This is a genomic window from Hymenobacter roseosalivarius DSM 11622 (genome assembly GCF_900176135.1).
Taxonomy (GTDB): Bacteria; Bacteroidota; Bacteroidia; order Cytophagales; family Hymenobacteraceae; genus Hymenobacter; species Hymenobacter roseosalivarius.
In genome coordinates this window covers 57,238-114,908 of sequence record NZ_FWWW01000104.1, presented here as the reverse complement: position 1 = coordinate 114,908, position 57,671 = coordinate 57,238, and the positions used below count along the sequence as shown (strand labels likewise).

Here is a 57,671-nt window from a genome sequence, read left to right as displayed (position 1 = left end):
CCCGTTGGCCTCACCCCCCGGCCCCGGTTCGCTTCAAGCGCGAAGTCCCAAAAAGAGGGGCGCCAGGCGCTCGGCTTACATCGCCCTGTCGGCTGGCGCCTCCAGAACGGCTACCAGCTTCATCTACTAAACTTAACACTAAAAGAGCCCCCCAACTTGTTGCTGGGGGGCTTTTTCTTTTTAGATAACACGGTAGCGGTTGCGGAGGCGGCAGCCAACGCAGCCGCGTAGGCCGAGCAGCTGGCTCCCCCTCTTTTTGGGACTTCGCGCTTGAAGCGAACCGGGGCCGGGGGGTGAGGCCCGCGTTGAACGGCCGGGAGAGGTGTACGTTAAAGCGTCTTCGTAAAGCTTACCCGAATCTTCACCTGAAAATCGGATATCACTTTGAAGGTTTCCTTCAGCGTAACCTGCTCCACTTGCGTGAGCGTGCGCGGGTCGAGGTAGTTGGTGGGCGGCGTGCGGTCGTTGATAATCTGCTGGGCTTGCTTTTTAAGGCGGATGCCCATCAGGTAATAGTAGGCGTGCAGCAGCTCCTGATATTCTTTATCGGTAAACACGTTTTGCTCATTGAGCAAGGCCATTCGCTCGCCGGTATTGGTGGTGAAAACCTGCTGGCGCAGGGCGTACACCCGTACCAGGTCCACGATGGGCGTCATGGTTTTCTTCAGGTCGAAAACCTGCTGGGAGCCTTGCGTGAACGTGCGAATGTTGCGGAAAAATGTGAGCGGCGGCTCGTATTGCAGGGCGTTGCTGGCCATGAGGTGCAAAAACCGACCAAGCGGCCCCTGCAATTCGGTGCGCAGATGCTCCTGTAGCTCCGTTACCAAACTCTCCTCGCCGTAGAGGTAGCGGCAGTCGAAGAAAGCGGAGAACTTCATCACCGTTTCCTGATTCGACTCATTCATCCAGGCCGAGTAGTTGCGTTTCCAGTGGGAGAGCGAGTGGGTCCACTTCGGATTCATGGCCATCAGGCCGCCTTCGCAAAAGGAAAAGCCGATACTATTCAGGCGCTCCGATACGATGCGGGCAAACTCCAGGAAATACTCCCGCACCGCCTCGCGCTGCTCGTTGGCTTTGTCTTCATAAATGATGGCGTTATCCTGGTCGGTAAGCAGGGTTTGCTCTTTGCGGCCCTCGCTGCCCAGCACCATAAACGCGAATTTGGCGGGCGGTGGCCCCTGTTCCTGAATCACGCCCTCAATGACCTTGAGCGCGATGGTATCGGACACGTTGGAGATAATCTGATTGACGATTTCCGGCTTCACGCCGCGGTCCAGCAGCTGATACACCATCTCCGGCACCTGCCCCCAGCGCCGCTTCAGCTCCCGCACCGAGAGCGTCTGCTTTACGGCCTGAATAAACACGAACGGCGACTGCGCCTGGTCGCTGAGCAGCTTGTTGCGGCTGATAAAGCCACTGTATTCGCCGGCCTTTTTTACCAGCAGATACCGGGTTTTGGTCCTGAACATCCGAAGCACCGCTTCATATACAAACGCCTGGCTGTCAATATCAACCACGGGCGCGTCGATGATACTGGCTACCGGCTGATTCGCATCGAGCAGGCCGGCTACCACCTTGTCGCGCAGGGTAATGTCGGTCACGTAGCCCACGATGGAAGCCTCGGGCCCGTCGTTGGTGATGAAGTAGCAGCTGGTGCGCGCGGCGGCCATGCGGCGGGCCACTTCATGAATGGGCGTGCTGCCGGGGCAGGCTACGATGTCGCGCAGCTCCACGGTTTCCAGGCGGCGCGAATAAAGCTGATCGGAGAGGATATAATTTTGCCCCCCGGCCTTATGATCGGGCCGCAGAAAATGGGCGTACTCGGGATTGAGCATCTGCTGCCCGTACCGGTGCGTAAAGTATTGAAAAAAGTCGTCGTACGCCTGGCATAAGGCCCTGAAGTCGCGGCGGTGCAGGAAATACACCCGCGTGCCTTTGCGGGCAATAACGGTCCGCAACGACCTTTTTTTGTTCAGGAGCACCGATACGCCGCCGTAGCAGGTACCTGGGGGGCAAATTTCGATCAGGCGCTTATTCTGCTGGCTATCGTAGAAAAACGTTTCGTATTCGCCCTCCACGAGCAGGTCCAGGCCGCGCAGCTTCGACACATCCTGTAGATAAATAACGGCTTCCCTGGGGTGCGTCACTTCCTGCAGCAGCTCAGCTACTTCCTCCAGCACATTATCGGGCAAGCGATTGAAAGGCGTTGCCTTTTTGAGAAACTCCAGGCGGTCGTTCATATCAGAAAAAAAATAGCAAAGCCACCAGGGCAGCCAGGGCCAACAGTACGATAAAGTGAGGTAGGGAAGGCCGCCAGCGTCGCGAAACGGACTTTCCGGGCTCACTGAGGGGGCGTTGGGCCCTGATGATCTGTTCGTTGATGTCGCCACGCTGCCAAAGGGCGAAAAAGCAGCGGGCCGTGGCGTACGCATCGGTCAGGGCATCATGCTCACGCGCTAACGGCTCATCAAAGAGCCGCTCGTGCAGCTCACCCAGCCGCAGGCCGCGCGGCGGCTGTCGCGAATGCTGCATAAAGCGGGAGGAGGTAATCAGAGTGCAGAAAGTGGGCAGTTCGCTTACCGGATTGTCCAGCCCAGCCCGGTAAAAGCCCACGCCCATCATGTGATAATCGAGCTGCATAAAATGCGCGACTACCAAGGGCTTGTATTGCAGCAAATCGTCGTACAGCCGCCGCATTACCTCATGCCGGGGTCTGCCATTTTCGCGCAGAAACTCTGGCGTCAGGCCATGAATGGTCGTCGAAGCCGGACTCATATCGTAGTCGCTGGCCAGAACATAGTGGTTTTCGGCCTTCACTTCCTGCCCGTCGCGCGTGTACACTACCCACGCCAGCTGGGCGATGTGGGGCCAGTTGTCGCGGCTCGAATACGGCTTGTTCCAGTCCTGCGGGATGCCGGAGGTTTCGGTATCCACAAAAAGCAGATAGTCTCTCACGTTTGCTCTGCTTAGGTGATCATTACGCAACGATTGGCCTCACCTCCCGGCCCCCGATTCGCTTGAGGCGCGAAGCCTAAGGGAGAGGGGGCCGGGGGGTGAGGCCAATCGTTGAACAGGCCTGGGGGGCAAATTTACCGTTTCCCCGAATGCAACGACGACTCCCGAATAAACAGCTGCGGTTGCAGCACCACCTGGCGCTGGTAAAACGGCGTGCCTTTCGCCTCCACCAGCTCCATAAACAGCCGGACCGTAGCCTGGCCCATTTCCTCGCAGCGCTGATCTACAGAAGTCAGCATTGGTTCGGTGATGGCCGTAAAGCCCTCGTTGCTGAAGCCTGCCAGGGCAATATCCTGGGGCACCCGAATGCCGCGACTTTTAAGCAGTTGAAGCGCGCCCAGAATGGAGGAGTCGCCGGCGGCAAAGACGCCATCGGGTGGGTTTGGCAGCGCCAGCAGCTGCTTCATGCCTGCTACGCCCTGCTCCAACGTCATGTCAGAATAAATGATCAGCTCCTCGTCTAGCGGCAAATCGAAGCTGCGTAAGGCGTCGAGGTAGCCTTGGCGGCGGTTTTTGTAAATGTTCAGGTGCTGCAAGCCGGCAAAGTGCGCCACGCGTCGGCAGCCCTGCTCGAGTAAGTGTCTGGTGGTTTGATAGGCGCCTTCCCGGTCGTTGAGCACCACGGCATTTACGTTGTCGCCCTCCAGAATGCGGTCGAAAAACACCAGTGGAACCCCTCGCTTCTGCACTTTCTCGAAGTGCTTGAAGTCGCGGGTATTGCGCGACAGCGACACCAGAATACCGGCTACCTGCGCGTTGAGCAGGGTTTCAATGTTCTTGCGCTCGTGCGCTACATCCTCATTCGACTGGCAAATAATAACGCTAAAGCCTGCCTTGCGGGCCGCCGTTTCAATGCCATGCACCACCGACGGAAAAAAGCGGCCTTCGATGTAAGGAACAATGACGCCAATCAGCTTGCTCTTGCCCTTGCGCAAAGCCGCCGCCATCTGGTTGGGCTGATAATTAAGCTTTTTAGCCAGCTTCAACACCTTTTGTTTGGTGGCCGGCCCGATGCTGTAATGGTCGCTGAGGGCGCGGGAAACAGTAGTCATCGAAACACCGAGCTCCTTGGCCAGATCGGCCATCGATACCGGGCCGTCGGATACTTCCGCCGTCTTTTTGTTGCGTGAATTCATAAATGCTTTGCTGTGACGCGACGGGTAGGTTGCTGCCTACTGTTTGATCCGTGCTTGCCGATGTAAGCTAACAGCTAACAACGGATATGCACAATTTTACTTAATTAGCATAAATTACACAATCGTTTATGTAATCCAGTTGCTGCTATGAAAAAACTTCTCTACCTCTGCCTGCTGCTAATAGCAACGCCGTGAGCGCAGGCCCAAATGCAGGAAAACAAGGAGTTGGTTCCGGCCCACGACCCGGTCATGATTCAGCAGGGCGATACGTATTATATGTTCTGCACCGGGCCGGGCATTGCCAAGTGGTCATCGAAGAATACGAAGCAGTGGAAGCGGGAGAAACCCGTGTTCAGCCAAGCGCCGGAGTGGGCCGTGAAGGCCGTGCCGGGATTTAAGAATAATCACACCTGGGCCCCCGACATTTCTTCTCAGAATGGCCATTACTACCTGTATTACTCGATTTCGGCCTTCGGTAAAAACACTTCCTGCATCGGCGTGGCCCAACCCGAGCAGTGGCGCACCATCGCCAGCCGCCCCCGCAACGCTCAGTTGGCCGACTCGATGCCGGGCGACGCGGCCATTGAAGAGCCCTTTATTTTCAAAAAAGGCGCTTATTATTACTTGTTTACTTCCTTTGACTACTGCTGCCGTGGTCCGCAGAGCACCTATAAAATGGTGGTTGGTCGGGCTAAGGAGTTGATTAGGCCGTACGTGGATAAGGCCGGGGTAGGACTGGAGCAGGGTGGAGGTACACTGGTAATGGAAGGCAATAAGGACTAGTTCGGGGTCGGCCATAACTCCGTTTATACCTTTGATAAGCAGGACTATCTGGTTTTTCACGGCTACGATGCGGCCGAAAAGGGCCGGTCGAAGCTGCGGATGGAAAAGCTGGCCTGGGATAAAGATGGGTGGCCATTGCCCGGACAGAAGTAGTAGAAGGTTACACCTGCGTACAGGTCGCTTCTTATAACAGGAAAAGCATTGCTTTCTCTTATTTACACAAACGATTGTTAAAAATTAAACTGGCACTTCAGGGTACTATAAGAGTGCTGGTGTAAGTTCCCGCAGAGTTTCGCGGAGGAAAGCGCAGAGGCACGCAGAGGGCAGCTAAGCCGTATACCGAGAGCAAGAGTGTCAATTCAGCTAAGCACCACTAAATAAAGCTGCCATTTTTACTACTTCGTTTCTACGGCTTCGCACGTAAACCAAAAGTCTGCCGGGGGGCATTTATCTTCAGCCGCTTCAAAGCACTAACACCTACGTTCTAAAACCAACTTTCGCATGAATCCATTAGTAGCCATTCGCGAGTTCGACCAAAGTATCTGGCTGGACTTTATCCGGCGCAAAATCCTGATTAACGGGGAGTTGCAGCGGCGTATCACCGACGAGGCGCTACGCGGCGTCACGTCCAATCCGGCCATTTTCGAGAAAGCCATCGGCGGCAGCGACGACTACGACGCAGCTATTCGCAGCCTGGCCTTGCAGAATAAATCGGTGGATCAAATCTATACCGAGCTGGTTATTGCCGACGTGCAGCACGCCTGCGACCTGTTTAAGCCCGTGTATGAAAGCCACGACAACTCCGGCGACGGCTACGTGAGCCTGGAGGTATCGCCGGCGCTGGTCAACGATACGGAAGGCACCATTGAGGAAGGGTTGCGCTTCTGGAAAGCCGTCGACCGCCCCAATGTGATGATCAAGGTGCCCGCGACGCTGGAGGGCCTGCCCGCTATTCGCCGCCTCATCGCCGAAGGCATCAACATAAACGTGACGCTGATTTTTGGTCTGGAGCGCTACAAGCTTGTAGCCGAAGCCTTTATAGCTGGCCTGGAAGACCGGGTAAAAGCCGGGCAGCCGATTGATAAGATTGCCTCCGTGGCCAGCTTTTTCCTCAGCCGCATCGACGTGCTGATTGACCCGATGCTGGAAAAGCTGGCGGCTGAAGGCGGCGAGAAAGGCGAGCTGGCGCAGCGTATGGTGGGTGAAGTAGCCCTGGCCAGCGCCAAGCAGGCGTATCAGCTGTACAAAGAAATCTTCGTTGGGCCGCGTTGGGCCGCGTTGGAAGCCAAAGGCGCGAATACCCAGCGCTTGCTTTGGGCCAGCACCGGCAACAAAAACCCCAAGTACGACGACCTCAAGTACATCACCAACCTCATTGGCCCGCGTACGGTGAACACGGTGCCCGTGGAAACACTGGATATTTTCCGCGAAAAAGGCCAGCCCGCTGACCATTTGGAAGAAGGCCTCGACAAAGCTCAGGAAGTGTTGCGCCGCCTGCCCGAATTGGGCCTCAATCTGGAGGAGTTGACCAACCACTTAGAGATAGACGGCGCGAAGAAATTCAACGAGCCTTTCGGTAAGCTGATGGAGTCGCTGGAAAAGAAGCGGCAGCAGGCCCTGGCCATCACGGCGACGCGGGCAACCATGCAGCTGGGCGAGGCTCAGGCCGCTGTTGATGCTAAAATTGAGGAGTTTAACAGTAAGAATTTTACCGAAGGCTTCTGGCAGAAAGAGGCTACGCTCTGGACCCAGGATGCGGAAGCCCAGCAGAGCATTCGCAGCTTTATGGGCTGGCTGCGCGTGGCCGAAACCATGGTGCGGGCCGTGCCCGAAATCGAGCAGTTTGTGCACGAGGTAAAGGCCGCCGGCTTCAGACACGTCGTGGTAATGGGCATGGGCGGCAGCACGATGGCGCCCATCGTATTCAAAGAGTCATTTCCGCAGGGCGAAAATGGCCTGCCGATATCGGTACTCGACACCACTGATCCTAGCACAGTGCGGCAGATTGAAGAGTCGATTCCGCTGGCCGAGACGTTGTTTATCGTGGCCAGCAAATCGGGCACGACGGCTGAGCCACTGGCTTTTGGCGACTATTTCTACGACCGCGTAAAGCAGCTGAAAGGGGAGAAGGCCGGCGAAAATTTCGTGGCCATTACCGACCCCGGCTCCAAATTCGTGACTTCGGCCACGGAGCAGGGCTACCGGCGCATTTTCCTCAACTTCCCGGAGGTTGGGGGGCGTTTTTCGGCGCTGACCTACTTCGGGCTGGTGCCGGCCGCGCTGTACGGAATAAGCATCGGTGAGCTGCTGGCGCGGGCCATCGGGATGATGCGGGCCTGCGGGGCCTATGGCAGCGCTGGGGGGCAAAATCCGGGTCTGGAGCTGGGCGTGGCGCTGGGTGTACTGGCCGAGCAGGGCCGCGACAAGCTCACGCTCATCGTGCCCGAGTCGCTGAGCGATCTGGGTTTGTGGCTGGAGCAGCTGCTGGCCGAAAGCACCGGTAAAGAAGGCAAAGGCATTCTGCCCGTGGCGGGCGAGCCCCTGCGCGAGCCCGGCCTCTACGGCCACGACCGTGTGTTTGTGTACGTGGGCTACCAAAGCGAAGCCGACGAAGCCAACCAAAGCAAGCTGCAAGCCTTGCAGAAAGCTGGCCACCCCGTCATTACAATCCTGATGAACGACGCCCTGGATCTGGGGGCCGAATTCTACCGTTGGGAAGTTGCCACGGCCGTAGCCAGCGCCGTATTTGGCATCAACCCCTTCGATCAGCCCAACGTGCAGGCCGCCAAAACGGCCACCGACCGCCTGATGAAGGTGGTGGAGCAGGAAGGCCAGATTCCGCGGAAAGAGGAGCCGAAAGTAACCGAGAACGGCGTGGCTTATTATTCCGCCGTGAGCGGCAATGACGCCGCCGACGTTTTACAAAACTTCTTCGCCCAGGCCCGGCCCGGCGACTTCCTGAATATTCAGGCGTACCTGACGGAGTCGCCGGTGCTGAATGAGAGTTTGCAAAAGCTGCGCAATCAGGTGCAGGAGCAGCTTCACCTAGCTACTACTTCGGGCTACGGGCCGCGCTTTCTACACTCCACGGGGCAGTACCACAAGGGCGGCCCAAACACGGGCCTGTTTGTGCAGTTCACTGCCGATCATCCCCAGGATTTGCCGCTGCCCGGCCGCTCCTACACGTTCGGCACCTTTATGAATGCCCAGGCCCAGGGCGACCTGGAAGCCCTGCAATCATTCGACCGTCGCACGCTGCGGGTACATCTGGGTCCTGATGCGGAGCAGGGAGTCAAGACGATGCTGGCCGCCCTGGCCACCGCGTCATTAAGCGTACAGGAGGCATAGCGTAAGAGAGTCAAAGGCCTGCTCTGTGAATAGAGCAGGCCTTTGATAATCTGCGTTTTAACTCTGATTCTTTTAATCTAATCCGTATGAGAGTAAACCAGATAATTGCGGCGACCTGCCTCGGAGTATTGACTTTTTTTCTGCTGATGCACAATCGATTGTGAAACCTGCGCCGGGCGTAGTCCTGGGGGGCAATCCTATTATCAAAAACAAGTACACCGCCGACCCGGCGGCTTTGGTGTATAAGGATAAAGTCTACATCTACACCGGCCACGACGAAGCGCCGCCCCGGCAGGAGCGCTACGTGATGAATGAGTGGCTATGCTTTTCCTCCTCCGACATGGTGAACTGGATGGAGCACCCGGTACCCTTAAAAGTCACTGATTTTGCCTGGGCCAAGGGCGATGCCTGGGCCTCGCAGGCCGTGGAGCGCAACGGGAAGTTTTACTGGTACGTGGCCGTGGAGCATGGCAGCATTGAGGGCAAAGCCATCGGTGTGGCAGTGGCCGACAATCCGCTGGGGCTGTTCAAGGACGCGCGCGGCTCTGCCCTGATTACCAACGACATGACCACCGCCGCCAAGATTCGCTGGGACGACACCGACCCCACTGTTTGGATAGACGAAAAGGGGCAGGCTTACCTGTTTTGGGGTAATACGGCCTGCTACTACGCCAGGCTCAAGCCCAACATGACCGAGCTGGATGGCCCCATCCAGACCGTGAACCTGCCCAACTTCACCGAGGCCCCCTGGATTCATAAGCGCGGCGACTGGTATTACCTGTCCTACGCCTCCGGCTTCCCGGAGAAGATAGTGTATGCCATAAGCCGCAAAATTGAAGGCCCCTGGGAGTATAAAGGCATTCTGAATGAGCTGGCGGGCAATTCTAACACCAACCACCAGGCCATTATCGACTTTAAAGGCCAATCGTACTTCATCTACCACAACGGCGCGATTCAGACGGATGGGGCAGCTTCCGCCGCTCCGTCTGAATTGATAATATGTACTATAACAAAGACGGCACCATCAAGCGCGTGGTGATGACGACGGAAGGGGTGGAGCCGGCTAAGTAGCAAGAATTTGGCTGATATGCTTAAGAAAGACGGTCATGCAGAGCAGAGCGAAGCATCTCGCGTGCTGATGTCTGGTTACTAATCCTACTAGACACGCGAGATGCTTCGCCACTGCTCTGCATGACGTTCTATCCGTCTTTTCTAATTCAGGAATAAGTCTTAAGGGTTACTTTGGCAGCATCAGCACGCGAGATGCTCTGCTCTGCATGACCGCCTTGAGGTTTTAACTGTTTAGCTATTTGGCTAACCCACTTTTATACATGCAAAAGCAGAGAACCAGAATGGCCGTTGCCGCCGTATTTTTTCTGAGCGGGATGTGCTTTGCCAGCTGGGCCTCGCGCATCCCGGATATTAGTCTGAAGCTGGGGTTGAGTGAGGGCCAGCTAGGGCAGCTCCTGCTGGCGATGCCCTTGGCCGGCTGGTTGGTGCATAGCTGGGGCAGCCGGCAGGTAGTGCTGCTATCGGCTGGAATGTACGCGGTGTTTTTGCCCCTGCTGGGCTGGGCCGAACACTTCTGGACGCTGGCTCCCGCGCTGGCGCTCTTTGGTTTCGCCGGCAATCTGCTCAACATTGCGGTCAACACGCAGGCTATAGGGGTGCAGGCACACTATGGTCAGACAATTATGGCCTCCTTTCACGGGCTCTGGAGTCTGGCCGGCTTTCTGGGTGGGGCCCTGGGTGCCCTGCTTATCGGCTGGCAGCAGACCCCACTCACGCATTTTCTGCTGATTATGGGCGTGGGGCTGCTCCTGATTCTACTGGCTCATCGGCATACGCCGCGCCAGGATGAAGGCAGCTTACCCTGCGCCGCCCCGATCCGTACCTGCTGCGCATTGGAATTATTGCCTTCTGCGGAATGCTCTGTGAAGGCTGCATGTTCGATTGGAGCGGCGTGTACTTTCAGTTGTGGTGCGCCCCGATGCCGCGCTGGTGACCAGTGGCTACGTGGCCTGCATGAGCACCATGGCGCTGGGGCGCTTCATCTCCGATTACTTTACCCATCGCTGGGGCCCGGCCCGGATGCTGCAAATCAGTAGCGCGCTTATCGCCGGGGGGCTTTTAACAGCTATCCTGCTGCCTTATCTGGGGCCAGCCATCGTGGGTTTTTTATTGGTTGGGTTCGGTATTGCGTCGGTCACGCCGCTGGCCTATAGTGCGGCCGGACGAGCGGGCAGCGTATCGCCGGGCGTGGCGCTGGCCCTGGTTTCCACCATCGGCTATTTCGGGTTTCTGCTCGGTCCGCCGCTGATCGGAATGATAGCCGAGGTATTCGATTTACGGATTTCGTTTGCCCTGGTGGCCGTGATGGGGGTTGCCATTGGCGTGCTGGCCGCTGGTATTGTCGTCAAACGACCTGGGGTGGCTGTACCGGCCGTTGCGCCGGTAACACTGTAATACTGTAGAGCCGCAATAGGTGGAGTCTCGTCGTTGAAGGCCGAGCGTCAGGATGCCAGACACCTGGCGTTTAGTATGGATACTCCTACTGTTGTGAGCAGCAATGCTACCTGACATTTCGCTGCGCCGATACTCGGTACAGCTTGCCCCCGTGTCGGCGTACATGGGGGGGGGCAAATTTGCCGGTAAACGTGCCGACTTCTTTGCCCGTCCACAGATTGCGAATGGTGCAGGCGGAGTTGAATCCCAATTGCTGTAACGCTACTTCTACCCGCACCGAGTCGGCGGGCACGGGCTTAAAGGGATTCTTGGTAAACACCAGAAACTGCACCGTGCCGCCTGTATTCTGCGCCGCGCCCGCGTTGTCGAGCCTGACAGTGGCCTTGAATCGGGTAAAGCCCGCCGGCAGCTCATACTCAATCAAGAAGTTGGAATGCGTGCCGATGCCATGCGTGTATTTTTTGCCCCCCACCAGCAGTTCAGCGCCCGATACGCTTTTATTAACCGTTGCCTTGCCCCAGCCCGCCGACGCCTGCTTCCACGATAAGCTACTCAGCGCGATACTTTTTTGCCCGTTAGTCAGGGTCGGTTCCAGCCAGTTGGCATGGTCCCAGGCAATATCGCCGCCGCCGTTGCGCACATTCAGATACAGCTTTTTTGCCCCCTGAATGTCAACATCGACGGTTTTGCTATGGCCGGGCGTCTGGCGGGTGATGAGGCCGCTCGACCACGCCGCCTCTTTTTCCGAAGCCAGCGCCGGGTCGCGGGCGGAGTCGGGTAGGGCGGCCGGCGTGGGCGTTTGGGCCAAAGCCGAAGCGCCGAAGCTGGCCTACAGGCTGAGAGTGAGCAGCAGCTTGCGTAAGGTCCCATGCAGAGAAGTGGTCGGGTAGAATGTTGGCATCAGAATAAATAGGGCAGAGCTGGTTGCACTACCCCGTACGAACGGTTCAGCTTATCGAAAGACAGTGGCCGGGCGGCAAGGTCCGCAAAGCTTTCGACACTTTCTGCCCGCACTATTTTTCTGAAGTCGCCTCTACCAGTAGCTGCACCGCTCGGTTGCCGGCGCGCACTTGCAGCCACTGGCGCAGACGCTGCTGCTCGGCAGCCGGCAGCGGACCCGCCGTGCGCATGGCCACTACTACCGTGGTATCGGCCCGGAGCGAGTCGGCGGCGGGGCGCACCAGGCGGCTCAGGCCCAGCTGGCGCACGGCGGGGTGCTCGGCCTGCACTTCGCGCAGCAGGACCGGGGCAGCGGGCAGGCCCGTGAGGGCCGGATTATCGGACTGCGTGAGCACCTGCTGAAGCTGAGCCAGGCGGGCATCGTAGCCGGCCAGGGTTTGCTCGTTACGGCTGCGAATGTCCTCCAGCAGGCTGTTGCGCATGGTCTGGGCATCGGCCGAATCCAGCTGGGCCAGGCCCTGGCGCACGGTAAGTCGCGCCTCCGGCAGCCGGTAGCGGGGCAGGGCGCCACGAGCCACCCGCAGCTGGGCCCGCGAGAGGCGCTGGCCGGCCAGCAGCACGTTGATGGAGCGTGTATCGACCTCGATGCGGCGCGTCACTACGTAGGAGCCGGGCAGGTTCAGTTGCTCGTCTACGAAGCGCTGGGCGTTGTGGGCAAACACGGTGCGCTGCACGATGCGGGCCGCCAAATACACGCTGGGCACGCCCGTGAGCAGAGCCACGGCCCAGATGCTGAGCTGCACCCGCTGGGCCCGCCGACGGCTGGCGAAGGTGTGGCGGGGCAAGGGCAGAATGCGGCTGACCAGAAACGTGGCCAGGCTGATGAACACGCAGTTGATGAAGAACAGGTACAGCGCCCCGAGCATATACGACCAATGCGCCGTGGCCAGCCCATAGCCGGCCGTGCACAGCGGCGGCATAAGGGCGGTGGCAATGGCTACGCCAGGTACCGTGTTGCCCCGCGCCCGGCGGGTAAGGCCCACCGCCCCGGCGGCCCCGCCAAACAGGGCGATGAGTACGTCCCAGGTGGTGGGCTGGGTGCGGCCCAGCAGCTCCGAGCCGGCATCGGTGAGGGGCGTGAGCCAGAAATACAGTGCCGACACGAGCAGGCTGATGCCGGCCGCAATGAGCAGGTTCTTGATGCCGCGCTCAATCAGCTCCAGCTCCACCGTGGCCGCCCCGAAGCCGATGCCCACGATGGGCCCCATCAGCGGCGAGATGAGCATGGCCCCGATGATAACGGCCGTGGAGTTGACGTTCAGCCCCACCGAAGCCACCAGAATAGCGAAGATAAGCACCCACAGGTTGGTGCCCTTAAACGACATGCCTTCCTTTACGGCGGCAACGATATCGGCCGGCTCGGCCATGTCGTGGGAGAGGTCGAAGCGCTGGCGCAGCCACCGGAAGAAAACCAGATTCATGGGCAGGCGGAAATAGAGCTAGTGAATGGCGCGCAGCCAGGCATCAGCGCCCTTGGGTTCCGAAAACAGGCACGGCAATATAACGCTACACCCACGAAAGGCGACCTAACAGAAGAATTAAAAGCTGTTTGAATTAGGTTATAGACTGTCTAAGCGCGGTAGAGACGCCAGAGTTGGAGTCTCCTCGCTGCACAATCGGCTGGAACGAGGAGACTCCAACTCTGGCGTCTCTACCGCGCTTTGGTTAACTCAAACAGCTTCTTAGCGCTTACATAGGAACGCGTAGAACCGTGAAGGAATTTGGCGCTAGGGCGTAGCTGATAGTCGAAGACTTTACCGCAAACTTCTCTTCTTTAGGCGCGATGTTCGTTGGCTGCTCAATACTGTTTACGGCTTTCAAATCGTTGCTGGCTAGAATGATAGCCCTGCCCGACTTGCCTAGTTTCTTCGCGCCTGCTAAATTCAAGGTTACGGTACGGGGCTGGGGGGAGTAGTTCACCAGCTTTATCACTACCTCACCGGCTTTGTCGTCGGCTACGGCGCTGGTGAATAGGTTATCCTGGCCATTCTTGGCATTGTTGCCTAGCTGCACGGGCAGCATGGTAGTGCCGGGATTGGTGGCAAATAGCTTCTGCACGTAGTAGTTGGGCGTGCCGTACGCTTTCAGGTTGTCAAACCAGATGAGGTCCGGCGTCCACTGCCAGGCATCGACGTGGGCGAAGAGAGGAGCGTAGGAGGCCATGGTTACCACGTCGGCGTTGCGCTCCAGGCCCGTCATGAAGGCGGCTTCCGAGAGGGCGCAATCTTTAGTTATTGGAAACAGGGAAACTACATCCAGGTCAACCGTACCGGCTCCGGCCACGATTATCTTAAGGCTGACCTGAGTGGCCATAGCTGAAGGCTTAAGCACGGCTGTGTGTTTTTTTCACTCCCCGGCGAGACCCGTAATCTGGGCCTGAGCCAATACGCGCCCCGATGCGGGCGCTTCCGGGCCAGCCCCCTGTGCTCCGGGCTCCTCCAGGGTTATATTAATGGCGCTCACCTCGCCGGGGCCACGGCGGGCGTACACCGAAAACGTATAGTCGGCTCCCTGCTTTAGGCCCATGCTCCGAAAGCCCTCGTTCACGAAGCCAGCGTCCGGCCTGGCCGTGGCCACCGTCAGGCGCAGGAAGTTCTTGTTGGTAGTGCTGATGGGCTGCTGGCTGGAAACTGTATAAGTAGACAGGGCCGACGCCCCCTTAATACCTTTCCAGCCAATTAAGCGGTCGTCGGTTTCAAACGACTTGTTCTTGACCAGCTCCGGGTAGAGTCCGCCATCGGCCCCAAAGTTGATATCCTCGAAAAAGAAGCCGTACATGGTTTTGGCGATGGGTGCGCCGGGCTTGTTTACCTGCACCGTGATGGTACTAGGGGCGCTGGTTGTTTGCGCTTGAGCCGAGTTGCCAACCAGCACTCACAAGAGAGCCAGACTGGACACAATCGATTGTGCTTTATGAGAAATAAAATGCGTCTCCATGGGTACGTTTTTAGGTGGGAGGTAGACATTTGAGTTCAAGAAGGTAGATTCAGCTTCTAAAAAAGCCCCCAGGTGCGACAGCGGTAATATGGGCACCTGGGGGGCTTTTTAAGCTACCAATAAACGGTGTAGAGCGTAGTGATGAGCACGAATACTATAATGGACCCGATGGCGAAGCTGCGGTTGGTTTTGAACATGCTTCGGTCAATTTCCAGCCCGTTGGTTTTCACGCCGCGGCTGTTCTCAATCATGCTGATGATTATCATCGCCAGTACGCAGATAATGAACACGATGCCCATGCGGTCGAGGAAGGGAATTTCGTAAACGCCCGCCGCATTTTTTACCGCAAAGCCAATAGGAGCCAGGAACGACAGGTCCATCATGTTCGGCAGGAACTTAAGCAGAACCGATAGCAGGAAGCCGCCGATAGTAGCAAATAGAGCTGCCGTAGAGGTGGTTTTTTTCCAGAAAAAGCCCAGAATAAACATGGCGAAAATACCCGGCGACACGAAGCCCGTGTACTCCTGAATGTACTGGAAGCCGCCTTTCTTGTCGATGCCCAGGAAGGGAGCAATGAGCACACCCAGAATCATGGCTACTACCACCGAGATTTTACCCACTCGTACCAGCTGCTTCTCTGAGGCGCTCTCGTTGAATACCTTCTTGTACACGTCGAGAGTAAAGATGGTGGCAATACTGTTGGCTTTGCCGGCCAGGGAAGCCACCACTGCCGCTGTCAGGGCCGCAAATGACAAGCCTTTTAGACCTATGGGCAGGATGTTGAGCAGCACGGGATACGCGCGGTCAGGATTGACGGAGCCATCCTGCATCATCTCCGCCCCGAATACGTCGGCCTTGAACAGTACATACGCGGCAATACCTGGCAGCACCACGATTACAGGCATCAGCATCTTCAGGAAAGCAGCGAACAACAGGCCAGCGCGAGCCGTTGGCAGGTCGGCACCGAGGGCGCGCTGGGTGATGTACTGGTTGCAACCCCAGTAGTTCAGGTTCACAATCCACATACCACCGAGTAGCACCGTCAGGCCGGGCAGATCGAGGTAGTTCGGATTGTCACGATTGAAAATCATGTGGAAGTGGTCGTTCGCTTGGTTCGTCATCAGCGAGAAGCCCTTGAGCACGCCCGTGCTGCCGTAGTGCTCAGCCACCAGATTCAAGGCCAGATACGTAGTCGCCAAACCACCCAGAATCAGGAAGAACACCTGAATTACGTCGGTGTAGCCGATTACTTTCATACCACCCAGGGTAATGAAAATAGCGAATATGGCCAGCAGGTACATGCAGAGCGTGAGGTCGAAACCCGAGATGCTGCTGATGGCAATAGCCCCCAGATAGAGAATAGAAGTCAGGTTTACGACCACATAGAGCATGAGCCAGAAAATGGCCATAATCATGGCTACCGTGCTGTTATAGCGCTGGCTCAGGAACTGCGGCATGGTGGCAATGTTGTTTTTCAGGTACACCGGAATGAAAAACACAGCCACGATAATCAGCGTGATAGACGCCATCCACTCGTAGGTGGCAATGGCCAGGCCCATTTTAAACCCAGAGCCCGACATGCCCACAAACTGCTCAGCCGAGATGTTGGAGGCAATAAGGGAAGAGCCAATGGCCCACCACGTTAGGGAGCCTTCGGCAAGGAAGTAATCCTTGGAGTCGCCGTCTATCGTGCCATCGTGCGTGTTCTTGCGCCGATAAATCCAGATGCCATAGCTGGCAACAATGATGAAATAAACAATGAAAACGATGTAGTCAATCGTTGCGAGCTGGTTCATTTGAAAGGAGTAGGGCTTTTGGCTGACGGATGTAAAGGATTTGGGAAAGTAGCGAAATTATCGGCTGCCGAACGCGACTTCATTGTAGCGTAACTCGTTTTTAAAGGTGCGCAATTTTGTGTCGTCGTCAATAAGAATATATTCAATACCTGCCATTTCGGCGAAATCTTCCAGGTATTCGGCCGTCAAATTCTGACTGTAGCCCGTGTGGTGAGCGCCGCCGGCCAGAATCCAGGCGGCCGCGCCCACCGTCAGGCTTGGTTTTACTTTCCAAAGCACACGGGCCACGGGGAGCTTGGGCAGGTCCTGCTCCGGCTCCACGGCTTCCACTTCATTCACCAGCAACCGGAAACGGTTGCCCATATCTACCAGCGTAGCGTTCAGGGCCGGGCCAGCGGGGCAGTTAAACACCAGGCGCACCGGGTCAGCTTTGCCGCCAATTCCGAGGGGGTGTACTTCGCAACGCACTTTGCCCGTGGCGATGGTGGGGCAGATTTCGAGCATATGGGAGCCAAGCACCTGGTGGTTGTCGGGCGCGAAGTGGTAGGTGTAGTCCTCCATGAAAGAATTGCCCCCCGGCAGGCCGGTGCCCATCACTTTCATGGCACGCACCAGGGCGGCCGTTTTCCAGTCGCCTTCGCCACCAAAGCCGTAGCCTTCCGCCATCAGGCGCTGGGTAGCGATGCCGGGCAGCTGGGCCATGCCATGTAAGTCCTCGAAGGTGTCGGTGAAGCCTTTAGCACCGGTGTCCTGCAAAAACTTGCGCATGCCAGCCTCAATGCGGGCTGCCTCGCGCAACGACTCGCGCTGACTGCCGCCTTCGCGCAGCGTGTCAGCCAGCTCGTATTCCTGCTCGTACGTGGCAATTAGCTCATCAATTTGCGCATTGCTCACGGTATTGATAACGGCTACCAAATCGCCGATGCCGTAGCCGTTCACGGAGTAGCCAAACTTGATTTCGGCCTCTACTTTATCGCCTTCGGTAACGGCTACGTAGCGCATGTTGTCGCCGAAGCGGATGAATTTTGCCCCCTGCCAGTCGGCCCAGGCGCAGGCCACGCGGGCCCACACATTTAGGCTCTGGTGCACGGCCGCATCCTGCCAGTGGCCCACTATCACCTTGCGGTTCAGCCGCATGCGGGTGCCGATGAACCCAAACTCCCGGTCGCCGTGCGCCGATTGGTTGGTGTTCATGAAGTTCATGTCGATGTCAGCCCACGGAATGTCGCGGTTGAACTGGGTGTGCAGATGGGCCAGCGGCTTGTGCAGAATCTTCAGGCCGTTGATCCACATTTTGGCCGGCGAGAAGGTATGCATCCACGCAATCAGGCCCACACAGTTTTTGGTGGTGTTGGCTTCCTGCATGAGTTGGTAAATCTCATCAGGGCCAGTTAGGACGGGCTTAAATACGATTTTTATGGGCAGCTCAGTATCCAAGGCAGTCGCAATTTGCTGAGAATGCTTAGCCACCTGCTCCAGCGTTTCGGGGCCGTAGAGGTGTTGGCTACCAGTGATAAACCAAGCTTCGGAGTGGGAGAGGTCAATCATGAGAGAAAGGAATCTTAGGGAGGTTTGTCATGCTGAACAGCGCGAAGCATCTCGCTCGCCCCGTTAGATTAGTAACCTAGCATCAGCACGCGAGATGCTTCGGCTCTGCCTCTGCATGACGTTCTAGAGGTTGTGGGCAGCAGCTTATGACTGTCCGTAATAAGAATTCGCGCCGTGCTTACGGTCGTAGTGTTTCTGAATCAGGGCATCTTTCAGGCGCGGTACGCCGGGGCGCAGCGTAGAGCTGAGGTAGGCCATACGGGCTATTTCTTCCAGCACGGCGCTGTTGTAGACAGCTTTTTCCACGGTGCTGCCCCAGGTAAAAGGGGCGTGGTTGCTGAGCAGCACCATTTCTGCCTCCCGCGGGGAGAGGCCGCGGCGCTGAAACTCGTTGAGAATCTGCCAGCCGGTCTGGTGTTCGTAGTCGCCGGCAATCATGGCGTCGGACATGGGCGGGGCGCAGGGAATGTCGGCCGTGAGGTGGTCGGCGTGGGTAGTGCCTAGGAGGGGAATATCCAGCTGCGCCTGGGCCCAGGCAGTGGCGTAGGTGGAGTGCGTGTGCACGATGCCGCCGATGTGGTCCCAGTGATTGAAAAGCACGGCGTGCGTTTTCGTGTCCGAGGAGGGTCGCTTGTCGCCTTCCACGATTTTGCCCCCCAGACTCATAATCACGATGTCTTCAGGCCGCAGGGTGGCGTAGGGAACGCCGCTGGGCTTGATGGCAAACACGCCTTTTTCCCGGTCGACCACGCTAGCGTTGCCGAAGGTGAACAGCACCAGCCCGAGCTGGGGCAGCTGCATGTTGGCCGCGTAGCAGGCCTGTTTTAGCTCTTGATACTGGCTCATGCGTGGGCGGCTACTGTAGGTTCAACGCTTTCGGCGGCTCCTTCTATTTTGCCCCCCGGCGTCGCCGTTTCCACGAACTGGCCGAAAGCCTGGTACTGCGCGTAGCGGCGCTGGTAATCGGCCACGCGGGTGGGGTTGGGGTGGTAGGTTTCGGCAAAGCCGCTACCCATTACTTTTTGAGCGGTCAGCACGTCGGGGTGGATGCCAGCGGCTACGGCCGCGTACATGGCCGAGCCCAGGGCCGGGGCCTGCTCAGAGGTAGCAATCCTGATGGGCCGGTCGAGCACGTCGGCTAGGGTTTGCATTACGAACTGCGACTTTTTTGCCACGCCGCCAATACCAATCACCTGCCTGATCGGAATGCCTTCCTGCTCAAAGCGCTCTACGATTTGCTTAGAGCCGTAGCAGATGGCTTCTACCAGTGCCCGGAAGATCTGGGGGGCATTTGTGCCCATGGTCAGGCCCATGATGGCGCCTTTCAGCCCCTGGTTGGCATCAGGCGTGCGGCGGCCGTTTACCCAGTCCAGCGCCAGAACAGCCGACTCTTCGGGATTTACTTCGGCGGCGGCTTTGGTTAGTTCAATCAGCAGCCGGTTACTCATTTCTGCGCGCAAGGCTTCCTGCTGCTCCGGCGTGAGCACCGTTGATGTAGTCAATACTGTTTGCAACGGCCACTCGATAATCTGCCGGAACCAGGCCAGCATATCGCCGAAAGCTGATTGGCCAGCTTCCAGACCCAGCATGCCCGGAATTACGGAGCCATCTACCTGCCCGCAAATGCCCTGCACCAGCTTATTGCCAACTTCCGCAGTCGGGGCTACCACGATGTCGCAGGTGGAAGTGCCCATGACTTTCACCATAGAGTAAGCCTCAATCCCGCCGGCCACGGCCCCGGCGTGGGCATCAAACGAGCCCACGGCCACTACTGTACTCGTGGTCAGCCCCAGCCGCTCAGCCCATTCAGCCGATAGGTTGCCGGCAACTTGGTCAGCGGTAAATGTATCCTGATACAAGTGCCCGCGCAGCAAGGTTAGCTTGGGCTCCAGATGCACGATAAACTGCTCGAGTGGCAGGCCGCCCCAGCTCTCGTGCCACAGGGCCTTATGGCCGGCGGCGCAGCGGCTGCGCTTAAAGTCATGCAAATTGCCCCCCGTGAGCAGCAGCGTCACCCAGTCGCAGTGCTCCATCCAGGAGTGCGCGGCCTGGGCCACGGCCTCGTCCTCGCGCACGACGTGCATGATCTTGGCCCAGAACCACTCCGAGGAATAGACGCCGCCCTCGTATTTAGTGTAATCCTCGCCGCCCCAGGTGCGGGCTTTGTGGTTGATTTCGGCGGCTTCTTCCAGGGCCGTGTGGTCTTTCCAGAGCACGAACATGGCGTTGGGGTTTTCCGCAAAGCCGGGGGTCAGGGCCAGGGCGGTGCCGTGCGCGTCCACGGCGCAGGGCGTGGAGCCGGTGGTATCCACGGCTATGCCCACGATTTGCCCGGCAGGCACCTGCTGCGCTACCTGGCGGATGGTGGCTTCCAGCCCCTCGATATAGTCCAGCGGGTGCTGGCGAAACTGGTTGCGGGCGGGCTTGCAGTAAAGCAGCTTTTTCCAGCGGGCGTAATAATGCACGGCCTGGGCCACCTCGGCCCCGGTACGGGCATTCACCAGCAAAGCGCGCACGGAATCAGTGCCAAAATCGACCCCGATAACATAGGCATCTGCCCCGGAATCAACGGATTGAGAATCTTGCACGATGGGAAGGATGAAGGATAAAAGATTAGGGGTGAAGGATTAGGAATGCCAGGGGGCTGAAGGACGGGTGAGTGGAAAAAGAATAGCCTTATTATCCTGCAATCCATCCCGCCTTTCATCCCTAATCCCTAATCTCTTTTAACCCCAAACTGATGCACCGTCGAGGAGCGCAGAGTTTCGCCTGGCTTCAGGATGGTCGTGGGAAACTTGGGCTGGTTGGGCGAATCGGGGAAATGCTGGGTTTCCAGGCAGAAACCGCCGTTTTTAACGTACCGCGTGCCGCCTTTGCCGGTGAGAGTGCCATCGAGGAAGTTGCCGGTGTAGAACTGCACGCCGGGCTGGTCGGTGCTGATGGTGAGGGTGCGGCCCGAGGTCGGCTCGTACACCATAGCCGCTTGGTGCATACCACTTCCGCTGGATTTTAGCACCCAGTTGTGGTCGTAACCGCCTTCTACCTGCCCAATCCGCTCGCCGATGGTGTGGGGCGTAGTAAAGTCGAAAGGCGTATTCTGCACCAGGCGCAGTTCGCCGGTCGGGATCAGGCCGGCATCTACCACGGTGTAGCGGTCGGCATTCAACGTTACCTGATGACCCAGAATATCTTTGGCCGTGCCGTGGTTGAGGTTGAAGTAGCTATGGTTGGTCAGATTGACGGGCGTGGCCTTATCGGTAGTAGCCGTGTAGTCGATGCGCAGCGCGTCGTCGTTGGTGAGCGTGTAGACTACCTGCACTTGCAGGTTGCCGGGGTAGCCTTCCTCCCCGTCTTTGCTGGTGTAAGTCAAGGTCAGGTTTTGGCCATCGGCCGAGGTGCCAGGCTTAGCCTGCCACACGACTTTATCAAAGCCTTTTACCCCGCCGTGCAGGTGGTTCGCGCCGTTGTTCGTAGCCAGCTTGTACTCCTTGCCATCGAGGGTAAATTTGCCCCCCGCGATGCGGTTGCCGTAGCGCCCGATGAGCGCGCCGAAATAAGGGCCTGATTTTACGTACGCCGGGCTCTGGTAGCCGCTCACGCTGTCGAAGCCCAGTACGATGTCGCCCAGCTGGCCGTTTTTGTCCGGCACCATCAGGCTGGTCAGCGTGCCGCCGTAGTTGGTGATTTTGGCCTGCAGGCCGTGGGCGTTGGTGAGCGTGTAGAGTTGAACTTCCGTCCCGTCGGTCGTTTTGCCGAAGGAGGTGGCAGCTGGTGCTGTCATAGTGGTAGTGGCTGTTTGGGTGGAGTCGGCGGCGGCGGAGTTGGCGTTTTCGCTGGCGGGCTGCTGGTTGCAGGCCGCCAAGAGAAGGACGCCGGCCAGGTTGGCACCCAGGGAAGAGGCGCGGGAAAAAGTTGTCATAGCGAGGAGAAAAAGGGGCTGTAAGCGGTCAATAGCCGTGGGTGAAAGGCCAGTAAGGTAGTAGAAAGACTGGTCAAAATGCTTGCGCAAGTAAGGTTACTACGACGTCAGTTTGCGTCTAAATAGTTAGAGGTGAAGCTCTTGAAACAATTAGATAGATAGCGCGCCGGGGGTAAATTAGCCGGATTTGGTATGTAAAGTAGAAAGAGTTCCTGAATTACACAATCGTTTGTGTATTTTGCTTTCCACCTCGCAACCCCTGGCTACTCCACCGTTACCCTCTGATTCAGCAGCTTACCATCCTGTCGCACCTGCACTAAGTAAACGCCCGGTGCCAAAGCGGCCTTTACGGCTACCTTGCCCTGCCGGGGGGCAAATTGCTGCCGGTACACCGACCGGCCCTGGAGGTTAAAGATCTGTATCATTACGGTGCCCCCCCCGTTTTTTTGCCCCCCAACTCCACCATGAAGCTGCCTCGGATGGCCGGAACAGGATAGATGCTGACAACTCCAACAAATTGCAAATAAAATTATGTGTCCTCCCAACATCTATAGGAAAAGCGAGGCCTATCTAAACCGTTTGAGGTAGGTCTAGCGCGAGTGATTTGCTTGCAGAGCGTGCATTTTTCAGGCTATTCTGCTTTTTGATCTCCGCACATTACGTCTTTTCGCTACTTACTAAGCATCCTAAAAAATTAGGACTAATTGTCGGCCGGCAACTTCCTCCGTCTCCAGATTAGATAAAGCAACGCCTAATAAGCGTACGCCCTGGGCCAGAGGTAACAGCCCGGCTAGTAACTCCAGGCTTGTCTTTTCCAGCATCGCTTTATCATCAACAGATGTTAGGCTCGTACGGCTACGCGTGATTTGCTGAAAGTCAGCGTATTTCACCTTCACCGTGATGGTTCGGCCCCGTGTTTCGGTACGCTGACAGTAGCCCCACACGGATTCCAGACCGGGTGCCAGTCCGGCTACCAAGTCGTCATAGGTAGCCAGGTCCTGCTCGAAAGTCGTTTCGGAGCCGATGGACTTGCGAACCCGGTCGGCTACCACGGGGCGGTTGTCCTGGGCGCGGGCAATGGCGTAATAGTAGCTGCCGGCTTTGCCAAAGTGCTGACGCAAAAATGCCTCTGACTGCTGCCGCAAATCCAGGCCGGTAAAGATGCCCAGCTGGTTCATGCGGGCTGCGGTTACGGGGCCGATGCCGTGAAACTGCCCCACAGCCAATTCCGCCACCAAAGCCAAGCCTTGATGCGGCCGAATAACGAACTGCCCATTGGGCTTGCGGTAGTTGGAGGCTAGCTTGGCCAGAAACTTATTGTAGGAAATGCCCGCCGAGGCTGTCAATTGGGTTTCCGCCAGAATAGCCGCCCGTATCTGTTGAGCTACTTGCGTAGCTGAGGCTATCTGCTTGAGATTGTGGGTTACGTCCAGGTAGGCTTCATCCAGGGAAACCGGCTCGATAAGCGGTGTATATTCGGCGAAGATGGCACGTATCTGCCGCGACACGGTTTTATAGACCTCAAAGCGAGGCTTGACAAACACCAGCTCCGGGCATTTGCGCAGCGCCACCGACGAAGCCATGGCCGAGCGTACGCCGAACTCCCGCGCCTCGTAGCTGGCGGCCGCTACCACGCCCCGCTGTCGCGAGCCACCTACAGCCACAGGCCGACCACGCAGGGCAGGGTCGTCGCGCTGCTCCACAGAGGCGTAGAAGGCATCCATGTCGAGGTGAATGATTCTGCGATATTCGGGCTGGGGCTCCACGGCGTCGGTTCTTTGGCTAACGCGAAGATACGGCTGGGCGCACCCGGAGTATGCCAGGAAAAAAGGGGAATGGTGGATGGCTGCAACTGCCGCGTTCCGGGAAGCTGAACGCTGGATGCTGGCGCGCGTGTGCGACGCGGCCGTTGAAACGACGTAGGCGGGAGGTAACACGACCCCACATGGCGCGGCCGGGGTGTTGCAAACGCCAGCCTAGGCGGCCCGTGTTAGCCCCGCCGTCCTTACACGTTTGACACCTTTCAGAATGCCCAGGTCGCCGGCGACCCACAGGCCCGGCGCGACTACCACCGTCGCACCCTGCGCGGCTGAAGGACGGGGCAGCGTAGCCCGCCCAGCTGGCCGGGGTCCGCTGGCCGCCGTCCGCCCCGCGGCTGGTGGCAGCAAAAGGACCTTCTCATAAGTCCCGGCGGAGCGACGGAAGCCAGCGCATCGTGACTGGTCGCTCCGCTGGGGCTTGCTGGTTATCGCGCCCAGCCGTCAGGCGTTAGCGGCTGGCGGTGGGCATTCGGGTTGTGGGTCACGTTGTGATCCTGATGCCAGCGTCTGGTCAACGTACGTCTATCAGCCTTTATCACGAGTTTCTTATCAATTGAAGCCGACTCAAACCACCGGGCCTACTCACTCCGTAATTGCTTTATAATGCGTATTTTTCATTGTTCAAATTTCCTCTCTGATCATGGATAGAAAAGAATTTCTACTTCTGGCGGGCGGCGGCTTCTTGGTCACCTCCTGCGAGAAAAGCGACGAAAAGCCGCAGACCCCTGCTTCTACGCCCACGCCCACCGCACCGGGCACCAGTCCGGTCACTACTTACCTGACCGCCGATCTGACCCAGGAACTGCTGACGGTTGGCAGCAACAAGCAGGATGCCGGTAAGCGGGCTTTCGTGCAGCGCACGGCCGCGGGCAACACCCCGAGCGCTTTTAAGCATTTCTCCCTCACCTGTACCCACGCCGCCTGCCTGGTGTCGCATCAGGCCGCCAACGGGGAGTTTCATTGCCCCTGCCACGGCAGTAGGTTCAGCGCGGATGGCATGGTGCTCAATGGCCCCGCGGCCCGGCCGCTGGAGCAGTATGTGTTGTCCATTCAGGGCACTACGCTGCTGATAAAAAGCTCGTAGGGGCCAGAAAAAGGCTGCTATGGGACCAGGACCGGCTCATTCTTTCCACCGGCCCAGGTTCGCAGCCCTGACTTCATCTTCCGCTTCTGCTGCCTATGCAATCGTCTTTACCCCGCCCGACGGCCTTGTGCGCCGCCTTGCTCCTGCTCACGGCCTGCTACACGAACAACGAGGAGAGCCTCTACGGCCCGGCCGCTGCCTGTGCTACTGGCAGCGCTACGTACTTGAGCGCCGTCGAGCCCATCATTCAGTTTAACTGCTCGGCCTGCCATGGCAATGGCAGCTACCGCACTCTGGGGGGCAATATACCCCTGGAAGGCTACACCAACCTGCGGGCAGTGGCCGCCAACGGCCTGCTGCTCAAAAGCGTGCTGCACCAGCCTGGGGCCTCGCCCATGCCCAAAAACGCGCCGCAGCTCAGCGCCTGCAACCTGGACGTACTGCAACGGTGGGTGGCCGCTGGTATGCCTGATAACTAACGTTTTATGATGGCAAGCGCTATTTTCACTGCTGCCCTGCTGCTGGGGCTGGCTTTATCGGCTCCTCTGCGGGCGCAGACCACACCCGCCGCGCCCGCCCCACCGGAGGACCTGGAGCAGCTGCTCGACGAGGCGGAGGTGCCGCGGCGGCAGCTCGTCACGGGCACCTTCAAGGGCTCGCGCATCATCAACCTGCAATCGGTGGAGCAAGTGCAGCCGGGTACGCTGGAGTTCCTGATTTCTCACCGCTTCGGGACCCTTGACAGTGGTGCCTACCAGCTGTGGGGGCTTGATCAGAGCACGATTCGCATCGGGCTGCAGTACGGCATCACGCGGTTTCTGGCCGTGGGCGTGGGGCGCAGCTCCTTCCAGAAGGCCTACGACGGCTTCGCCAAGGCAAGCCTGCTGCGCCAGTCCACGGGCGGGGCGGGCAGCGCGCCCGTATCGGTGAGCTACTTTAGCAGCGTGGCCGTCAACACGCTGAAATTCGAAGACCCCACCCGCCGAAACTACTTCTCCTCGCGCCTGGTGTACGTCAACCAGCTGCTGGTGGCGCGCAAGTTCAATGAGCGTTTGTCACTGCAAATTGCCCCCACCGTAGTCCACCGCAACCTGGTGGCCACCGAGCAGGACGCCAATATTGTGTACGCCGTGGGCGTGGGTGGCCGCCTGAAGCTTACCAAGCGCACGTCGCTGAATGCGGAGTACATCTACCGGGTGCCGCCCCGCTATCCGCAGGCGGCCAGCTACGCTATGTTCTACAACTCGCTGTCGGTGGGCTTTGACATTGAGACCGGCGGGCACGTGTTTCAGTTTCACCTGAGCAACTCGCTGTCCATGATTGAGAAGGGCTTCGTAACCGAAACCACCGACTCCTGGGCCAATGGTGGCATTCACTTGGGCTTCAACATCTCCCGCGACTTCAACTTTCACCCCCGTCCGCGCTAGCGCGGCTCGGCTTTCCTCCTCCTTATGCCCCTGGCCCTGCTTCGTGCCGCTGCGCTTACTTTCTGGCTGCTGAGCGGGGCCGGGGGGCAGTTGGCGCTGGCACAGAGCAAGTACACGCTCACCACCGGCTCGGTGCGCTTTTTCTCCGCGGCCCCGCTCGAAAACATTGAGGCCCGCAGCACCGAGCTGAAAGGAATACTTGACCCCGCCGCCCGCCGCTTCGTGTTCCGGGTGCCCATCGCCTCGTTCAAGTTTCCCTCCACGCTGATGCAGACCCACTTCAACGAGAACTACCTGGAAAGCACCAGATACCCGTACGCTACCTTCAGAGGCCAGCTGCCCGACCTACTTAGCCTGACCCAGGATGGCACTTATCCCGTGGCGGCCACCGGCGAGCTAACTATTCACGGCGTGGCCGTGGCGCGTACCATTCCGTGTACCCTTATCGTGCGCAACGGCATCTGCACCGTCAGCAGCCGGTTTGCCGCCAGGCTCGCCGACCACCGTATCGAGGTGCCCACCATCGTTTTCAACAAGATTGCCGAAACCATCGACATCACCGTGGAAGGCACCCTGACGCCCACCGCCGCCCCGGCCTCCGAGGCAAAGCAGTAGGCGCGGCTACGGTGGGGCGGGGCCAGAAAAGCCCCCCACGCGCTTGCCCGCGTTCTGTAGCGATTCGCGCCCGCGCTAACCAGGTAGGAAGCGTCGTCACTATTTAAGAACGAATCTGCTTATCTTAGTCATAAGCTGCCAAAACATCGTATGCATAAGTTCCGCGGCTGCAGTCAACTTCGCGGCCCAGCAGCTGCGAAGTTGACTGCAGCCGCGCACCTGCCAGCTGAAAATGCCTCCCAGGGCTTAGTCATGGACGAGGGCAGGCGATTTCCTTGATTAATTCAGAGTCAGATGAAAAATTCCGAACACAACCCTGAGGATGGCACCGATGCGGGCTGGGGCTTATCGCGGCGTGGCTTCCTGAAGGGCGCCGGCATCACGGCGGCCGGGGGCGTACTGATGACCAGCGGTATTGCCGGCCTGGCCGAAGCCGAAGCGGCCCCGGCTCCCGACACGGTTGGGCCGGGCCGTTCCACGGTCACGCTCAAAATTAACGGCGACAAGAAAAAAGTTGCTGTTGAGCCCCGCCAAACCTTGGCCGAAGTGCTGCGCACCGAGTTGAACCTAACGGGCACCAAGGTCGTCTGCGACCGGGGTGCTTGCTCGGCCTGCACCGTGTGGCTGGATAACGTGCCCGTCAACTCCTGCATGACGCTGGCCATTGAAGTAGGCAAGCGCGAAATAACGACCATCGAAGGCTTGGCCAAAAATGGCAAGCTACACCCCGTGCAGGAGGCTTTTGTGGCCCACGATGCCAGCATGTGCGGGTTCTGCACGCCGGGCATGGTGATGAGTTGCGCGAGCCTGCTCCAGCGCAACCCCAAGCCCACGCTCGACGACGTGAAAACGGCCACCAGCGGCAACCTATGCCGGTGCGGGACTTACCCGAAAGTATTTGAGGCGACGCTGGCCGCAGCCGGTATTGCCTACTCCCAAACCCAGGCTCAGGCCGCCAAAGGATAAGTTATGGCCAGCTACCGCAAACTCAAGAAATCAGCGAAAAAGGAGGGCAAGTTCGCCGCACTTGCTGCCGCGCTGGCCGCCCCGGCTATCGGCGCGGCCGCGCCGGGTGCTACCAGGTCGCTGACGATGCCGCACGGGATTGTCGGCGTCAATCTCAAAACTATCAGTCGCGACGTGCCGGCCGATGAGCCGCCCGCACTGGTTACGAATGACAAGCTGAACGTGTTGGGCAAGCCCACTCGTCGGCTGGATGCGCATTTGAAGGTAACTGGCCAGGCCAAGTACACCTACGATGTGAACCTGCCGGGTATGCTATTTGGGCGCATGTACCGCTCGCCGCACCCGCACGCCAACGTACGCAGCGTGGATACCAGCGCCGCCGAGCGCTACCCCGGCGTGAAGGCGGTGTATATTATTGAAACTGTTGTGGGCTCGGCCGTGGAGCGCGACCCCAACCATAAAAACCCCAAAGTGGTATCCACGGGGGGCAAATTTCCGAAGGTGCGCTACGCCGGCCAGCCCATCGCGGCCGTGGCCGCTACTACCCAGCAGGCCGCCGACGAGGCTGCCCGCCTCATCAAAGTAGAGTACGAGGTACTGCCCTTCGTGACGGACCTGGACGCGGCTATGAAGCCCGACGCGCCGCTGGTGTACGGGGGCAAAGAAGTAAGCATGGGCGAAACCGGCGGCGGGGGCGGCGCGGCCAAGGGTCTGACGCAGAAGGGCAACGTGCGCGGCCCCGCGACCAAGAGCATGTTTGGGGGCGCGCGCGGCGACGTGGAGAAAGGCTTCAAGGAAGCCGAAATCATCGTGGAGGGCGAGTTCAGAACGCAGGTGCAAACCCACGCCCCGCTAGAAACCCACGGCATGGTAGCCGACTACCGCCCCGACGGCTTGACCGTTTACCTCTCGACCCAGGATACGGCCGGGGCCCGCAGCGAGCTGGCCGAGCTGTTTAAGCTGCCCAAAACCGAGGTGCGGGTCATCACGGAGTTTATGGGTGGTGGTTTTGGGGCCAAATACGGGGCCGGAAACTACGGCGTGGCCGCGACGAACTTATCCAAGAAAACCGGCGTGCCCGTGCGCCTGATGCTGGATCGGCGAGAGGAGCATATAGCAGTCGGCAACCGTCCCAACTCGGTGCAAACCCTGCGTATCGGGGCCAAAAAGGACGGTACCCTCACCGCCATGCAGCTCGTCAGTCACGGCACGGCCGGCGTGGGCCTGGGCGCGGGCGTCGGCTGGATTGCCGAAACCATGTACCTGACCAACCCCAACTTTAAGGGCGAGCAGTACGACGTGCTGACCAACGCCGGCCCCGGCGCGGCCTTCCGCGCGCCCGGCGCGCCCCAGGGGGCATTTGCCCTGGAGCAGCTCATTGATGAGCTGGCCGAAAAAGTAGGCGTGGATGCCTTAGCTCTGCGCGATAAAATTGACAAGAGCGAGATGCGCCGCGAGCAGCGCCGCGTGGGAGCTGAGCGCTTTGGCTGGAGCAAGCGCCAGGCGCCCGGCGCTTCGCCGGGGGTGGTAAAGCGCGGCGTGGGCGCGGCCCAAAGCGAATGGGGGCGCTTTATTGATATGGATTCGTCGTGCGAGGTGCGCCTGCACCAGGATGGCTCCGTGGAAATTAGGTCGAGCGTGCAGGACCTGGGTACGGGTATCCGCACCGTGCTGGCGCAGGTGGTGGCCGAAGAGCTGGGCCTGCAACCCACCGACGTAACCGTACGCATCGGCGACACGAACTATCCGCCCGGCCCCGGCTCGGGCGGTAGCAAAACCACGGGTTCTATTACACCTCCGGCCCGCACGGCCACCTATAAGGTTGGGCAGGAGCTATTGGCAGCCGTAGCGCCTGCTCTGGGGGTAGCGCCAAGCGAGCTGGCGTTTGTGGGGGGCAAAATTGTGGTTAAAAATAACCCAGGCAAAAGCCTCAGCTTCCGCGAAGCTGTCCAAAAGCTTCCCTCCGCGCAAATATCAGCTACAGAAAAGCGCAAGGATGACTACGGCGGCTTCTTCCGGCCGGGGGTTTCTTTCGGGCAATCGGGCGGCATTCAGTTTGTAGAAGTGAGCGTGGATACCGAGACAGGCTACGTGAAAGTCGAGCGAGTAGTAGGTGCCCACGACTGCGGCCGGCCCATCAATCCGCTGGCGCTGGAAAGCCAGATCAACGGAGGAATATTGCAGGGAATCAGCTGGGCGCTGTACGAGAATCGCCACATGGACCGCAACCACGGCCATATGATGAACGCCAACCTCGATCAGTACAAGATTCTGGGCTCCCGCGAGGTGCCGCAAATCGACATTATTATGGTAGAAGAGTACACCGCCACCAGCTCGACCGATGCCTTGGGCATTGCCGAATCGGCCAATGTGGCCACGGCCGCCGCCGTGGCCAACGCCGTGTACAACGCCATTGGCGTACGCATTTATGAGCTGCCCATTACGCCCGAGCGAGTCCTGAACGCGCTGGCCAAATCCAAACAGAAACTAGGCAAAATATAGCTCAGGTTATTCTAAATACTTGATCAGTAAATACTGCCTACTTAACGACCTAGCACGATGAATGCCTTTCAATGGACCGACGCCACAAGCGTTAAGCAGGCTACGGGCCAGCAGACTACGCCGGTAGCCGACGCTATGCTGGTGAATGCCAAGCCAGAGTCGGCCACCATCTTCAAAGCCGGTGGCGTGGATGTGCTGGATTTGATGAAGGAACACGTATTGGCTCCCGGCCGCATCGTCGGTATCGGTAACCTGCCCAAGCTGAACGCGATTCGCGCCGACGGTAAAGAGGGTACTCACCTCGGTGCCCTAGTCACTATAGCCCAGCTGGAGCACGATGGTGGCCTGCAAAAGAGCTACCGGGCCCTCACCGAAGCGGCCAGCCACGCGGCCACCCCACAGGTGCGCAACGCGGCCACGCTGGGGGGCAATATTATGCAGCGTCCGCACTGCTGGTACTTCCGCAACGAAAATTTTAAGTGCCTGAAAAAAGGCGGCACCGTGTGCTTCGCCAACCAAGCGGGGGCCGAGAATAAGTATCATGCCATCATGGGCAATCAGACTTGTTCGGCGGTACACGGCTCCAGCATCAGCACGGCCCTGGTGGCTTTTGGTGCTCAATTGGAATTGACTGGTCCGCAAGGTGTGCGGCGCGTGCCGCTGGAGCAGTTCTTCGTGACGCCGGAAAAGGATGTGCAGCGCGAAAACTCCATTCAGCCTAACGAGCTGATTACCGACGTGCTGCTGCCCGCGCCGGCCGCCGGCACGGGTTCCTGGTACATCAAATTTGGGGAGCGGGAAAGCTACGACTGGGCGCTGGCTGACGTAGCCGTAGTATTGGAGCAGCGTGATGGCCGCTGCACCAAGGCGAGTATTGTGCTGGGTGCTGCTGCCCCGGTTCCGCTGCGCGCTACGGCCGCCGAAGCAGCCTTACTAGGCAAGCCCATCACCGAAGAAACCGCCCGCGCTGCCGGCCAAGCAGCTACTGCCGGAGCGACGCCTCTGGAGCAGAATGCATACAAGGTACCGATTTTTGCTGCTATTGTGAAGCGGGCTATTTTGAAGGCTAGGGAGGCGTAAGAGGGCAACGCTTGACCGCAACCCCTAGCCCCGGTTCGCTTCATGCGCGAAGTCCGCGGGAGAAGGGGAACGAACTTTAAAAAGATAGAGGGCTAGAATAAACTAGCAGCTAGAAAAGCTGAAATCTAGTTCCCTTTCTCCCCGCGGACTTCGCGCATGAAGCGAACTGGGGCTAGGGGTTGCGGTCAAGCGTTGCTCAGCCAACTATCAGTTATTCATATGCCCACGTACATCCCCATTTCCCTCGAGCCCCACGCCGGGATCTGTCGTTTTTTGCGTAGCAAAACGGGCCTGGGCACCAGTGAAGGCGGGGAGCAGCCCTGGCTTTTAGTCGATGGAATGACTGCTACCTGCTGGTGTTTGCGTACAATGGAAGCGTTCGGCCCGGATGAGGAGGTGGCGGAGGCGGCGGAGTGCCGCGTGGGCCGGGTTTGCTACGAGGCCGCCGATCCAGAGCAATAAGCTATTTTATGAGTGAAATACGCTACTTACTTGCTGCCTACGACGCGCACCGCGCGGCTGGTCGGGCGTGTGCGCTGGCCACGGTGGTGCATGTAAGTGGCTCGGCCTATCGTCGGCCGGGAGCTCGCATGCTGGTGACGGAAGATGGACAACTGACGGGCGCTATCAGCGGCGGCTGCCTGGAGGGTGACGCCCGTCGGCGCGCCCGGCAGGCCATCGTGCGCCAGCGTCCGGCGCTGGTTACCTATGACTCCATGGATGAGGAAGAGGACAGGGAAAACGGCGTGAGCCTGGGCTGTCAGGGTGTGATTCAGATTCTGCTGGAGCCCCTGGATTTTCTGGATCTGACCAACCCGGTAGAGTTGCTGCGCGCCTGCGCGCGGCACGAGCAGCCGTCCGTCCTGGTAACGGCTTTCAGCCTCACTACCAGCACCGAAGTACAGCTAGGCGAGCGTCTGGTGGTGCTGCCCGACGGAACCCGCCAGGGTACGCTGATGGCAGAAGCCTCCGTGGCGGCCCGCATCTGGGAGCACGCCCGCCAGGCCCTGCAACATGGCCGATCCGCCACGGCCGACTACGATACCGTGGCCGGGACGCTGCGCGTGTTTTTGGAGGTCATCCGGCCGCCCGTGCGCGTCACGGTGTTTGGCGCGGGCAACGACGTGCAGCCGCTGGTGCGCCTGGCCGCGGGCCTGGGCTGGCGGGTGCGTGTCCTCGACGGGCGGCCAGCCCAGGCCACCGCCGCCCGATTCCCGGAGGCCGAAGAAGTTCGGGTTATACGCTTCGACCAGCTCGCCGATTTGCCCCCCAGCCAGGAGTTTGCGGTGCTCATGACCCACAATTACCACTACGACCTGGCCGTCCTGCGCTACTTGTTGCCCACCGCCACGCCCTATGTCGGCCTGCTTGGCCCGCGCAAAAAGGCCGACCGACTGCTGGCTGAGCTGCAAGCGGAAGGCTGGCAAACCGATGAACACCTCGTGCCGCGCCTGTATAGTCCGGTAGGCCTGAATATTGGGGCGGAAACGGCCGAGGAAATCGCGCTGTCCATCGTGGCTGAAATGCAGGCAGTGCTGCGGGGCCGCTCCGCGGGTTTTTTGCACCACCTCGACGGCCCTATTCACGAACAAACGCCCGTACTAAACTCGTCCCTCACGCAGGGGGCAAATTCGACGGTTGCGGCCTCATGTTCCCTGAGCTAAATGACGCTTCCGCCGTGGCAGGGCCCGTAGCCCTGATCCTATTGGCCGCCGGCGCGTCGGCTCGGATGGGGCAGGCCAAGCAGCTATTGAGCTATCAGGGCCAGACCCTACTACGCCGCGCGGCCGAAACCGCCGTGGCTACCGGCTGCCAGCCTTTGGTGCTAGTAACGGGGGCTTTGCATGAGTCACTGGTTGCGGAAGTAGCAGGTTTACCGTTTCTCACCACTCATAATTCCGACTGGAACACTGGTATGGGCTCGTCCCTGCGGGCAGGGCTGGCCGCGGCGGAAAAAGCCCCCCAGCCGCCCGCCGCCGTACTCATCATGCTCTGCGACCAGCCCCTCGTGACGCCCGCGCTATTACGGAAGCTCCTTGAGCAGCAGCGCCTGACTCAGGTGCCGGTGGTGGCAGCCGCCTACGGCGATACGCTGGGCGTGCCGGCCGTTTTCGGCGCGGCTACCTTTCCTGCCCTGCGCCAGCAGGGCGGCGCGGAGGGCGCCCGTCAGCTCATTGCCCGCTACGGCGAAGCCGTGGGCAGCGTCCCTTTTCCGGGGGGCATTTTTGATGTAGATACGCCCGCACAGTACGCGGCTTTGGTGAGGAATAGCGAAGGCGAAAAGGATACAGCTGGCTCAAATTCGTAGGCCCGGATTTTAGCTTAATGCCAGCTTAACACCACCTGCCCGAAAACCCGTTATCTTGCCTGCCACCTCCTACTTTCCTTGTTTGTATGCAGCAAGCTGCCGTGGCTACTTCGGCCCCCGTCGAGAAGAATAATCCTCGCATTACCAATGGTTGGGCCATGTACGATTGGGCCAACTCGGTGTACCCGCTGGTGATTACCAGCACTATTTTTCCCATTTATTACGGATCGGTGGCCGTGAATGAACAGGGCCAGGATATGGTTAACTTCCTGGGCTTCAATCTGCCGGGTTCCTCGCTGTACACCTACGCCATTTCCGCGTCGTTTCTCATTATTGCGGCGCTTAGCCCCATTCTTACCGCCATTGCCGACTTCTCAGGCCGCAAGAAGCTGTTTCTGCGGTTCTTCTGCTTTCTGGGAGCGGCCTCGTGCGCGGGCTTGTTCTTCTTTACCCAGGAAACCTTCGTGCTGTCGGTAGGGCTGCTGATGCTGGCCACGATTGGCTGGGCGGGCAGCATTGTGTTTTATAATTCTTACTTGCCTCTTATTGCCACCGAAGACCAGTACGACCGGCTCTCAGCCAAGGGATTTTCGCTGGGCTACGTGGGCAGCGTTATTCTGTTGGTGCTGAGTCTGGTAATTGTGCTCAAGCCCGATCTGGTCGGTATTGATCCGGCCAATAAGGCCTTGCCGCCGCGTATCTCCTTTCTCTTTACGGGCCTGTGGTGGGCCATATTCGGGCAGTTTGCCCTCTCCCGCCTGCCCGCCGATACTGGTCGCCCCGACCACATGCCCGCTGCGCAGGGCAACTTTCTGCTCAACGGCTTTCACGAATTGAGCAATGTATGGCAGCAGATCAAGCAACTGCCTATGCTTAAGCGCTTTCTGCTGGCCTATTTCACCTATAACATGGGCGTGCAAACGGTGATGTACGTAGCCACTGTTTTCGGCGATAAAGTGCTCAAGCTGGAGTCGCAGGCCCTGATTATCACCATTCTGCTGTTGCAGGTAGTGGCCATTCTGGGGGCCTATTTATTCGCCCGCTTATCGGAGGCCATTGGCAATACGCGGGCCCTGAGCTGGTCGGTGGCTATCTGGGCGCTGATCTGCGTGGCGGGCTACTTCGTGCAGGCTGGGTGGAGCTTTTATGCGCTGGCTTCCGTCATTGGTCTGACCATGGGTGGTATCCAGTCGCTCTCCCGCTCCACGTATTCCAAAATAATCCCCGAAAACACGCCCGATACGGCTTCCTACTTCAGCTTTTTTGATGTAACGGAGAAGCTCAGCATCGTGATTGGTACGGCCGTTTTCGGCATCATCTCCCAGGTCACAGGCAGTATGCGCAACAGCATTCTGGCCCTCATTGTGTTCTTTATTCTAGGCCTGATTTTCCTGTTCAGAATGCGCGGCCAGAGCCTGCGCTCTAATGCAACCGCTGAAGAACCACAGATGAAACCGGCTGCCCTGTAGAGACGCGTATTCGCGTCTCAATCGTTGCTGAGGTTGTTTAAATGTAGTTCCAGTCGTTAGCTGCGCTGACCTTCGGTTTAATTATTAGACGCTAATACGCGTCTCTACAATTTTTCTTTTCTGTTTTCAATCCACCCCATGCACACTTCTTCTCTCCAGCAAAACATCCTCGCCGAGCTTGACCACGAATTGATTACTACCCGCAAAATACTCGAGCGGGTGCCTTTCGAGAATGCCGATTACCAGCCTCATCCCAAGAGCATGAAACTGGTGCAGTTGGCATCACACGTTGTAAATCTGCTGGCGTTTAAAACCCTTTTCGTGCAGCACGATTCGCGTGACTTCCTCGACAAAAACGCCCCGAAGCCGGGCCCAACACCAACCTCCAAAGATGAACTGCTGGCCCGCTTCGACGAGTACTCGGCCACGCTGCGCAAAGCCCTGAGCGACTCGGATGACGAGAAGCTCACGCATCCGTTCAAGCTGCATGCCGGCGACCAGGTGTTTATGGAGCGCCCCAAAGGTGCAGCCCTGCGCATTATGGGCCTCAACCACAGCATTCACCACCGCGGCCAGCTTAGCGTGTACCTGCGCCTGCTCGATATTCCGGTGCCGGCCATGTACGGCCCCAGCGCCGATGAGCAAGGTTGGGGTTAATAGCTAACGATAACGCCGAAAAAGCCCCCCAGAAACGTTTCTGGGGGGCTTTTTTCATACTTCAATGCTTGGAAGTATTCTGAAATAATCAAGCAGTGGTTATTTTTTTATCGAAAAAACCTGCTCGCCGGCAATCCAGGTTTGCTGCACTTGCGCTCCGCGCAGCTCAGGAGCGGGGGCGGTAAGCAGGTCCTTGTTCAAGACTACGAAATCGGCGGCCATACCGGGTTGAATGCTGCCTTTTTGCTTCTCCTCGAAGGCGGCGTGAGCGGCCCAGGTGGTCATCCCACGCAGGGCATCGGGGCGGGAAAGGGCATTTTCGGGTTGGAAGCCGCCTTCTGGGTAGTTCTTGGCATCCTGGCGCGCCACGGCGGAATGGAAGCCGAAGAGGGGATTGATGTCTTCCACGGGAAAGTCGCTGCCTAAGGCAACCTGCCCGTATTGCTTGCGCAGTTCCTCAAAGGCGTAGGCTGTTTTTACGCGCTCCGGACCCAGCCGCTCACCAGCCCAATACATGTCGGAGGTAGCGTGGGTGGGCTGCACGGAAGGCACAATGCCAAACTGCCCAAACTTGCCCATGTCGGCGGGCGTTATAACCTGGGCGTGCTCGATGCGCCAGCGTCGGTCTTTCTGGCCCTTCAGCGCCTCGCCATAAATATTGAGAATGATACGGTTGGCCGAGTCGCCGATGGCGTGGGTGTTCATCTGAAACTTGCTGGCCGCAATTTCTTTAGCCAAGGCGCGATACTCTTTTTCAGTAGAGAGCAAAAAGCCCGTTTCCTTGGGTCGGTCTTGGTAAGGTTCTACCAAGCAAGCTCCCCGCGAACCCAAAGCCCCATCGGCGTATACTTTGAAAGAGCGCACCGTGAGACGATCTGTTTCTATGAGGCCGTTTTTGAAGTAAAATTCCTTGTTGGCGGCCGTGGGGTTGAGCATCGCATACAGGCGCAGCTTCAGCTTTCCCTGCTTTTGCAAGGCTTCCATCTGATCAATATTGGCTTTGTCCAAACCCGCGTCGGCGAGGCTGGTGAGGCCCACAGCTACGCACAGCTGCTGGGCTTGTAGCAGGGCTGCATTCGCTTCGGTGGCTGACGGCTCGGGTATCTTAGCCGACACCAAATCCACGGCGTTGTCTACTAATAAACCCGTCAGCTGCCCTATCGCGTCGCGGCCAATAACGCCGCCGCTCACGGGCGTGCGGGTTGTAATGCCGGCCAGGTCCAACGCTTTCTGATTTACGATGGCGGCGTGGCCATCTACGCGGGTGATGAGCACGGGCACGTTGGGAAACAGCTTGTCCAGCGTGTCTTTGGTCGGAAATTGCTTCGTAGGCCAGTCATTCTGGTCCCAGCCGCGCCCGATCAGCCACGCGGCCTGCGGGTACTGCTGACGCTGGCGCTGCAAGGTGCTCACCACGTCGCCCCACGAGGTGGTGCCCACCAGATCAGCGTAGCGCAGGCCCAGCGCGTAGCGGTAAAAGTGGCAGTGCGCGTCGTAGAAACCGGGGTAGATAAATTGCCCCCCAGCGTCTACTTCCTGCTTGCCCTTATACTTCTGCCGAATCTCATCAGCCGTCCCGACGGCCAAAAATTTGCCATCCTGCACGGCAAAGGCCTGCGCCTTGGAAAACGCCGAATCGACGGTGTACACGGTGGCGTTGTACACCACCAAGTCGGCGGCTTGCTGTTGGGGGGCATTTTGGCAGCTATTGAAGCCAGCCAGCAGGGGCAGCAGCAAAGAGAGCGGGCGGAGAAGTTTAATCATATGGGCAAGTTAAGGCGTGCGGCAAAATTTAGCGCGAAATCTATCAGGTGTTGCCTTAGATTCATTTAAAACAGAACGTCATGCAGAGCGGAGCGAAGCATCTCGCTCACAGTCGTCGGATTACTATTCTGACAACCGCGAGCGAGATGCTTCGCTCCGCTCTGCATGACGTTCTGTTTTTAACGTGCTAGCCCTTCTCCTTACTCAAACTCCTTACTCAAACCGCATATGCTTCACCGATTCGCCGGAGCTTTTCAGCTCCATCAGCGAGTCGATGCCAATTTGCAGGTGCGTGTGTACGTACCCGAGCGTCACCTTAGAGTCGCTTTCGGCAGTTTTCACGCCTTCGGGCGTCATCGGGTTGTCGCTCACCAGCAGCAGGGCACCGTGGGGAATTTCGTTGATAAAGCCAACCACGAAAATGGTGGCCGTTTCCATGTCCACGGCCATGGCCCGAATTTGGCGCAGGTACTCTTTAAACGCATCATCGTGCTCCCACACGCGGCGGTTGGTGGTGTACACGGTGCCGGTCCAGTAGTCCTTCTCGTGCTTCTTGATCATCGACGACACGGCCCGCTGCAAGCGGAAGGAAGGCAGGGCCGGGATTTCCGGAGGCAGATAGTCATCCGAAGTACCCTCACCGCGAATGGCGGCAATGGGTAGAATCAAATCACCCAGCTTGGTCTTGCTCTTCAAGCCGCCGCACTTGCCCAGAAACAACGCGGCTTTAGGCTTGATGGCCGAGAGCAAATCCATGACCGTAGCGGCCATCGGCGAGCCCATACCAAAGTTGATAATCGTGATGCCATTGGCCGTCGCCGATTGCATGGGCTTGTCCAGGCCGCGCACTTCCACATCGAACTGCTCAGCGAACATATTCACGTAGTTGATAAAGTTGGTGAGCAGAATATACTGCCCGAAGTCCTTGAGCGGCACGCCGGTGTAGCGCGGCAGCCAGTTCTCCACTATGGCGGCTTTGTTCTTCATAGGGTGGGGTTAAATGGTTGGTTATGAAATGCTTATTTCTTCTGCCCGTCATGCAAAGGCGGAGCCGAAGCATCTCGCGTGTTTAGCGGGATTAGTAATCAAACGACTGCACGCGAGATGCTTCGGCTTCGCCTCTGCATGACGTTCTGAATAGAACAGATGACTGTTTAAAAACAAAAAACCGTCGTGCTTACGAACGACGGTACGGCAGTTGAAAAGCGGAAGCAGGGATTCCGGGCCGTACCTTTGGAGGTGATGCAAGCCCTCGACCTGCCGCCTTTCGAGCACAAACTTACAAAATCGGGTGCAAACTCCCTGATCTGGGACGTCTTGCGCCGCAAAAATGTGGTGCTCACGCCCGAGGAGTGGGTGCGCCAGCACGTAGTGCACTACCTCACGGGTTATCTGGGCTACCCGCGCGGCCTGCTCAGTCTGGAGCGCGGCCACGCCTACAATCAGCGCCGGAAGCGCACCGATATCTGCGCCTTTGGGCCCGGCGGCGCGCCGCTGCTGCTGGTCGAGTGCAAAGCTACGTCGGTGCCCATTACGGCCGCCGTGGCCCACCAGGCCGCCACGTATAATCAGACCATTGCCGCGCCTCTGCTGCTGCTCACCAACGGCTTGCAGCACTACTGCTGGCTGGTCGATTTCGCGCAGAAAACCAATCAGCGCCTGGCCGAAATCCCTGCTTATACCGAGGCGCTGACTATTATTTCATGAGTTTTTCAAAATAGGTGGTCATGCAGAGCGGAGCGCAGCATCTCGTTCGCTCCGCTCTGCATGACGGGAGGGTTATCAACGCTTAGATTCAGGCGATTTATATAATGAATTATCCAACAGTCCATTGGTCAGAAACTGCACGCTGGCCCGCAATTCCTGGCCGTATTGCCGGGCTTTTAGCGGGTCATTTACGGGCGTGGGGGGCAAATCGTGGCGGCGGTAGGGGTAGAGGCGCACCTGGTCGTCGGCCGTCAGCTCGGTCACGTAATCGTGGTGCACCAGGTAGTAGGAGCCGCCCGTCAGGAAGAGGGCGCGACCATTGGCCGAAGTATCGAATACGGAGTAGCCGAAAGGCAGCAGCTGGCCATTAGGGGGCAAACCCAGGTAGTCGAGCACGGTGGCGGGCACATCGGCCTGCTGGGTGACGCGGCGCACGTCGGCGGGGGGCAATTTTCGGCCGGGATGAAAGAGGAGCAGGGGCGTTTTGTAGCTGCCGAGCGTATTCTGGTAGCTGGGCGTGAGGGTTTGGGAGGTGTGGTCAGCCAACAGAATAAAGAGGGTATTCCGGTACCAGGGCTGTTTGGCGGCAGTTTTGAAAAATTGCCGCAGGGCAAAATCGGTGTAGCCGATGGAGGCGTGAATAGGTAATTTGCCTGGTGTAAAACGGTCTTTGTATTTCGCCGGCACTGGAAATGGCTCGTGGGAGGTGAGCGTGAAAACCGTGGAGAAAAACGGCTGTTTCTGCTGGCTTAATTGCCGGGCAAAGTATTGCAGATACGGCTCATCAAAAATGCCCCAGTGCCCGTCGTAGTCGGGGCTATTGGCGCCACCGGGATATTCATTTAGCCCGAAATACTGCTGCACGCCTACCATGCCGGCGAAGGTATTGAAACCCATCGTGCCATTCTCAGCGCCGTGAAACACCGACGTGGCGTAGCCGGCGCGGCCCAGCAGCTCACCCAGGCCGTGCAGCTCGTTCGTCTGGAAATTGGACGTGATAAACGGACTTTCCAGCAGCGCGGGCATGCCGGCCAGCACGGCGGGCAGCGCCTCAATGGAGCGCCGCCCGTTGGCGTAATGGTCACGAAAAAAAAGCCCCCTAGCGGCCAACGAATTAAAGAAAGGTGTGTAGCCGCGCCCCCCGTTTTCGATGCCGGTATACTCGGAGGCAAAGCTTTCGAGCAGGATAATCACCACGTTATCACGCGGGGCGGTGGGGTTGGCGGCGGGCAGGCGCGGCGCTAACGCCTGCCGCAGCTGGGCCTCCGACTGAAAATACGTGCGCCTTTCGACGGGCTGATACCCCAGGCTGCGCAAAAAGGTAAAGGTGCTGTTCAACGCCAGATGGCCCAGCACGGGCGGCACCTGTACGAAAGCGTGACCCGTGCGCAACGGCTTGAGCTGCAAGCCGCCGCGAATGCCGATGACGGTGAGTGCCGCCACGAAAATCACCTCCAGCAGTTGCCGCGCCAGACGAAGCTGCAAGGAGCTTTTAACCGGGCTGGGGGGCAAATTGCCGGTCTTCGGCAGGGGGTAGAAGTACCAGAGCAGCCCAAACAACACCCCGAACGGCGGCACCAGAAACCAGTAGTGAAAGGCCAGCTGCCCCGCCTGGCGCTGAATGTCGCCGGTGATGGTAAAAAGCTCATCGGTGGTGCGCCGGCCAATGAATTTAAAGTACTGACTATCAATAATATTAAGTGCTAATCCCACCGCATTCAGGGTAAGGTACACGCCCCGCACAAAGCCCTGCCACCCGCGCCCAAACCGCGGCACCAGCGACAACAGCAGAAACGGCAGATTCAGCAGCAGCAGCGCCGCTATATCGAACCGGAAGCCGTGCCAGAAGGCCCAAGCGATTTCCGGGGCCGACGCCTCGCGGAATACTGCCTGATTCGCCAGGTAAAAACCCAGGCGCAATAGCACGTAAGCGCCCAGCAGCAGGGCAAAACGGCGGAGCAGCAGGCGCAAAAGAGGTGACGGCATTCTGCGAAATCTAATCCTGAAGCGGCTTTATGGTAAGCGCCTGACCGTCGGGCAGGTGCTTGATTTGCTGGTATAAACCGGCAAGAAAAGCCAGACGCTTCGGTCCCGCAACCGGAGCTAAAGTAGCCTTATCAGTGGCCGCGGCAATGCAAACCGGCGGATATACGTGCAGTAGCTGGCCGGGCGTCAGCGTGCCACCCTGCTGCTGCCAGCGCCGCAGCGGCTCCAACTCCAGTGCATCGACCGGATATTTCTCGGCCCCAATCAGGAAGTGCTTGAAGTCGACTTCCAACGGCGCTATTTCCCCGGTCTCGGTATCGAGAAAAACCACCTCGCCCTGCCGCAGCAAAAACTGGTTGCCTACGCAGTCCTGCGCGAACGGAATATCAGTAGTGAGCACCGTATCATAGGTTTTGTAGAGGGCCTGCTCCCCGTGCCAGACCGCCCGCAGCGAGTGCCACGCCGGCTCCGCGCAGCAGCCCCGAATATGCAAACCGCCGAAGTACGCTACCACGCCATTGTGCTGCCGCAGAAAAGCCTGCAGCTCCTGAGGCAGCGTAATCAGCAACTCCTTGTCAGTGAGTGCCGCGCCGGTATAGATAATTCCTTTCATGTAGTAGCGATTCACCAAGCTGAAGCGTGATGGTATTAACCAAAAAGCCTTCCCGACCTCACGGCCGGAAAGGCTCTTCCGCTATTTGAAAACTAATGTTTAATTAAAAACTTTGAAATCCACGGTTGTCATAAACCGAAGGTTCTTCCAATACAGTGTCCACGCTTACCAGCGGTAGATTCCAGGCTTCGGCTACGCCCTGGTAGACTACGTCGCCGTTTACCACGTTCAGGCCCAGGCGCAAGGCCGGGTCGCGGCGGCAGGCTTCCTGCCAGCCCAGGTTAGCCAGGCGCACGGCGTAAGGCAGCGTGGCGTTGGTCAGGGCCAGTGTGGAGGTATAAGGCACGGCCCCTGGCATATTGGCTACGCAGTAATGCACGATATCGTCGATGATGAAGGTCGGATCTTCGTGGGTCGTAGGCTTACAGGTTTCGATGCAGCCGCCCTGGTCCACGGCCACATCCACGAGCACGGTGCCGGGGCGCATGGTCTTGAGCATGTCGCGGGTGATGAGGTGAGGCGCTTTGGCCCCCGGAATCAGCACGGCCCCTACTACCAGGTCCACGGTTTTGATAGCCTCGCGAATGTTGTACTCGTTGGAATACTGAGTCACCACGTTCTTAGGCATGAAGTCGTCGAGCTCGCGCAGACGGTTCAGGCTGATGTCCATGATGGTTACCTGAGCACCGAGGCCGGCCGCTACCTTCGCGGCCTGCGTCCCGACGATGCCGCCACCCAGCACGAGCACGTTGGCGGGCTTCACGCCGGGTACGCCACCCAGCAGAATGCCGCGGCCTTTCAGGGGCTTCTCCAGGTACTTGGCACCTTCCTGCGGGGCCATGCGGCCAGCCACTTCGCTCATCGGAATGAGCAGGGGCAGGGCCCGGTTGGGCAGCTCCACGGTCTCGTAAGCCAGGCACACGGCCTTGCGCTCAATCATGGCGTGGGTGAGCTCCTCACCACTAGCAAAGTGGAAATACGTGAACAGCAGCTGGCCTTCCTTGATCAAAGAATACTCTTCCTTAATCGGCTCCTTTACCTTCACGATCATCTCCGCCTGGGCGTACACTTCCTCGATGGTGGCGAGGATGAGCGCACCAGCCGTTTCGTACTCGGCATCCTGAAAACCGCTGCCCAGCCCGGCCGTGGCCTGCACGTATACGGTGTGGTTGTGCTTGCGCAGCTCGGCTACGCCAGCGGGCGTGAGGCCCACGCGGTTTTCGTTATTCTTGATTTCTTTCGGTACGCCGATGATCATGGCAGAGAAGTGAAGATGTGGGTGGAAGTCGATGGGTGAAAATGGCCGCAAAGATAGGGGATAGGGCTGGCTAAGGTGGAGGGGTACTACGACTTTTTTCGTCGTAGTACCACTATCACTGAACGATTCGTGCCGTGCAGGCATCCGCAACGATAGTGGTACTACGACTTTTTTTGACATAATACCACTGGGTCAAACTCTACTTAAACGGTACCGCCGTAGCGCTTTCCTTTACCATGCTGGCCGCGTTCAGATCACGCACTACGTTAGCCTTCAGCGTAAGCTTGGTCGTGCCTTCTACGTCGTTGGAGTTCAAAGTGGCTACATCTGTCATCTGCCCGATTTGCCGTTGAGCATACAGCACTTCCACCACGGCACTTTGGCCAGGCTTAATGGGCTGGGGGGCTTTTTTATAGCCTACACAGTTGCAAGAGGAGGTTATCATGCCCAGCAATAGATCTTGTTTACCCATATTTTTCACCGTGAAGCGGGCCGTCGGCTGCTGGCCAGCTTCCATCTTGCCAAAATCGTGGGTGTTGCGGTCAAGTACAAGACGGGGCGCTAAAGCTTTTTGAGCAGGAGTCAGACTGGCCTTCATTTCTTCCGCGCCTACCACCGTGCCTTTGATTGTCAGGGTGGTATTGGGCGTGCTGGAATTGCTGGTGACGGTCACGGTTTTATTGAACACACCGGGACGGCCGGCGCTGCTGTAAACCGCTTTTACCACCCCCGATTTGCCGGGCAGTACGGGTGTTTTGGTCCAGTCGGGCGTGGTGCAGCCGCAGGAGGCCTGCACGCCGGCAATGACGATGGGCTGATTGCCGGTGTTTTTGAACTTGAATTCGTGCGTAGCCATCGTGCCTTCGGGTACGTTGCCGAAGTCGTGCAGCTCTTTCTCAAAAGTCATTACGCCCTGGGCCTGGGCCGAAAAACAGAGTAGCAGCAAGGCCACGCTGAACAAAAGGGAGGCGATGTTTCTCATAAAAAATAACGTTGAAAGAGGCAACTCGAAGTCGTACTTTAGGCTTCAGCAGAAGTGTGCCAGACCCAGGCATTGCTTTGGGATACACCAAAGATAGACAAAAAGTGTCCGGGCTCGTAGGGGGCTCTGGGGGGCATTTACTCAGCATCGCGCCCAAATACGTACTTTTGCAGCCAGGTCGGCTTTGCCCCCAGTTCTGCCGACTGCCACCATTTGCCTTATTTCTACTCTTCCTTATGTCCACTGCCGAAACCGCTCTAGCCACCACCCCGGCTACTCTCAGCAAAGAAGACCTGCTTCACGATTACCGCCTGGGCTGGGAAAGCCGCCACGCTTCCCTGGCTGGGCGGAAGGAAGTGTTTATGGGTAAGGCCAAATTCGGCATTTTCGGTGATGGCAAAGAGCTGCCGCAATTGGCTATGGCCCGCGTATTTCAGCCCGGCGACTTTCGCTCCGGCTACTACCGCGACCAAACCTTTATGATGTCGGCCGGAGAACTGACTTTACAGCAATACTTTGCCCAACTCTACGCTCACCCCGATGTAGAAGCCGAGCCTGCCACCGCCGGCCGGGCTATGAATGGCCACTTTGCCACCCGCCTGCTCGACGAAGACGGCAACTTCAGAAACCTCGCGGAACTGAAAAACTCCTCGGCCGACGTGTCGCCTACGGCTTCGCAGATGCCGCGCTTAGTTGGTCTGGCCTATGCTTCCAAGCTATATCGCCAAAACCCCGAGCTGCATGAGCTGACTCAGTTCAGCACCAACGGCAACGAAGTAGCCTTTGGTACGATTGGCAACGCCAGCACTTCGGAAGGGATGTTTTTTGAGGCCCTGAATGCGGCCGGCGTGTTGCAGATTCCAATGCTCGTGTCGGTGTGGGATGACCATTATGGCATCTCTGTTCCGGCTGAATACCAGACCTGTAAACAAAGCATCAGTGCCATTCTGAGTGGCCTTCAGCGCGACGCCCCCGGCGAGCAAGGCTTCGAGATTTTTGTGGTGAAAGGCTGGGATTATCCAGCCTTGCTCGATACCTACCAGCGGGCGGCTGACATCTGCCGCCGCGAGCACGTGCCCGTGCTCATTCATGTGACGGAAGTAACGCAGCCCCAGGGCCACAGTACATCCGGCTCGCATGAGCGCTACAAAACCAAAGACCGCCTGACTTGGGAGGAGGAGCACGACTGCCTGCTCAAAATGCGCGAGTGGCTGCTCACCGAAGAGTACGCCACCGCTGAGGAGCTGGACCAGTTGGAAAACGAGGCGAAGAACACGGTGCGCGAAGCCCGCACAGCCGCCTGGGGGGCTTTTTTCAACCCCATTAAGCAAGAGCGCGACGACGTAGTAGTGTTGCTGGAAAAGCTGGTAAACGAAACCGGTCGCCAGAATGCCTTGCACGAACTGGTGGAGCATTTGCAGCACAACCCTGCGCCCATCCGCGCCGACATGGTGCGTACCGTGCGCAAGGCCCTGCGCCTCACCCGCGACCAACAGCGCTCCGCCAGCCGCCGCGAGCTAACCCAATGGTTGGAGGCGGCCCTGGCCGAAAACGCTGACCGTTATAATTCTTATCTCTACAGCCAAAGTGAGCAGGCAGCATTAAACATTGCCGTTGAGCCGGTTCAGTTCGCCGAAAATGCCCCCCAGGTAGATGCCCGCGAGGTATTGCAGGCCTGCTTTGAGGCTAACTTCCGCCGCGACCCTACCATCTTCGCCATCGGCGAGGACGTGGGCCGTATTGGTGATGTAAACCAGGCTTTTGCCGGCTTGCAGGAGAAGTTTGGGGAGTTGCGCGTGACCGATACCGGCATTCGTGAGTGCACTATCGTAGGGCAGGGCATCGGCGCGGCCATGCGCGGCCTGCGGCCCATCACCGAGATTCAGTATCTCGATTATCTGCTCTATGCCATCCAGATTTTGTCGGATGATGTGGCTTGCTTGCAGTACCGCACCAAGGGCGGCCAGAAGGCACCCCTCATTGTGCGTACCCGTGGACACCGGCTGGAAGGAATCTGGCACAGCGGCTCACCCATCGGCATGATTCTGGGCAGCATCCGGGGGATGCATGTGTGTGTGCCCCGCAACATGACGCAGGCCGCCGGCTTCTATAATACTTTATTGCGCAGCGACGAGCCGGCCTTGGTTATCGAGCCACTTAATGGCTACCGACTAAAGGAGCGTATTCCGCAGAACGTGGGTGAGTTCACTTTGCCCCTAGGCGAGCCGGAGGTATTACAGCAGGGCACCGATGTAACGATTGTGACGTATGGCTCGATGTGCCGCATCGTGCTGGATGCGGCCAAGCAATTAGGTGAAGTTGGCATTTCGGTGGAGGTGATAGACGTGCAGACGCTGTTGCCTTTCGACTTGCAGCACGTCATTGCCGACAGTATTCGCAAAACCAGCCGCGTACTCTTCGCCGATGAAGATGTGCCCGGCGGTGCCACGGCCTACATGATGCAGCATGTGCTCGATGAGCAGCAGGCTTATCGCTACCTCGACTCCCAGCCTCGCTGCTTGGCGGCTCAGCCTCACCGCCCGCCCTACGGCTCCGATGGCGACTACTTCAGCAAACCCAACGCCGAAGATGTGTTCGATACGGTGTACGAAATGTTGCAAGAGTCTGACCCAAAGCGTTTCCTGCCGATTTATTAGCCCTTCACTTTTACAAGCAAAACCCCGACTGGAATCTGTCCGGTCGGGGTTTCTTACCTCTCATTAACACTTTGAAAACTGCTTAGCGCGGAATCGTGATGGGGTCAGTGGTGATGGTGTTACTTTGATTTAAAGCGCGGTCCAAGATGGATACGTTGAAGCGTACCGTCTGGCCGGGGGCGAAAGGCGAGCCCACGTAGAAATCGTAGGTGAAGTTTAAATCGCCGCGCAGGGGAGCTTTGCGGTCGTCCGTAGTCAGTGGCGGGTATGTACTGTTGTAGTTGAAGCTGGGATCGGGCAGCTCCAACTCCACAAACTCATTTCGAGCATTGCGGATGAAGGGCGTGAGGTAGTAATTGTTGTAGAACGGATTGGGTACGCCATTGATAATCCGAGCCCAAGGCGAGTCAGGCGTTTTGTCCGCTTCGTTTAGGCCAAGGTCGCCGTCGCCGTCCCGAAAGCTTACGGTAATGACTACTCTATCATAGGTTCCGCTAACATCAGAGATTCGCTGCGAGGTAATGCGCTGAAACTCAATAGTGGGCGTTTCAGGATAATCGGGCGGCTCGAGGCAGGAAGATACTGTCAGGCCCGTGAGCAGGAGCACGGCTCCCATCCTAAGAGTACGAAGTAAGTTCATAAAGAAGAAAAAAAGACAGGTCGAACGCGGCCTTTTCAGCCAGAACGGAAGATACAACTTCTCAACGAAGACGTGCTGCGTTTGTTATACCTAGCTGTTAACCACACCGTTTTGTAATGAGTTTCCGTGATGAGCACCTGCGTGCCTTACCCACTGTATCAGCTGCCAATTTTGAGGAAACGGCTCTGCGCCTGTTCCGGCATCAGGCCGAAAATTGCCCCCCATACCGCGACTATCTCGCCGCGCTGGGCCGCAATCCAGGTTCAGTTAATACGCTGATCGATATTCCTTTCCTGCCCATTGAGTTTTTCAAAACCCACGAGGTACGCACCGCGCCCACCGACTGGACCCCGCAGGAAACCTTCCTGAGCAGTGGCACTACCCAGCAGCAGCGAAGCCGCCACCTACTGCGCGATCCTGCCCTATACTGCCACAACGCGGCTCGCATTTTTGAGCAAACCTATGGCTCGCTTACTGACTGGATTTTCTTAGCCTTGTTGCCTTCGTATCTGGAGCAAGGTCAGTCTTCGCTGGTGGCTATGGTTGAATATTTTGCCAAGGAATCAAGCCAAACCCAGCCCGCTTTCTTCCTGCACGACCACGCCGCTTTGTTACAGGCTTTAGCCACTGCCAAGTGCGACTCCAGCCGCCACATAATGCTGCTCGGCGTATCCTACGCCCTGCTCGATTTGGTCGCTGCCTATGCGGGTGCGCCAGAGTTATTGGGGCTCACGGTACTGGAAACTGGCGGAATGAAAGGTCGACGGCGTGAAATGATTCGGGAGGAGCTTCATATCGAGCTGCAGACTGCCTTTGGCCCCCAGGGCATTCACTCCGAATATGGCATGACCGAGCTACTGTCCCAGGCTTATAGCACCGGCAACGGGCGCTTTATTTGCCCCCCAGTCCTCCGTATTCTGCTGCGCGAGCCATCTGATCCTTTCTCCGCTGATGCCACACGTCCCGCAGGTACTATCAATGTTATCGATTTGGCAAATATTGATTCCTGCGCCTTTATAGAAACCAAAGACCTGGCCCGCCAGCACTCCGATGGGTCATTCGAAGTGCTGGGTCGGCTGGATAACTCAGATGTGCGCGGGTGCAATCAGATGGTGTAAGCAACAATTGACCTCAACTCCTCCCCTCCGGGAGAGGGGCTTTAGTTTTAAAATCTAAAAATTAAAGGATTAAAGCTAGAGCCCCCCTCCCGGTGGGGAGGGGTTGGGTTGGGGTTATTTGCCCGAATACAGCTTCGCGTCCGCGTCCGTAATCGTATCATCGCTCATAATCACGAGGCGCTCTACTACGTTGCGCAGCTCGCGGATATTGCCGCGCCAGTCGAGGCTTTTCAGGTAGCTGAGAGCTTCGGGGCTGACGGTTTTGGGCTTGTTGCCGTAGTCGCGGGCGATGTCGTCGAGGAACTTCTGCACCAGGTCACCGATGTCGTCGCGTCGGTCATTGAGAGCCGGAACCTGAATCAGAATGACGGAGAGGCGGTGATACAAGTCCTCGCGGAAATTGCGCTCCGCGATTTCCTGTTGGAGGTTTTTGTTGGTGGCGGCCAGTACGCGCACATCCACCGTAATCTCCTTTTCGCCCCCTACGCGTGTGATTTTGTTTTCCTGCAAGGCCCGCAGCACTTTGGCCTGGGCCGAGAGGCTCATGTCGCCAATTTCGTCCAGAAATAAGGTGCCGCCGTGCGCTTGCTCAAACTTGCCAATGCGCTGCTTTACGGCCGAGGTAAACGACCCTTTTTCGTGGCCGAATAGCTCGCTTTCAATCAATTCAGATGGGATGGCAGCGCAGTTTACCTCAATCATTGGTCCGTGGGCACGGCTGCTTTGCTCGTGGAGCTGACGAGCCACCATCTCCTTACCGGCACCGTTGGGGCCGGTAATAAGTACGCGGGCATCGGTGGGAGCTACTTTGGCAATGGCTTTGCGCACCTGCTCCAGGGCCGGCGAAGTGCCTACCATTTCGGAGCTTTTGGCAATCTTCTTCTTGAGCGTTTTGGTTTCGGTTACCAGCTTGGTGCGGTCGAGGGCGTTGCGTACCGTCACCAGCAGGCGGTTCAGGTCTGGGGGCTTTTGCAGGAAGTCGTAGGCTCCTTTCTTGGTAGCATCCACGGCCGTGTCGATGCTGCCGTGGGCCGATATCATAATGAAGGCCGCATCTGGGGCTAACTCCTGGGCGCGGCTCAGTACTTCCAGCCCGTCCATTTTGGGCATTTTGATGTCGCAAAGCACTACATCGTACTTATTCTTGATAAGCATATCCAAGCCGGACGGACCATCTTCGGCCTGATCGACGGCGTAGTTCTCGTACTCCAGAATTTCCTTTAGCGTATTACGAATCGACTTTTCGTCGTCGATAATGAGGATTTTGGGCATAACCTGAGAGCAGAATTAAGTAACACTAACGCGTAGGCGAAGGTAACGAAAAGCATTACCCGTTTAGTGAGTAAAGTTATTGAATGATTCGGTGAGAAAAGAACACGATACAGATGAAAAATTGTAATTATCTAATTTCTACACCACTGCCGTCAATATTTGCCCCCAGTTAACCAAAAACAAAATCGGTCGCCGCAACCGAAGCTGCGACGACCGATGATGCTGGGGTGATGAGTCTATAAGCCGGGTTTTGTCCACCGGGCCCGAGGGCTCGGCGTCTCCACCATTTATCTAGGCCAGTCGTTGCCGACAGGCTCCATCAACCTACCCACGAACGCCGGACGAGCCGCCCGGTGCCGCCTGTTGCCAGACAGCGTGCCCGCTTATTTGGTCTTTCAACCCCTGAGGTTTACCCAGCCGACCCGGTCACCCGGCCGCTGGTGCGCTCTTACCGCACCTTTTCACCCTTACCCGATGGTGAGATAGTGAAATGGTGAACTTGTGAGTTTATCGTTCCGCTTGCGCGAATTGAACATCAAACTCACCATTTCACCACTCATCATTTCACCGTCTGGCGGTAATTTTCTGTGGCACTGGCTGTCTGAGCCTTGCGGCCCATCCTTCCCGTTAGGAAGCAGGGTGCTCTGCGTTGCCCGGACTTTCCTCGCCGCCCGAAAGCGCCGCGGTGGAGCGACCCATCACAGGGCAAAGGTAGCAGTTTGAATGTTTTGGTTCCTGCTATTGAAGTTGTGCTGTCCTGAGCACAGGAACGCATATATATGTAAATGGGTTAATACAGACTGAGAAAGCAAATTGTCTCCCTAAAGACATATATTTCTTTCTATGTCACAAATACAGCGGGATTTTCCTGATACTGCTGTGGTAGTAATGTAGAAAGCGTTTTTAGAGCTTAAAATAGAAATAAACAAGCGCCTTTTGTCCCCCCAGGCCTTAGCGTTGAGGTAGATACTATATTTAAATCTATACATTACCTGAACAAACACCCCACTGGTCACTGCTCGAGGGCTTAGAATCTCTGCGGTGGACGGCGAACAAGTCCTTTCTCACCCATTACTCCATTTTACAAGCATGCAGAAAAACCAACTACATTCGCGTCTTTCTTTCTGGGTAATGAGCGCTTCGCTCGTGGCCGCGTCGGCCGTTTTCACCGCTTGCTCCGACAATGCCATTGATGCCAGCGATCCATCGGTAGCCCAGATCAGTGCCGACGCCAAAGCAGCTGACGATTTGATTGAAGGTCAATATATCGTTGTATTAAAAGATGGCTCCGTTGATACCGACAGCGAGGGCTCGTATGACGCGAAAGCGAATAAAGTAAAAGGCGTAGGGCAAGGCATTCTGAAAGGCCGCGGCATGAAAGCTGAAAAAGTAGGTCGCGCCTATGGCCATGCGCTGAAAGGCTTCGTGGCGGAGCTTACCCCCGCCGAAGCCGCCGAGCTACGCCAGGATGGCCGCGTGGCCTACGTAGAGCAGGACCGGATCATCTCGCTGGGCAAGCCCGTTAGCGGTGGCTCTACTACGCAACCTGCTCAAACCACGCCTTATGGCATTACCCGCGTTGGTAGCGCTGATGGTAGTGCCACGGGTCGCACGGCTTGGGTTATCGACACGGGCATTGACCTGGACCATCCCGATCTGAAAGTGGACCTGGGGCGTAGCAAATCCTTTCTGAGCGCTACCAGCGGCAAAGGCTATGCCTCAGCCGACGATGGCAACGGCCACGGCACGCACGTCTCGGGCACGATTGCGGCCCTTAACAACTCGATTGGCGTGGTGGGCGTAGCAGCAGGGGCTACCGTAGTAGCCGTGCGCGTGCTGGACTCACGTGGAAGCGGCTCTAACTCCGGTGTAATTGCTGGTGTGGATTATGTAGGAGCCAACGGCGCACCCGGCGACGTAGCTAACATGAGCTTAGGCGGTGGCGTATCTACCGCTCTCGATCAGGCTGTGCTGAATGCCTCGCAAGGGGGCGTCCTCTTCGCTTTGGCAGCCGGCAACGAAACGGATAATGCCAATAATCACTCGCCTGCTCGGGTGAATGGAGCTAACATCTATACCATTTCGGCGATGGATAACACCGATACTTGGGCTTCGTTCTCCAACTTCGGCAACCCGCCGGTGGACTATTGTATGCCTGGCGTTAGTATCCAGTCTACCTGGCTGAACGGCGGCTACAACACCATCAGCGGCACCTCAATGGCCACGCCGCACATGGCTGGTGTACTTCTCATGCGCGGTAAGAACTTTACTGCTCTTGATGCCGTGAAAAGTGACCCGGACGGTAACGCTGATCCAATTGCCCACTTATAAACCCGTAGGGTTTTTGAATACTACAAAAGGCTGCCCACGCGGGCAGCCTTTTTTGTTGAAATCAGAAAAAAACCGGCTGCTTTTAAGCGGCTTACCCCGGAAGAAGTGCCAGGTATCGCGAAAGCCCTTTTTGTTGCCGCAGGTACTCAGCGAGGAAAGACAAGCGGCACCGTAGTGGATCCCGGAAATGCCCCCCAGGCTGGGTTTTCACGCCGGTGTTGGCACGGGTGCGGGCGCAGCGACTTTAGTCAGCCAGTTTTTGAAAAGGTAATCCGCCAATTGCGTACCTGATAAGTAACCATTGTCGCCATCCCACTGAAAATGCACACCCAAGTACACGCGGCTGCGGGCGTTTTCGAGGGCAGCCCCGCTGAAGCTGGTGAAGCGCCGCGTCTTGCGGATACCGTTGTGGTCGCGGATGCCGTGCGGGTCTTCGGTGGTTAATTCGAAGCTGATGTTGTCGGTCTTGAAATAGTTGCGCATAATGGCCGCGTGCGCCGCCCCGAAGGTAGCATGACCCGAAATATAAGCTGGAAAATTGGGCGAGAAGCGGGTGCCGTCCGGGCGGGGCGAGAGCGGCTGCCAGTACGGGTCGGCCGCCGTAAGCGGGCTGCGCAGGATGGGCTGATTGGGCTGAAAGGTGTAGCGAATGGCCGTTTCGGGCCGCCACAAATCCAGGTCGCGGTTGTATTTGGCATCTCAGGCCACGATAGCGGCATCGGCCATGGCCAGGGCTACCAGGGCAAACAAGTGAGCGTTTTGGGCCACCGTCAGCCGGCGCTTGCGGGCTACAATCTGGGTGAGCGTGTAAAGCTGGCCGGGCGGCTTGGAGGTGTCGTCCAAGTCGTTGGCCCAGAACAGGGCTATTTCGGTTTGCTCGGGGGTACGCTCCGCGGAGTTGGCGCTGCCCAGGCGCAGCACCTCGTTGTACTGGGCCGCGTACTCCTCACTGCCCAGTAGCTCAGCGATGGTGTCGTAGTTGGAGGGCAGACCCGTCCGGAATATGGTCATCTCAAAGCCCCCGAACGGCTTTAATTTACCCCAGTTAGGAGTGGCCGCGTCGCCCGAGCCGGTGGGCGTCCATTGTCCCGGCGCGTCCATCACCATAAACATATTGTTGTCCAAATTATCGTCGGCCCGTAGCGCGAGCATCTGAGCGGCCACTTCTTCCCCGAAGGCCTTGTGTGCGTTGGTGTCGGAAGGTTTTTTGCCCCCGTACTTGCGCAATTCGGCTTTGAAGAGTGCCCGTTGGGTTGGATACTCGTGGCTCAGCACGGCATAGGCGGCGTAGCTGGCGGCGTCCTCCACGTTCACGCCCGCATCCGGGTCGGGCACCGAGGTCAGGTACGAGGAGTAAGTGCCCGCTGCCGCGTTGATAACGTCGTGCATAGTCAGATGGAGCATGGCCCCGATGCGGGCAATAGGGCCGGGAGGGCCGCCCTGCACGCGCACGGCTTGCAGAAATGCGTTGTTTTACCCGATAATCGGGTCTGGCATAGTTGTCATAACTAGAATTGATTGGGATACGCGACGCCTACTCTGGCAGGTTTTCGGCAACTCCTCCTCCGGTAATGCGTCTGCCCTATCAACAAGGAAGGAAGCTTGTAATCAAGCCAAACCAGCTATACGACGCCGTATTTCCAAGAAGAGAAAGATAGCAGCAACTAGGATTAACATCAAGTATATTACGTATTTAATTTAATGTTTTTATTTTGTATGTAATTGATAGTTAAGATATTAACAAACAGGAGGCATAGCAGATTAGGAGGGCCCAGCCTAAACGCGGCCTGACCAAAGCCGTTCTGTCAGCCTCACTCCCCGCGGCACCGCACCAACTAAAGTCTGACTAAAAAAACGCTTGGGACAGCTCGAATGACGGATATTCTGGTCGCTTGTTTCCCGCTTAAATTGCCCCCAGAGAAGCACCCCGTGCCCAAGATGTAAAGTTCCGGGTACGGGGCGCTTTTCTAATCCGACGGTGGCTCCGGCGAGCTATCTGATTCTTACTTCAGTCGCACCAGCGTCGCGCCGTAGCCAAACTTCTCTTTCTGGGCATCTTCAAAGAACTTGATGTCCCGGTTGCGGCTCAGATTTTTGTGAATTTCCTTACGCAGCGTGCCGTTACCGGTACCATGAATGAACACGATTTCGTGCATATTGGTAGCCAAAGCGCGGCTCAGCGCATCCTCAAAGGCATCAAGCTGTAAGCGCAGAATCGCCGTGTTGGTGAGCGGCGGATCGAGGGTTACGGCGTCGGGGTTTAGCTGTTCGAGGTGCAGATCGACTTCGTGCGAGGGAGGCAGAATAGTTTTGGCAGGCTCCGGGATAGGGACTACCGCCGCGGGCTTCGCAGGCGCGTTGCCGGTGAGCTGGGCTTGCAGCTTCTCAGCCAGTTTCTCGGGGGCTATGGGCGCGGCGGGTTTTTCATCAAGCTGAAAGAGGTAGGTTTCCTTCTGCAAAATGGGCGCGGGCTGGCGACTGGTATAGAAGCTATTAGCCCGAAACGACAGACGCTTGGTGAGTAGCTCAAACGCCGTGTCCCCGTTCAGGCGGTGGGGCAGGAGCTGCACCACGGCGGCGGGCCACTGCTCAAAGTCCTTGAGGTGCAGATGAGCCAGCGGCTTACTCGCTTCTTTGGGCCCGAGCTTATCGGAGAGCAGGCCCCGATATTTCTCCTCGCGCTCCTCGCCATACGTGAACAGCAAATCGGTATCGGTATTGTTGATGAGCTGCACGGCCAGTAGCTCCGGCGACTGGTGGCTGAGGGCAAGGTACAGGCCTTTTTGAGCACGGGGCGGCTCCGGCTCCTTGTCGGCCTTTTTGCCCCCCAGGTTATTGCTGGCCGGCGCGTCTGGCTTCTGGGAGGCAAAATCGGGCCGTGGCGCGCTGGCTGCGGCTTGGCGCTCGGCGGCTACGGAGGCGGCACTTTGCCCGAAAGCTTTCTGCTCCTCGGCAGCTACCACTACCACTTCGCGGCGCAATACTGGAATTGTAAAGTCATTATCAATAGCGACTTCTACCAAGTCGTTGGCGAGTAGGCGGGTGATGATGCCTTCCTCGCGGCCCGTAAGCAGGCGTACTCGGTCTCCTACGTTCATATTAGGGGTGTTTTGGGAATTGAAATGAAATATAAGGCTGGCCCATGCAAGGTAGGCAGGAAAGACTGCCGCGAGACCAATCTGGCTTAGCCTGAACAAAGCGGCTAGCTTCTAACAACCAATTCGGTTATCAAAATCCCTAACGCATCATGGAGTAGGTAACTACTGCTGCTACGGTCGCCGTCAGGGTTTAATAATACAGCCCATGTAGTACCAGGCCGCGCCGCGAGTTATACTCAAGGGCCGGGGCGGGCAAATGAAAAATACTGGCCACGTAGAACACGCGCTTCAGAAATTTGCTGCGCGTGGGGATGCGCATCAGGTTCACATCAAAGCTCAAATAGTACTGCCGGTAGGCATTCAGACCCAAAACCGCGTTGGCAGCCGGGTCGTTGAACACCATCTCCTGCGCGCCAAAACCTACGGCCGGTTGCAGCCACTTGGGCCATTTGCTTTCCTGCGGCAGCCACGCGGCTACATCGGCGCAGAGCCAGTAGGTGTGGCCATTATAGTCTTTCAGGTATTGCTCAGCCAGGGTTTTGCCTAGTACATTGGGCCGCAGGGCCGCGTAGCGGGTAGTTCGGAAAGAATATTTGGGCATAATGCGAACTTCATTCCACGCCAGCTGCTGCGCGATAAGCCCGGCCGAGCCCAGAAAATTGGCCCCCAGATCATAAGCCGAGGCGCCATAGGCCGGGTCGCGGCCGTCGAGCAGCTCCAGAGGACTTTGGAGCAGAAAGCCCACGAATCCCCCGTACCAAAGCGCCTTCCGATCGGGGACGCCGGCCCAGCGCAGCATGTCTACAGCGCCGCGGCTCTCGTGAAAAGCCCCCCAGAAGTGCCCCGCCTTGTCCAGTTGCTTCCATTCCCGGCTGTCATCGAACCAGTGAAAGCTGGTCCGCTCGCCGGTGTACCAGCCTTTGCTTAGCCCATATACCAGGCCCGTGTAGCTCAGGGCCAAGCCGCCCGCCAGCACGGGCAAGCGGTGGCTCTGTTGGGCGGTGTCGGAGCGACGCAATTGAGCAGAAGCAGGCGTGAGCAGAACCGTATCGGCAGTGCCCTGGGCCAGGCAGCGTGTTGGTAGCAGGCTCCCCGCTACCAACAGAAGCAGTAGCCACCACCCGGCACGTACAGAAGATTTAAAAGAGAGCGTCATGCAACAACCACTGACCGCCAGGGCCGGAAAATCAAAGCTACGAACAAATACCTCCGGCCACAGGCCTGGATAAAGCCCAGTTATGTACCTTTAGTCCTATGCCATGGAAATGTTGAATTGAGCGGAGTAGTATCGCCTGTTTAGCTTCCCTGTAATTCCACCAATCAAACGTTCGTTTTTTTCAATGAAAACACTTCGACTTTTTTTTAGCCTGATCGTGCTGCTTATGGGCGCACACGCGGCTCATGCTCAGGTAACCACCCAACCGGCCCTGTTTCTGGCTTCCGAGCCGGTAACTATCACTTTCAATGCTGCCCAGGGCAACGCGGAGCTGGCCAACTTCGCGGGCGACGTTTACATCTGGACCGGGGTCATTACCGACAGTCCTACCGGCACGACCTGGAGCAACGTGAAAAGTCCCAATTTTAATCAGCCGGATGCGGCGGCCAAGATGACGCGCTCGGCTACCAACGCCAACGTGTATACGATCACCTTCACGCCTAATACATTCTATCCCATCCCGGCCGGCACGAAAATCTATCGGCTGGGCATGATCTTTAAAAACGCGGATGGCAGCAAGGTGGGGCGCGGACCCAGCGGCGACATCTTAGTGGACGTAGCTCAGGACAAGTTTAACCTGCGCTTTACTGCTCCGACTGGCGCAGGGAGCAATTTCTTTGTGCTGAATACGCCCACTACCGTCACGGGTACCTCAGCGCTACCTGCTACCCTGGCCCTGTTTCTGAATGGCGTACAGCTGGGAGCGACTGAGCCGAATGCCACCACCATATCAAGAAGCGTAACGCTTACGCAGCCGGGAGCCAACACCCTTCGTCTCACGGCCACCGATGCTAACTCTACTGCTGAGACCCAGCTAACCGTCCAAACCCGCGAGGCCGCGACCGTTGCTGCTCTGCCTGCTGGCGCTAAGAAGGACGGCGTCACGTACCTGAATGGCGGTGCTTCAGTGATCTTGAGCCTGACGGCTCCCAACAAACAGTTTATCCACGCTATTGGAGACTTCAATGACTGGCAATCCGGCACCGCATCAACTCTGAAGCGTACGCCCGTAAGCGCTACCGACAATACGCCCGACAACAGCAGCAATGGCCGCTGGTGGATTCAGCTTGATAACCTGACACCGGGCCGGGAGTACGCCTACCAGTATCTGGTAGACGGCACCTTACGCATCGCCGATCCGTACACCCAGAAAGTGCTCGACCCGAATAATGACCGCTTTATCCCGGATGCAA

Annotated in this window: 48 protein-coding genes and 1 other RNA gene (1 of these 49 running past the window's edge); 22 read left to right on the top strand and 27 right to left on the bottom strand. The window is 57.8% G+C overall.

Features of this window, described 5'->3' with window-relative positions; all coding sequences use genetic code 11:
* Positions 1 to 329 precede the first annotated feature (329 nt).
* The 3 genes from B9A24_RS20690 to B9A24_RS20680 form a co-directional block, all read right to left on the bottom strand.
* On the bottom strand, positions 330 to 2,240 hold the full coding sequence (locus B9A24_RS20690) for a DUF294 nucleotidyltransferase-like domain-containing protein (protein WP_084447919.1): 1,911 nt from the start codon (positions 2,238 to 2,240) through the stop codon (positions 330 to 332).
* A 1-nt stretch (position 2,241) separates the two neighbouring features.
* Positions 2,242 to 2,934: a 3'-5' exonuclease gene (locus tag B9A24_RS20685; RefSeq protein WP_159452123.1), complete on the bottom strand. Its 693-nt coding sequence runs from the start codon at positions 2,932 to 2,934 to the stop codon at positions 2,242 to 2,244.
* A gap of 155 nt (positions 2,935 to 3,089) precedes the next feature.
* Positions 3,090 to 4,151 (bottom strand): LacI family DNA-binding transcriptional regulator, encoded by a 1,062-nt coding sequence (locus B9A24_RS20680; RefSeq protein WP_084447917.1) that lies wholly within the window; start codon positions 4,149 to 4,151, stop codon positions 3,090 to 3,092.
* Between the two features lie 207 nt (positions 4,152 to 4,358).
* Here B9A24_RS20680 and B9A24_RS20675 point away from each other — a divergent pair, with 207 nt between their 5' ends.
* From B9A24_RS20675 to B9A24_RS23135, 5 genes are all read left to right on the top strand, one after another.
* Complete coding sequence (locus tag B9A24_RS20675) at positions 4,359 to 4,934, top strand: family 43 glycosylhydrolase (protein WP_234997578.1); 576 nt, start codon at positions 4,359 to 4,361, stop codon at positions 4,932 to 4,934.
* Between the two features lie 501 nt (positions 4,935 to 5,435).
* On the top strand, positions 5,436 to 8,282 hold the full coding sequence (locus tag B9A24_RS20670; RefSeq protein WP_084447916.1) for a bifunctional transaldolase/phosoglucose isomerase: 2,847 nt from the start codon (positions 5,436 to 5,438) through the stop codon (positions 8,280 to 8,282).
* A gap of 160 nt (positions 8,283 to 8,442) precedes the next feature.
* Entirely contained in the window at positions 8,443 to 9,321 is an 879-nt protein-coding gene (locus B9A24_RS20665) for a glycoside hydrolase family 43 protein (RefSeq protein WP_234997576.1), read from the top strand.
* 292 nt (positions 9,322 to 9,613) lie between these two features.
* Positions 9,614 to 10,390 (top strand): MFS transporter, encoded by a 777-nt coding sequence (locus tag B9A24_RS20660; protein WP_317044266.1) that lies wholly within the window; start codon positions 9,614 to 9,616, stop codon positions 10,388 to 10,390.
* The gene (locus tag B9A24_RS23135) at positions 10,308 to 10,748 is read left to right on the top strand and encodes an MFS transporter (protein WP_317044265.1); all 441 of its coding nucleotides are present in this window, start codon (positions 10,308 to 10,310) and stop codon (positions 10,746 to 10,748) included. Before B9A24_RS20660 ends, B9A24_RS23135 begins: the two co-directional genes overlap by 83 nt.
* Before the next feature lie 106 nt (positions 10,749 to 10,854).
* On the opposite strand, the gene B9A24_RS20655 is transcribed toward B9A24_RS23135, so the two are convergent.
* From B9A24_RS20655 to dinB, 11 genes are all read right to left on the bottom strand, one after another.
* Positions 10,855 to 11,556 (bottom strand): NPCBM/NEW2 domain-containing protein, encoded by a 702-nt coding sequence (locus B9A24_RS20655; protein WP_084447915.1) that lies wholly within the window; start codon positions 11,554 to 11,556, stop codon positions 10,855 to 10,857.
* Between the two features lie 205 nt (positions 11,557 to 11,761).
* Positions 11,762 to 13,129 (bottom strand): DUF389 domain-containing protein, encoded by a 1,368-nt coding sequence (locus B9A24_RS20650; RefSeq protein ID WP_084447914.1) that lies wholly within the window; start codon positions 13,127 to 13,129, stop codon positions 11,762 to 11,764.
* 268 nt (positions 13,130 to 13,397) lie between these two features.
* Complete coding sequence (locus tag B9A24_RS20645; RefSeq protein WP_084447913.1) at positions 13,398 to 14,021, bottom strand: alpha-L-arabinofuranosidase C-terminal domain-containing protein; 624 nt, start codon at positions 14,019 to 14,021, stop codon at positions 13,398 to 13,400.
* A gap of 33 nt (positions 14,022 to 14,054) precedes the next feature.
* Positions 14,055 to 14,582, bottom strand: coding sequence for a hypothetical protein (locus B9A24_RS20640; RefSeq protein ID WP_084447912.1), 528 nt, complete (start codon positions 14,580 to 14,582; stop codon positions 14,055 to 14,057).
* 176 nt (positions 14,583 to 14,758) lie between these two features.
* Positions 14,759 to 16,441 (bottom strand): sodium/sugar symporter, encoded by a 1,683-nt coding sequence (locus tag B9A24_RS20635; RefSeq protein WP_084447911.1) that lies wholly within the window; start codon positions 16,439 to 16,441, stop codon positions 14,759 to 14,761.
* A gap of 57 nt (positions 16,442 to 16,498) precedes the next feature.
* Entirely contained in the window at positions 16,499 to 17,989 is a 1,491-nt protein-coding gene (araA, locus tag B9A24_RS20630; RefSeq protein ID WP_084447910.1) for an L-arabinose isomerase, read from the bottom strand.
* Between the two features lie 144 nt (positions 17,990 to 18,133).
* The gene (locus B9A24_RS20625; protein WP_084447909.1) at positions 18,134 to 18,835 is read right to left on the bottom strand and encodes an L-ribulose-5-phosphate 4-epimerase; all 702 of its coding nucleotides are present in this window, start codon (positions 18,833 to 18,835) and stop codon (positions 18,134 to 18,136) included.
* A complete protein-coding gene (locus tag B9A24_RS20620; protein ID WP_084447908.1) occupies positions 18,832 to 20,577 on the bottom strand; it encodes a ribulokinase in 1,746 nt (581 codons plus the stop codon). The genes B9A24_RS20625 and B9A24_RS20620 overlap by 4 nt, the downstream gene beginning before the upstream one ends.
* A gap of 128 nt (positions 20,578 to 20,705) precedes the next feature.
* On the bottom strand, positions 20,706 to 21,908 hold the full coding sequence (locus B9A24_RS20615) for an aldose epimerase family protein (RefSeq protein WP_084447934.1): 1,203 nt from the start codon (positions 21,906 to 21,908) through the stop codon (positions 20,706 to 20,708).
* A 263-nt stretch (positions 21,909 to 22,171) separates the two neighbouring features.
* A complete protein-coding gene (locus B9A24_RS23025) occupies positions 22,172 to 22,456 on the bottom strand; it encodes a T9SS type A sorting domain-containing protein (RefSeq protein WP_084447907.1) in 285 nt (94 codons plus the stop codon).
* A 138-nt stretch (positions 22,457 to 22,594) separates the two neighbouring features.
* Positions 22,595 to 23,674 carry a DNA polymerase IV gene (gene dinB, locus B9A24_RS20605; protein WP_084447906.1) on the bottom strand — a complete coding sequence of 360 codons (1,080 nt, stop codon included), beginning with the start codon at positions 23,672 to 23,674 and terminating at the stop codon, positions 22,595 to 22,597.
* 694 nt (positions 23,675 to 24,368) lie between these two features.
* Between dinB and B9A24_RS20600 the strand changes: the two genes are divergently transcribed.
* The 12 genes from B9A24_RS20600 to B9A24_RS20545 all read left to right on the top strand — a co-directional run bounded on the left by B9A24_RS20600 (position 24,369) and on the right by B9A24_RS20545 (position 35,836).
* Entirely contained in the window at positions 24,369 to 24,812 is a 444-nt protein-coding gene (locus B9A24_RS20600) for a QcrA and Rieske domain-containing protein (RefSeq protein ID WP_084447905.1), read from the top strand.
* Between the two features lie 95 nt (positions 24,813 to 24,907).
* On the top strand, positions 24,908 to 25,291 hold the full coding sequence (locus tag B9A24_RS20595; protein WP_084447904.1) for a hypothetical protein: 384 nt from the start codon (positions 24,908 to 24,910) through the stop codon (positions 25,289 to 25,291).
* 6 nt (positions 25,292 to 25,297) lie between these two features.
* Positions 25,298 to 26,239 carry a DUF5777 family beta-barrel protein gene (locus B9A24_RS20590; RefSeq protein ID WP_234997574.1) on the top strand — a complete coding sequence of 314 codons (942 nt, stop codon included), beginning with the start codon at positions 25,298 to 25,300 and terminating at the stop codon, positions 26,237 to 26,239.
* A gap of 24 nt (positions 26,240 to 26,263) precedes the next feature.
* On the top strand, positions 26,264 to 26,854 hold the full coding sequence (locus tag B9A24_RS20585) for a YceI family protein (RefSeq protein ID WP_084447903.1): 591 nt from the start codon (positions 26,264 to 26,266) through the stop codon (positions 26,852 to 26,854).
* A gap of 294 nt (positions 26,855 to 27,148) precedes the next feature.
* Positions 27,149 to 27,820 carry a (2Fe-2S)-binding protein gene (locus tag B9A24_RS20580; RefSeq protein WP_084447902.1) on the top strand — a complete coding sequence of 224 codons (672 nt, stop codon included), beginning with the start codon at positions 27,149 to 27,151 and terminating at the stop codon, positions 27,818 to 27,820.
* 3 nt (positions 27,821 to 27,823) lie between these two features.
* On the top strand, positions 27,824 to 30,322 hold the full coding sequence (locus B9A24_RS20575; RefSeq protein WP_084447901.1) for a xanthine dehydrogenase family protein molybdopterin-binding subunit: 2,499 nt from the start codon (positions 27,824 to 27,826) through the stop codon (positions 30,320 to 30,322).
* Between the two features lie 57 nt (positions 30,323 to 30,379).
* Positions 30,380 to 31,402 carry an FAD binding domain-containing protein gene (locus B9A24_RS20570; RefSeq protein WP_084447900.1) on the top strand — a complete coding sequence of 341 codons (1,023 nt, stop codon included), beginning with the start codon at positions 30,380 to 30,382 and terminating at the stop codon, positions 31,400 to 31,402.
* Positions 31,403 to 31,621: 219 nt separating this feature from the next.
* A complete protein-coding gene (locus tag B9A24_RS20565) occupies positions 31,622 to 31,864 on the top strand; it encodes a hypothetical protein (protein ID WP_143435139.1) in 243 nt (80 codons plus the stop codon).
* 8 nt (positions 31,865 to 31,872) lie between these two features.
* Positions 31,873 to 33,066 carry an XdhC family protein gene (locus B9A24_RS20560; RefSeq protein WP_084447898.1) on the top strand — a complete coding sequence of 398 codons (1,194 nt, stop codon included), beginning with the start codon at positions 31,873 to 31,875 and terminating at the stop codon, positions 33,064 to 33,066.
* On the top strand, positions 33,051 to 33,710 hold the full coding sequence (locus tag B9A24_RS20555) for a nucleotidyltransferase family protein (protein WP_084447897.1): 660 nt from the start codon (positions 33,051 to 33,053) through the stop codon (positions 33,708 to 33,710). The genes B9A24_RS20560 and B9A24_RS20555 overlap by 16 nt, the downstream gene beginning before the upstream one ends.
* A gap of 86 nt (positions 33,711 to 33,796) precedes the next feature.
* The gene (locus tag B9A24_RS20550; RefSeq protein WP_084447896.1) at positions 33,797 to 35,179 is read left to right on the top strand and encodes an MFS transporter; all 1,383 of its coding nucleotides are present in this window, start codon (positions 33,797 to 33,799) and stop codon (positions 35,177 to 35,179) included.
* 138 nt (positions 35,180 to 35,317) lie between these two features.
* Entirely contained in the window at positions 35,318 to 35,836 is a 519-nt protein-coding gene (locus B9A24_RS20545; protein WP_084447895.1) for a DinB family protein, read from the top strand.
* A 99-nt stretch (positions 35,837 to 35,935) separates the two neighbouring features.
* Here B9A24_RS20545 and B9A24_RS20540 read toward each other — a convergent pair whose 3' ends face one another.
* Both B9A24_RS20540 and B9A24_RS20535 read right to left on the bottom strand, forming a co-directional pair.
* The gene (locus B9A24_RS20540) at positions 35,936 to 37,600 is read right to left on the bottom strand and encodes an amidohydrolase (protein WP_084447894.1); all 1,665 of its coding nucleotides are present in this window, start codon (positions 37,598 to 37,600) and stop codon (positions 35,936 to 35,938) included.
* A gap of 213 nt (positions 37,601 to 37,813) precedes the next feature.
* The gene (locus B9A24_RS20535) at positions 37,814 to 38,587 is read right to left on the bottom strand and encodes an AMP nucleosidase (RefSeq protein WP_084447893.1); all 774 of its coding nucleotides are present in this window, start codon (positions 38,585 to 38,587) and stop codon (positions 37,814 to 37,816) included.
* A 186-nt stretch (positions 38,588 to 38,773) separates the two neighbouring features.
* Between B9A24_RS20535 and B9A24_RS20530 the strand changes: the two genes are divergently transcribed.
* Positions 38,774 to 39,307: a type I restriction enzyme HsdR N-terminal domain-containing protein gene (locus B9A24_RS20530; protein WP_234997573.1), complete on the top strand. Its 534-nt coding sequence runs from the start codon at positions 38,774 to 38,776 to the stop codon at positions 39,305 to 39,307.
* A gap of 75 nt (positions 39,308 to 39,382) precedes the next feature.
* Here the strand turns inward: B9A24_RS20530 and B9A24_RS20525 are convergent, their stop codons facing one another.
* The 4 genes from B9A24_RS20525 to B9A24_RS20510 form a co-directional block, all read right to left on the bottom strand.
* Entirely contained in the window at positions 39,383 to 41,293 is a 1,911-nt protein-coding gene (locus B9A24_RS20525) for an LTA synthase family protein (RefSeq protein WP_084447892.1), read from the bottom strand.
* A 10-nt stretch (positions 41,294 to 41,303) separates the two neighbouring features.
* On the bottom strand, positions 41,304 to 41,906 hold the full coding sequence (locus B9A24_RS20520) for an SMI1/KNR4 family protein (RefSeq protein WP_143435137.1): 603 nt from the start codon (positions 41,904 to 41,906) through the stop codon (positions 41,304 to 41,306).
* Positions 41,907 to 42,009: 103 nt separating this feature from the next.
* Positions 42,010 to 43,164: an alanine dehydrogenase gene (ald, locus tag B9A24_RS20515; RefSeq protein WP_084447890.1), complete on the bottom strand. Its 1,155-nt coding sequence runs from the start codon at positions 43,162 to 43,164 to the stop codon at positions 42,010 to 42,012.
* A 199-nt stretch (positions 43,165 to 43,363) separates the two neighbouring features.
* Entirely contained in the window at positions 43,364 to 44,146 is a 783-nt protein-coding gene (locus B9A24_RS20510) for a DUF1573 domain-containing protein (protein WP_084447889.1), read from the bottom strand.
* Between the two features lie 236 nt (positions 44,147 to 44,382).
* On the opposite strand from B9A24_RS20510, the gene B9A24_RS20505 reads away from it, so the two are divergent.
* On the top strand, positions 44,383 to 46,803 hold the full coding sequence (locus tag B9A24_RS20505) for an alpha-ketoacid dehydrogenase subunit alpha/beta (RefSeq protein WP_084447888.1): 2,421 nt from the start codon (positions 44,383 to 44,385) through the stop codon (positions 46,801 to 46,803).
* An 82-nt stretch (positions 46,804 to 46,885) separates the two neighbouring features.
* On the opposite strand, the gene B9A24_RS20500 is transcribed toward B9A24_RS20505, so the two are convergent.
* Positions 46,886 to 47,443, bottom strand: coding sequence for a hypothetical protein (locus B9A24_RS20500; protein ID WP_143435135.1), 558 nt, complete (start codon positions 47,441 to 47,443; stop codon positions 46,886 to 46,888).
* A 116-nt stretch (positions 47,444 to 47,559) separates the two neighbouring features.
* Here B9A24_RS20500 and B9A24_RS20495 point away from each other — a divergent pair, with 116 nt between their 5' ends.
* Entirely contained in the window at positions 47,560 to 48,561 is a 1,002-nt protein-coding gene (locus B9A24_RS20495) for an acyl-CoA synthetase family protein (protein WP_084447886.1), read from the top strand.
* 114 nt (positions 48,562 to 48,675) lie between these two features.
* Here B9A24_RS20495 and B9A24_RS20490 read toward each other — a convergent pair whose 3' ends face one another.
* Both B9A24_RS20490 and rnpB read right to left on the bottom strand, forming a co-directional pair.
* The gene (locus B9A24_RS20490; RefSeq protein ID WP_084447885.1) at positions 48,676 to 49,833 is read right to left on the bottom strand and encodes a sigma-54-dependent transcriptional regulator; all 1,158 of its coding nucleotides are present in this window, start codon (positions 49,831 to 49,833) and stop codon (positions 48,676 to 48,678) included.
* A gap of 223 nt (positions 49,834 to 50,056) precedes the next feature.
* An RNA gene (gene rnpB / locus B9A24_RS20485) (RNase P RNA component class A) lies at positions 50,057 to 50,535 on the bottom strand.
* Between the two features lie 429 nt (positions 50,536 to 50,964).
* Between rnpB and B9A24_RS20480 the strand changes: the two genes are divergently transcribed.
* Complete coding sequence (locus B9A24_RS20480) at positions 50,965 to 52,164, top strand: S8 family serine peptidase (protein ID WP_084447884.1); 1,200 nt, start codon at positions 50,965 to 50,967, stop codon at positions 52,162 to 52,164.
* A gap of 207 nt (positions 52,165 to 52,371) precedes the next feature.
* Here B9A24_RS20480 and B9A24_RS22490 read toward each other — a convergent pair whose 3' ends face one another.
* From B9A24_RS22490 to B9A24_RS20465, 4 genes are all read right to left on the bottom strand, one after another.
* Positions 52,372 to 52,836: a vanadium-dependent haloperoxidase gene (locus B9A24_RS22490; protein WP_200813985.1), complete on the bottom strand. Its 465-nt coding sequence runs from the start codon at positions 52,834 to 52,836 to the stop codon at positions 52,372 to 52,374.
* Positions 52,837 to 52,863: 27 nt separating this feature from the next.
* Entirely contained in the window at positions 52,864 to 53,610 is a 747-nt protein-coding gene (locus tag B9A24_RS22485; protein ID WP_234997571.1) for a hypothetical protein, read from the bottom strand.
* 557 nt (positions 53,611 to 54,167) lie between these two features.
* Positions 54,168 to 55,262 carry a Smr/MutS family protein gene (locus tag B9A24_RS20470; RefSeq protein WP_084447883.1) on the bottom strand — a complete coding sequence of 365 codons (1,095 nt, stop codon included), beginning with the start codon at positions 55,260 to 55,262 and terminating at the stop codon, positions 54,168 to 54,170.
* A 190-nt stretch (positions 55,263 to 55,452) separates the two neighbouring features.
* Positions 55,453 to 56,418 carry a YfiM family protein gene (locus B9A24_RS20465; RefSeq protein WP_234997569.1) on the bottom strand — a complete coding sequence of 322 codons (966 nt, stop codon included), beginning with the start codon at positions 56,416 to 56,418 and terminating at the stop codon, positions 55,453 to 55,455.
* Between the two features lie 184 nt (positions 56,419 to 56,602).
* Here B9A24_RS20465 and B9A24_RS20460 point away from each other — a divergent pair, with 184 nt between their 5' ends.
* A protein-coding gene (locus B9A24_RS20460; protein WP_234997567.1) for a DUF4961 domain-containing protein crosses the window boundary here: on the top strand, positions 56,603 to 57,671 show its beginning. It continues 1,808 nt past the right edge of the window; 1,069 of the gene's 2,877 nt are visible here — the first part of the coding sequence; the start codon lies at positions 56,603 to 56,605; its stop codon lies off the right edge, out of view.

Coding starts and splice junctions, on each gene's coding strand:
- B9A24_RS20690 (WP_084447919.1), bottom strand. CDS start 2,240: ATGAACGACCGCCTGGAGTTTCTCAAAAAGGCAACGCCTTTCAATCGC.
- B9A24_RS20680 (WP_084447917.1), bottom strand. CDS start 4,151: ATGAATTCACGCAACAAAAAGACGGCGGAAGTATCCGACGGCCCGGTA.
- B9A24_RS20675 (WP_234997578.1), top strand. CDS start 4,359: ATGCAGGAAAACAAGGAGTTGGTTCCGGCCCACGACCCGGTCATGATT.
- B9A24_RS20670 (WP_084447916.1), top strand. CDS start 5,436: ATGAATCCATTAGTAGCCATTCGCGAGTTCGACCAAAGTATCTGGCTG.
- B9A24_RS20660 (WP_317044266.1), top strand. CDS start 9,614: ATGCAAAAGCAGAGAACCAGAATGGCCGTTGCCGCCGTATTTTTTCTG.
- B9A24_RS23135 (WP_317044265.1), top strand. CDS start 10,308: ATGAGCACCATGGCGCTGGGGCGCTTCATCTCCGATTACTTTACCCAT.
- B9A24_RS20650 (WP_084447914.1), bottom strand. CDS start 13,129: ATGAATCTGGTTTTCTTCCGGTGGCTGCGCCAGCGCTTCGACCTCTCC.
- B9A24_RS20645 (WP_084447913.1), bottom strand. CDS start 14,021: ATGGCCACTCAGGTCAGCCTTAAGATAATCGTGGCCGGAGCCGGTACG.
- B9A24_RS20635 (WP_084447911.1), bottom strand. CDS start 16,441: ATGAACCAGCTCGCAACGATTGACTACATCGTTTTCATTGTTTATTTC.
- araA (WP_084447910.1), bottom strand. CDS start 17,989: ATGATTGACCTCTCCCACTCCGAAGCTTGGTTTATCACTGGTAGCCAA.
- B9A24_RS20625 (WP_084447909.1), bottom strand. CDS start 18,835: ATGAGCCAGTATCAAGAGCTAAAACAGGCCTGCTACGCGGCCAACATG.
- B9A24_RS20615 (WP_084447934.1), bottom strand. CDS start 21,908: ATGACAACTTTTTCCCGCGCCTCTTCCCTGGGTGCCAACCTGGCCGGC.
- B9A24_RS23025 (WP_084447907.1), bottom strand. CDS start 22,456: ATGTTGGGAGGACACATAATTTTATTTGCAATTTGTTGGAGTTGTCAG.
- B9A24_RS20600 (WP_084447905.1), top strand. CDS start 24,369: ATGGATAGAAAAGAATTTCTACTTCTGGCGGGCGGCGGCTTCTTGGTC.
- B9A24_RS20595 (WP_084447904.1), top strand. CDS start 24,908: ATGCAATCGTCTTTACCCCGCCCGACGGCCTTGTGCGCCGCCTTGCTC.
- B9A24_RS20590 (WP_234997574.1), top strand. CDS start 25,298: ATGATGGCAAGCGCTATTTTCACTGCTGCCCTGCTGCTGGGGCTGGCT.
- B9A24_RS20585 (WP_084447903.1), top strand. CDS start 26,264: ATGCCCCTGGCCCTGCTTCGTGCCGCTGCGCTTACTTTCTGGCTGCTG.
- B9A24_RS20580 (WP_084447902.1), top strand. CDS start 27,149: ATGAAAAATTCCGAACACAACCCTGAGGATGGCACCGATGCGGGCTGG.
- B9A24_RS20575 (WP_084447901.1), top strand. CDS start 27,824: ATGGCCAGCTACCGCAAACTCAAGAAATCAGCGAAAAAGGAGGGCAAG.
- B9A24_RS20570 (WP_084447900.1), top strand. CDS start 30,380: ATGAATGCCTTTCAATGGACCGACGCCACAAGCGTTAAGCAGGCTACG.
- B9A24_RS20565 (WP_143435139.1), top strand. CDS start 31,622: ATGCCCACGTACATCCCCATTTCCCTCGAGCCCCACGCCGGGATCTGT.
- B9A24_RS20560 (WP_084447898.1), top strand. CDS start 31,873: ATGAGTGAAATACGCTACTTACTTGCTGCCTACGACGCGCACCGCGCG.
- B9A24_RS20555 (WP_084447897.1), top strand. CDS start 33,051: ATGTTCCCTGAGCTAAATGACGCTTCCGCCGTGGCAGGGCCCGTAGCC.
- B9A24_RS20550 (WP_084447896.1), top strand. CDS start 33,797: ATGCAGCAAGCTGCCGTGGCTACTTCGGCCCCCGTCGAGAAGAATAAT.
- B9A24_RS20545 (WP_084447895.1), top strand. CDS start 35,318: ATGCACACTTCTTCTCTCCAGCAAAACATCCTCGCCGAGCTTGACCAC.
- B9A24_RS20540 (WP_084447894.1), bottom strand. CDS start 37,600: ATGATTAAACTTCTCCGCCCGCTCTCTTTGCTGCTGCCCCTGCTGGCT.
- B9A24_RS20535 (WP_084447893.1), bottom strand. CDS start 38,587: ATGAAGAACAAAGCCGCCATAGTGGAGAACTGGCTGCCGCGCTACACC.
- B9A24_RS20525 (WP_084447892.1), bottom strand. CDS start 41,293: ATGCCGTCACCTCTTTTGCGCCTGCTGCTCCGCCGTTTTGCCCTGCTG.
- B9A24_RS20520 (WP_143435137.1), bottom strand. CDS start 41,906: ATGAAAGGAATTATCTATACCGGCGCGGCACTCACTGACAAGGAGTTG.
- ald (WP_084447890.1), bottom strand. CDS start 43,164: ATGATCATCGGCGTACCGAAAGAAATCAAGAATAACGAAAACCGCGTG.
- B9A24_RS20510 (WP_084447889.1), bottom strand. CDS start 44,146: ATGAGAAACATCGCCTCCCTTTTGTTCAGCGTGGCCTTGCTGCTACTC.
- B9A24_RS20505 (WP_084447888.1), top strand. CDS start 44,383: ATGTCCACTGCCGAAACCGCTCTAGCCACCACCCCGGCTACTCTCAGC.
- B9A24_RS20500 (WP_143435135.1), bottom strand. CDS start 47,443: ATGAACTTACTTCGTACTCTTAGGATGGGAGCCGTGCTCCTGCTCACG.
- B9A24_RS20495 (WP_084447886.1), top strand. CDS start 47,560: ATGAGTTTCCGTGATGAGCACCTGCGTGCCTTACCCACTGTATCAGCT.
- B9A24_RS20490 (WP_084447885.1), bottom strand. CDS start 49,833: ATGCCCAAAATCCTCATTATCGACGACGAAAAGTCGATTCGTAATACG.
- B9A24_RS20480 (WP_084447884.1), top strand. CDS start 50,965: ATGAGCGCTTCGCTCGTGGCCGCGTCGGCCGTTTTCACCGCTTGCTCC.
- B9A24_RS20470 (WP_084447883.1), bottom strand. CDS start 55,262: ATGAACGTAGGAGACCGAGTACGCCTGCTTACGGGCCGCGAGGAAGGC.
- B9A24_RS20465 (WP_234997569.1), bottom strand. CDS start 56,418: ATGACGCTCTCTTTTAAATCTTCTGTACGTGCCGGGTGGTGGCTACTG.